General features: G+C 72.7%; 55 protein-coding genes and 1 pseudogene (2 of these 56 only partly in view). 30 read left to right on the top strand and 26 right to left on the bottom strand.

The window, feature by feature from the left end:
- Together PS467_RS37375 and PS467_RS37380 are read left to right on the top strand one after the other, a co-directional pair.
- Nucleotides 1–832, top strand: partial view of a pentapeptide repeat-containing protein gene (locus tag PS467_RS37375; RefSeq protein WP_311038962.1) — the 3' portion only. Its footprint begins 11 nt before the window's first position; 832 of the gene's 843 nt are visible here — the last part of the coding sequence; its start codon lies beyond the left edge, outside the window; the stop codon is at nucleotides 830–832.
- A gap of 34 nt (nucleotides 833–866) precedes the next feature.
- Nucleotides 867–2042, top strand: a complete 1176-nt coding sequence (locus tag PS467_RS37380; RefSeq protein WP_311038963.1) for a damage-control phosphatase ARMT1 family protein — start codon at nucleotides 867–869, stop codon at nucleotides 2040–2042.
- A 76-nt stretch (nucleotides 2043–2118) separates the two neighbouring features.
- On the opposite strand, the gene PS467_RS37385 is transcribed toward PS467_RS37380, so the two are convergent.
- From PS467_RS37385 to PS467_RS37395, 3 genes are all read right to left on the bottom strand, one after another.
- Nucleotides 2119–2364 (bottom strand): hypothetical protein, encoded by a 246-nt coding sequence (locus PS467_RS37385; protein ID WP_311038964.1) that lies wholly within the window; start codon nucleotides 2362–2364, stop codon nucleotides 2119–2121.
- Between the two features lie 223 nt (nucleotides 2365–2587).
- Nucleotides 2588–2884 (bottom strand): hypothetical protein, encoded by a 297-nt coding sequence (locus PS467_RS37390; RefSeq protein ID WP_311038965.1) that lies wholly within the window; start codon nucleotides 2882–2884, stop codon nucleotides 2588–2590.
- A 107-nt stretch (nucleotides 2885–2991) separates the two neighbouring features.
- Nucleotides 2992–3918, bottom strand: coding sequence for a LysR family transcriptional regulator (locus tag PS467_RS37395; protein ID WP_311038966.1), 927 nt, complete (start codon nucleotides 3916–3918; stop codon nucleotides 2992–2994).
- A 90-nt stretch (nucleotides 3919–4008) separates the two neighbouring features.
- On the opposite strand from PS467_RS37395, the gene PS467_RS37400 reads away from it, so the two are divergent.
- On the top strand, nucleotides 4009–5130 hold the full coding sequence (locus PS467_RS37400; RefSeq protein WP_311038967.1) for a diaminopropionate ammonia-lyase: 1122 nt from the start codon (nucleotides 4009–4011) through the stop codon (nucleotides 5128–5130).
- A gap of 87 nt (nucleotides 5131–5217) precedes the next feature.
- Nucleotides 5218–5898, top strand: a complete 681-nt coding sequence (locus PS467_RS37405) for a LysE family translocator (protein ID WP_311038968.1) — start codon at nucleotides 5218–5220, stop codon at nucleotides 5896–5898.
- Between the two features lie 48 nt (nucleotides 5899–5946).
- Here the strand turns inward: PS467_RS37405 and PS467_RS37410 are convergent.
- The 3 genes and pseudogenes from PS467_RS37410 to PS467_RS37420 form a co-directional block, all read right to left on the bottom strand.
- A pseudogene (locus PS467_RS37410) lies at nucleotides 5947–6420 on the bottom strand (SRPBCC family protein); the annotation flags it as partial.
- Between the two features lie 28 nt (nucleotides 6421–6448).
- Complete coding sequence (locus PS467_RS37415) at nucleotides 6449–6955, bottom strand: mycothiol transferase (RefSeq protein ID WP_268976107.1); 507 nt, start codon at nucleotides 6953–6955, stop codon at nucleotides 6449–6451.
- 87 nt (nucleotides 6956–7042) lie between these two features.
- Nucleotides 7043–7879, bottom strand: coding sequence for a maleylpyruvate isomerase family mycothiol-dependent enzyme (locus tag PS467_RS37420; RefSeq protein ID WP_311038969.1), 837 nt, complete (start codon nucleotides 7877–7879; stop codon nucleotides 7043–7045).
- A 157-nt stretch (nucleotides 7880–8036) separates the two neighbouring features.
- Between PS467_RS37420 and PS467_RS37425 the strand changes: the two genes are divergently transcribed.
- The 3 genes from PS467_RS37425 (at nucleotide 8037) to PS467_RS37435 (ending at nucleotide 10177) form a co-directional block, all read left to right on the top strand.
- Nucleotides 8037–8654: a TetR/AcrR family transcriptional regulator gene (locus tag PS467_RS37425; RefSeq protein WP_311040081.1), complete on the top strand. Its 618-nt coding sequence runs from the start codon at nucleotides 8037–8039 to the stop codon at nucleotides 8652–8654.
- Nucleotides 8651–8851, top strand: coding sequence for a ferredoxin (locus PS467_RS37430; protein ID WP_311038970.1), 201 nt, complete (start codon nucleotides 8651–8653; stop codon nucleotides 8849–8851). The genes PS467_RS37425 and PS467_RS37430 overlap by 4 nt, the downstream gene beginning before the upstream one ends.
- Before the next feature lie 90 nt (nucleotides 8852–8941).
- A complete protein-coding gene (locus tag PS467_RS37435) occupies nucleotides 8942–10177 on the top strand; it encodes a cytochrome P450 (protein WP_311038971.1) in 1236 nt (411 codons plus the stop codon).
- Nucleotides 10178–10181: 4 nt separating this feature from the next.
- Here the strand turns inward: PS467_RS37435 and PS467_RS37440 are convergent, their stop codons facing one another.
- From PS467_RS37440 to PS467_RS37450, 3 genes are read right to left on the bottom strand one after another with little or no spacing between them, the layout of a single operon-like run.
- Nucleotides 10182–10430 carry a non-oxidative hydroxyarylic acid decarboxylases subunit D gene (locus PS467_RS37440; RefSeq protein ID WP_311038972.1) on the bottom strand — a complete coding sequence of 83 codons (249 nt, stop codon included), beginning with the start codon at nucleotides 10428–10430 and terminating at the stop codon, nucleotides 10182–10184.
- A gap of 35 nt (nucleotides 10431–10465) precedes the next feature.
- Nucleotides 10466–11890, bottom strand: a complete 1425-nt coding sequence (locus PS467_RS37445) for a non-oxidative hydroxyarylic acid decarboxylases subunit C (protein WP_311038973.1) — start codon at nucleotides 11888–11890, stop codon at nucleotides 10466–10468.
- 29 nt (nucleotides 11891–11919) lie between these two features.
- The gene (locus PS467_RS37450) at nucleotides 11920–12513 is read right to left on the bottom strand and encodes a non-oxidative hydroxyarylic acid decarboxylases subunit B (protein ID WP_311038974.1); all 594 of its coding nucleotides are present in this window, start codon (nucleotides 12511–12513) and stop codon (nucleotides 11920–11922) included.
- A gap of 132 nt (nucleotides 12514–12645) precedes the next feature.
- On the opposite strand from PS467_RS37450, the gene PS467_RS37455 reads away from it, so the two are divergent.
- Complete coding sequence (locus PS467_RS37455; protein ID WP_311038975.1) at nucleotides 12646–13536, top strand: helix-turn-helix transcriptional regulator; 891 nt, start codon at nucleotides 12646–12648, stop codon at nucleotides 13534–13536.
- An 89-nt stretch (nucleotides 13537–13625) separates the two neighbouring features.
- Here the strand turns inward: PS467_RS37455 and PS467_RS37460 are convergent, their stop codons facing one another.
- The gene (locus PS467_RS37460; protein WP_311038976.1) at nucleotides 13626–15686 is read right to left on the bottom strand and encodes a phosphocholine-specific phospholipase C; all 2061 of its coding nucleotides are present in this window, start codon (nucleotides 15684–15686) and stop codon (nucleotides 13626–13628) included.
- Nucleotides 15687–16079: 393 nt separating this feature from the next.
- Between PS467_RS37460 and PS467_RS37465 the strand changes: the two genes are divergently transcribed.
- Both PS467_RS37465 and PS467_RS37470 read left to right on the top strand, forming a co-directional pair.
- Entirely contained in the window at nucleotides 16080–16886 is an 807-nt protein-coding gene (locus PS467_RS37465) for a SigB/SigF/SigG family RNA polymerase sigma factor (protein WP_311038977.1), read from the top strand.
- Nucleotides 16887–16936: 50 nt separating this feature from the next.
- Nucleotides 16937–18049: a CapA family protein gene (locus PS467_RS37470; protein WP_311038978.1), complete on the top strand. Its 1113-nt coding sequence runs from the start codon at nucleotides 16937–16939 to the stop codon at nucleotides 18047–18049.
- 53 nt (nucleotides 18050–18102) lie between these two features.
- Here the strand turns inward: PS467_RS37470 and PS467_RS37475 are convergent, their stop codons facing one another.
- From PS467_RS37475 to PS467_RS37490, 4 genes are read right to left on the bottom strand one after another with little or no spacing between them, the layout of a single operon-like run.
- The gene (locus tag PS467_RS37475; RefSeq protein WP_311038979.1) at nucleotides 18103–19110 is read right to left on the bottom strand and encodes a lysylphosphatidylglycerol synthase transmembrane domain-containing protein; all 1008 of its coding nucleotides are present in this window, start codon (nucleotides 19108–19110) and stop codon (nucleotides 18103–18105) included.
- 19 nt (nucleotides 19111–19129) lie between these two features.
- Nucleotides 19130–20347, bottom strand: coding sequence for a glycosyltransferase 87 family protein (locus PS467_RS37480; RefSeq protein ID WP_311038980.1), 1218 nt, complete (start codon nucleotides 20345–20347; stop codon nucleotides 19130–19132).
- Complete coding sequence (gene mptB, locus PS467_RS37485; RefSeq protein WP_311038981.1) at nucleotides 20344–21819, bottom strand: polyprenol phosphomannose-dependent alpha 1,6 mannosyltransferase MptB; 1476 nt, start codon at nucleotides 21817–21819, stop codon at nucleotides 20344–20346. Before mptB ends, PS467_RS37480 begins: the two co-directional genes overlap by 4 nt.
- Before the next feature lie 45 nt (nucleotides 21820–21864).
- Nucleotides 21865–23106, bottom strand: coding sequence for an NAD(P)/FAD-dependent oxidoreductase (locus tag PS467_RS37490; protein WP_311038982.1), 1242 nt, complete (start codon nucleotides 23104–23106; stop codon nucleotides 21865–21867).
- Between the two features lie 406 nt (nucleotides 23107–23512).
- Here PS467_RS37490 and PS467_RS37495 point away from each other — a divergent pair, with 406 nt between their 5' ends.
- Nucleotides 23513–25441 (top strand): FUSC family protein, encoded by a 1929-nt coding sequence (locus PS467_RS37495; RefSeq protein WP_311038983.1) that lies wholly within the window; start codon nucleotides 23513–23515, stop codon nucleotides 25439–25441.
- Between the two features lie 667 nt (nucleotides 25442–26108).
- Here the strand turns inward: PS467_RS37495 and PS467_RS37500 are convergent.
- Nucleotides 26109–27617 carry an AlkA N-terminal domain-containing protein gene (locus PS467_RS37500; RefSeq protein WP_311038984.1) on the bottom strand — a complete coding sequence of 503 codons (1509 nt, stop codon included), beginning with the start codon at nucleotides 27615–27617 and terminating at the stop codon, nucleotides 26109–26111.
- Between the two features lie 203 nt (nucleotides 27618–27820).
- On the opposite strand from PS467_RS37500, the gene PS467_RS37505 reads away from it, so the two are divergent.
- Nucleotides 27821–28444 carry a TetR/AcrR family transcriptional regulator gene (locus PS467_RS37505; RefSeq protein WP_268976124.1) on the top strand — a complete coding sequence of 208 codons (624 nt, stop codon included), beginning with the start codon at nucleotides 27821–27823 and terminating at the stop codon, nucleotides 28442–28444.
- A 204-nt stretch (nucleotides 28445–28648) separates the two neighbouring features.
- Here PS467_RS37505 and PS467_RS37510 read toward each other — a convergent pair whose 3' ends face one another.
- From PS467_RS37510 to paaI, 5 genes are all read right to left on the bottom strand, one after another.
- Nucleotides 28649–28858, bottom strand: a complete 210-nt coding sequence (locus tag PS467_RS37510) for a hypothetical protein (RefSeq protein WP_311038985.1) — start codon at nucleotides 28856–28858, stop codon at nucleotides 28649–28651.
- 308 nt (nucleotides 28859–29166) lie between these two features.
- Complete coding sequence (locus tag PS467_RS37515) at nucleotides 29167–29298, bottom strand: hypothetical protein (RefSeq protein ID WP_311038986.1); 132 nt, start codon at nucleotides 29296–29298, stop codon at nucleotides 29167–29169.
- Nucleotides 29299–29563: 265 nt separating this feature from the next.
- Complete coding sequence (locus tag PS467_RS37520) at nucleotides 29564–29707, bottom strand: hypothetical protein (protein WP_349256496.1); 144 nt, start codon at nucleotides 29705–29707, stop codon at nucleotides 29564–29566.
- Entirely contained in the window at nucleotides 29704–31050 is a 1347-nt protein-coding gene (gene paaK, locus PS467_RS37525) for a phenylacetate--CoA ligase PaaK (protein ID WP_311038987.1), read from the bottom strand. Before paaK ends, PS467_RS37520 begins: the two co-directional genes overlap by 4 nt.
- Nucleotides 31047–31466: a hydroxyphenylacetyl-CoA thioesterase PaaI gene (gene paaI, locus PS467_RS37530; RefSeq protein WP_311040082.1), complete on the bottom strand. Its 420-nt coding sequence runs from the start codon at nucleotides 31464–31466 to the stop codon at nucleotides 31047–31049. Before paaI ends, paaK begins: the two co-directional genes overlap by 4 nt.
- A 109-nt stretch (nucleotides 31467–31575) precedes the next feature.
- On the opposite strand from paaI, the gene paaN reads away from it, so the two are divergent.
- From paaN to PS467_RS37590, 12 genes are all read left to right on the top strand, one after another.
- On the top strand, nucleotides 31576–33288 hold the full coding sequence (gene paaN / locus PS467_RS37535; RefSeq protein WP_311038988.1) for a phenylacetic acid degradation protein PaaN: 1713 nt from the start codon (nucleotides 31576–31578) through the stop codon (nucleotides 33286–33288).
- Nucleotides 33288–34520, top strand: coding sequence for a thiolase family protein (locus PS467_RS37540; protein WP_311038989.1), 1233 nt, complete (start codon nucleotides 33288–33290; stop codon nucleotides 34518–34520). The genes paaN and PS467_RS37540 overlap by 1 nt, the downstream gene beginning before the upstream one ends.
- Complete coding sequence (locus PS467_RS37545; RefSeq protein WP_311038990.1) at nucleotides 34517–35266, top strand: enoyl-CoA hydratase/isomerase family protein; 750 nt, start codon at nucleotides 34517–34519, stop codon at nucleotides 35264–35266. Before PS467_RS37540 ends, PS467_RS37545 begins: the two co-directional genes overlap by 4 nt.
- Nucleotides 35263–36144, top strand: coding sequence for a 3-hydroxyacyl-CoA dehydrogenase family protein (locus PS467_RS37550; protein ID WP_311038991.1), 882 nt, complete (start codon nucleotides 35263–35265; stop codon nucleotides 36142–36144). Before PS467_RS37545 ends, PS467_RS37550 begins: the two co-directional genes overlap by 4 nt.
- A gap of 113 nt (nucleotides 36145–36257) precedes the next feature.
- Nucleotides 36258–37244: a 1,2-phenylacetyl-CoA epoxidase subunit PaaA gene (gene paaA / locus PS467_RS37555; protein ID WP_311038992.1), complete on the top strand. Its 987-nt coding sequence runs from the start codon at nucleotides 36258–36260 to the stop codon at nucleotides 37242–37244.
- Nucleotides 37241–37543 carry a 1,2-phenylacetyl-CoA epoxidase subunit PaaB gene (gene paaB, locus PS467_RS37560; protein ID WP_268976136.1) on the top strand — a complete coding sequence of 101 codons (303 nt, stop codon included), beginning with the start codon at nucleotides 37241–37243 and terminating at the stop codon, nucleotides 37541–37543. Before paaA ends, paaB begins: the two co-directional genes overlap by 4 nt.
- An 8-nt stretch (nucleotides 37544–37551) precedes the next feature.
- Complete coding sequence (gene paaC / locus PS467_RS37565; protein WP_311038993.1) at nucleotides 37552–38382, top strand: 1,2-phenylacetyl-CoA epoxidase subunit PaaC; 831 nt, start codon at nucleotides 37552–37554, stop codon at nucleotides 38380–38382.
- A gap of 2 nt (nucleotides 38383–38384) precedes the next feature.
- Nucleotides 38385–38900 carry a 1,2-phenylacetyl-CoA epoxidase subunit PaaD gene (paaD, locus tag PS467_RS37570; RefSeq protein WP_311038994.1) on the top strand — a complete coding sequence of 172 codons (516 nt, stop codon included), beginning with the start codon at nucleotides 38385–38387 and terminating at the stop codon, nucleotides 38898–38900.
- Complete coding sequence (gene paaE, locus PS467_RS37575) at nucleotides 38900–40018, top strand: 1,2-phenylacetyl-CoA epoxidase subunit PaaE (protein ID WP_311038995.1); 1119 nt, start codon at nucleotides 38900–38902, stop codon at nucleotides 40016–40018. Before paaD ends, paaE begins: the two co-directional genes overlap by 1 nt.
- 97 nt (nucleotides 40019–40115) lie before the next feature.
- On the top strand, nucleotides 40116–40316 hold the full coding sequence (locus PS467_RS37580) for a hypothetical protein (RefSeq protein ID WP_311038996.1): 201 nt from the start codon (nucleotides 40116–40118) through the stop codon (nucleotides 40314–40316).
- Between the two features lie 294 nt (nucleotides 40317–40610).
- Nucleotides 40611–41042, top strand: coding sequence for a VOC family protein (locus tag PS467_RS37585; RefSeq protein WP_311038997.1), 432 nt, complete (start codon nucleotides 40611–40613; stop codon nucleotides 41040–41042).
- A gap of 100 nt (nucleotides 41043–41142) precedes the next feature.
- On the top strand, nucleotides 41143–41379 hold the full coding sequence (locus tag PS467_RS37590; protein ID WP_268976159.1) for a hypothetical protein: 237 nt from the start codon (nucleotides 41143–41145) through the stop codon (nucleotides 41377–41379).
- A gap of 144 nt (nucleotides 41380–41523) precedes the next feature.
- On the opposite strand, the gene PS467_RS37595 is transcribed toward PS467_RS37590, so the two are convergent.
- A complete protein-coding gene (locus tag PS467_RS37595) occupies nucleotides 41524–42363 on the bottom strand; it encodes an endonuclease I family protein (protein ID WP_311038998.1) in 840 nt (279 codons plus the stop codon).
- A 237-nt stretch (nucleotides 42364–42600) separates the two neighbouring features.
- Between PS467_RS37595 and PS467_RS37600 the strand changes: the two genes are divergently transcribed.
- From PS467_RS37600 to PS467_RS37610, 3 genes are all read left to right on the top strand, one after another.
- Nucleotides 42601–43293, top strand: coding sequence for a ribonuclease H family protein (locus PS467_RS37600; protein ID WP_311038999.1), 693 nt, complete (start codon nucleotides 42601–42603; stop codon nucleotides 43291–43293).
- Nucleotides 43294–43428: 135 nt separating this feature from the next.
- Entirely contained in the window at nucleotides 43429–44787 is a 1359-nt protein-coding gene (locus tag PS467_RS37605) for an MFS transporter (protein ID WP_311039000.1), read from the top strand.
- Between the two features lie 52 nt (nucleotides 44788–44839).
- On the top strand, nucleotides 44840–45757 hold the full coding sequence (locus PS467_RS37610; protein ID WP_311039001.1) for an MBL fold metallo-hydrolase: 918 nt from the start codon (nucleotides 44840–44842) through the stop codon (nucleotides 45755–45757).
- Between the two features lie 13 nt (nucleotides 45758–45770).
- Here the strand turns inward: PS467_RS37610 and PS467_RS37615 are convergent, their stop codons facing one another.
- Nucleotides 45771–46433 (bottom strand): hypothetical protein, encoded by a 663-nt coding sequence (locus PS467_RS37615; RefSeq protein WP_311039002.1) that lies wholly within the window; start codon nucleotides 46431–46433, stop codon nucleotides 45771–45773.
- Nucleotides 46434–46620: 187 nt separating this feature from the next.
- Here PS467_RS37615 and PS467_RS37620 point away from each other — a divergent pair, with 187 nt between their 5' ends.
- Nucleotides 46621–47652 (top strand): zinc-binding dehydrogenase, encoded by a 1032-nt coding sequence (locus tag PS467_RS37620; RefSeq protein ID WP_311039003.1) that lies wholly within the window; start codon nucleotides 46621–46623, stop codon nucleotides 47650–47652.
- A 91-nt stretch (nucleotides 47653–47743) separates the two neighbouring features.
- On the opposite strand, the gene PS467_RS37625 is transcribed toward PS467_RS37620, so the two are convergent.
- Nucleotides 47744–48352 carry a GDSL-type esterase/lipase family protein gene (locus PS467_RS37625; protein ID WP_311039004.1) on the bottom strand — a complete coding sequence of 203 codons (609 nt, stop codon included), beginning with the start codon at nucleotides 48350–48352 and terminating at the stop codon, nucleotides 47744–47746.
- A gap of 49 nt (nucleotides 48353–48401) precedes the next feature.
- On the opposite strand from PS467_RS37625, the gene PS467_RS37630 reads away from it, so the two are divergent.
- The gene (locus PS467_RS37630; RefSeq protein WP_311039005.1) at nucleotides 48402–49115 is read left to right on the top strand and encodes an alpha/beta fold hydrolase; all 714 of its coding nucleotides are present in this window, start codon (nucleotides 48402–48404) and stop codon (nucleotides 49113–49115) included.
- Here the strand turns inward: PS467_RS37630 and acnA are convergent.
- Entirely contained in the window at nucleotides 49106–51796 is a 2691-nt protein-coding gene (gene acnA / locus PS467_RS37635) for an aconitate hydratase AcnA (protein ID WP_311039006.1), read from the bottom strand. The two genes, PS467_RS37630 and acnA, sit on opposite strands and share 10 nt — an antisense overlap.
- Before the next feature lie 170 nt (nucleotides 51797–51966).
- Here acnA and PS467_RS37640 point away from each other — a divergent pair, with 170 nt between their 5' ends.
- Nucleotides 51967–53319, top strand: a complete 1353-nt coding sequence (locus PS467_RS37640) for an MFS transporter (protein ID WP_311039007.1) — start codon at nucleotides 51967–51969, stop codon at nucleotides 53317–53319.
- A 71-nt stretch (nucleotides 53320–53390) separates the two neighbouring features.
- Here PS467_RS37640 and PS467_RS37645 read toward each other — a convergent pair whose 3' ends face one another.
- Together PS467_RS37645 and PS467_RS37650 are read right to left on the bottom strand one after the other, a co-directional pair.
- Nucleotides 53391–54281: a GntR family transcriptional regulator gene (locus tag PS467_RS37645; RefSeq protein ID WP_311039008.1), complete on the bottom strand. Its 891-nt coding sequence runs from the start codon at nucleotides 54279–54281 to the stop codon at nucleotides 53391–53393.
- A 273-nt stretch (nucleotides 54282–54554) separates the two neighbouring features.
- A protein-coding gene (locus PS467_RS37650) for a lactonase family protein (protein ID WP_311039009.1) crosses the window boundary here: on the bottom strand, nucleotides 54555–54949 show its 3' end. It continues 874 nt past the right edge of the window; 395 of the gene's 1269 nt are visible here — the last part of the coding sequence; its start codon lies beyond the right edge, outside the window — the gene reads right to left on this strand; it ends in the stop codon at nucleotides 54555–54557.

Below are 54949 nucleotides of genomic sequence, written 5' to 3' on the forward strand. Positions count from 1 at the left end.
GACCGAACCCCCCTCCGCCGGCCCGGCCGGCGCGGACCGCCCCGCCCTGCGGGCCGACTGCGGCAGCTGCTTCGGACTGTGCTGTGTCGCCCTGCCCTTCGCGGCCTCGGCCGACTTCGCGATCGGCAAGGACGCGGGAGAGCCCTGCCGCCACCTCCGGTCCGACTTCCGCTGCGGCATCCACGCCCGGCTGCGGGAGCGGGGCTTCTCCGGCTGTACGGTCTACGACTGCTTCGGCGCCGGGCAGAAGGTCTCCCAGCTCACCTTCGAGGGCCGCGACTGGCGGCGGCACCCCGAAACGGCCGCCGAGATGTTCGCCGTCTTCCCCGTCGTGCGCCACCTCCATGAGCTGCTCTGGTACCTCACCGAGGCCCTGACCCTGCCCGCCGCCCGGCCCGTCCACGGCGCGCTGCGCCAGGCGCTGCACGAGACGGAGCGCCTCACCCTCGGGAGCGCCGCCGAGCTGAGGGAGCTGGATCTGGCGGCCCACCGCGACCAGGTCAATCAGCTGCTGCTGCGGACGAGCGACCTGGTGCGGGCCCGGATACCGGGCAGGAAGAAGAACCGCAGGGGAGCCGATCTGATCGGCGCCGACCTCCGCGGAGCCGATCTGCGGGGTGCCAACCTCCGCGGGGCCCGTCTCATCGCGGCCGGCCTCGAACGGGCCGATCTGACCTCGGCCGATCTGATCGGGGCCGACCTCCGCGACGCCGATCTGAGCGGGGCCGACCTCCGGGGAGCCGTCTTCCTCACCCAGGCCCAGCTGAACGCGGCCCGGGGCGACGCCGCCACCCGGCTGCCACCGGCCCTCACCCGCCCCGTCCACTGGTGACCGCCCGCTGCCCGGGTGTGCGACCCTGACTGCCATGTCCGACACCGTCGACGCGCCCGTGATCCGTGCCGATGAGCCCGGGTCGTTCGCCCGGAGTGTGCTGGCCGAGCGCCATCCGGCGCTGATCGAGAAGGTGCGCGACGCCTTCCCGTACGGCCCCGAACAGCACCGCGCCCTCGACGCGCTGCGCGACAACAGCGCCGAGGGCACCATCCCCCCGCTCGCCCCCACCGCCTACGACCACGACCGGTGGGAGGTGTGGGGCCGGGAGCACTTCGGCCGGTCCTGGTTCGACGTCCCGTTCCTGTGGGCGGAGAGCTACTTCTACCGCCGGCTCCTGGAGGCCGTGGGCTACTTCGCCGACGGCCCCTGGCGGGGCATCGATCCGTTCCGTCCCTTCAAACAGGCCGAGCTGCACACCCCTCAGGCCGAGGCCGAGCTGGCCGCGCTCGATGACGTCCTGCGCCGGCCCGCCGGCGAACAGGCCCAGGTGCTGGTGCACGGCTCGTTGTGGGGCAACCGCGCGGACCTGGGCTTCCGCCTCTCCGCCACGGGCGCGGAGGCGACCGGCGCCGCCACCCCGCCCCTGGTCGCGGACGACGCGGAGGCGCTGTGGTCGCTGCTGCCGGTCGGCTCCCCGGCCACGCTGTGCGTGGTGGCGGACAACGCCGGACGGGAGCTGCTCCCCGACCTCGTCCTCATCGACCATGTGCTCCACCACGGGCGTGCCGAGCGGGTGGTGCTCCAGGTGAAGCCGTATCCGTACTACGTCTCCGACGCCACCACGGAGGACGTGGTCGACTGTCTGCGCCGGCTGGCCGGGGCGAAGGGCGCCGCGGCCGGGGTCGGCGGACGGCTGTGGGCGGCCCTCGGCGACGGGCGGCTCACGGTGCGGGCGCACGACTTCTTCCGCGCACCGCTGCCGTACCAGGAGATGCCGGGCGATCTGCGGCGTGAGTTCGCCGGGGCCACGCTCACCGTGATGAAGGGCGATCTGAACTACCGCCGCCTCGTCGGCGACCGGATGTGGCCCCCGACCACCTCCTTCGCCGACCGCACCGGGTACTTCCCCGGCCCGGTGGCCGCACTGCGCACCCTGAAGTCGGATGTGATCGTCGGACTCGACGAGCCGACCGTGGCCACGCTGGACGCGCGGGAGGACCGGTGGCGCACCAGTGGCGCCCATGCGCTGATCCAGGTACGGGGGTGAGCCGCGCGCCCCTCACCGCTGAAGGGTGAGGGACGCGCTGGTTCAGCGGTGGCGACCGCCGCCGGTTCCGCGGAGGTTACCCGCCGATGTTGTTGACGCAGGTGGCGCCGATGTTGATGTCACCGCTCGGGGCTCCCCAGCCACCGGACATGGCCCACCCGTTGCTGGTGTCGCACTTGTTGCTCTGGAAGATGAAGGTGGAGACGTCGAAGCTGGTGGGGGCTGTCCCGCTGGTGCCGTTGGCGACCGCGGTGCCGGTGCCGAGGAGTACCAGAGTGCCTGCGGCCGCGGTCAGCAGGGCGGCCTTCTTCCTGATCTGCATGGATTCCTCCGTCAATGAGGCGCAGTATGAACTGACATCATGATTTAACGGAAGAAAGACCATTGAAGTCTGGTAAGCACACCGGAGAGTGACCCGTCCAGCGCATGATTCCCCCTCGGTCACCCCGAATGGTGGCATCGGAAACGACATGCTCCCCCCACCGCTGCGAGGTGGGGGGAGCGCGTCGAGTCGGCGACCTCGGTCGCCGCCGGTTCCGCGGAGGTCAGCCGCCGATGTGGTTGAGGCAGGTGGCGCCGATGTTGATGTCACCGCTCGGGCCGAGCCCGCCCACGGACCAGGCGCTCCCGTTGTTGGTGTCGCACTTGTTGCTCTGGAAGATGAAGGTGGAGACGTCGAGGTTGGTGGGGCCTGTGGGGGCTCCGCTGGTTCGGTCGGAGCCGCCGCCGTAACCGCCGCCGTAACCGCTGCCTCCGCCGTTGGCAGCCGCGGTGCCGGTGCCGAGGAGCGCCAGGGCGCCGGCGGTCGCGGCCAGCAGGGCGGCCTTCTTCGCGATCTGCATGGATTCCTCCGAGTCGAGTCGCAGTGCGAGATGTGTCTGACGATCCGATTTAACGAAGGAGAACAGGCGAAAACCGGGTAAGCGCACCGGAGGGTGGTCCGTCCGGCCTACGACATCTTCTGGCCGGAGCGGAGGCCGGCCGCCCGCGCGAGGGCGTCCCGGCACGCCAGGATCGCGGGGTGCCGGTTGCTCCCGCGGCGTACGACGGTGAAGATGCGGCGGGTGCGCCGGCCGCGCGGAAGCCGCCGCAGCGGGACCGACGGGCGCTGTCCGCTCCAGACGAGGTCGGGAAGGAAGGCGGCGGCGTGTTTCTGCTCGACGAGGCGGAGGTGGAGCAGGAGGTCGGCGGTCTCGAACCGTACGTCGGGTTCGAAACCGGCGTCGCGGCACAGCGTCACCGCCCAGTGCCGCGCGGCCGTGCCTTCGGGCTCCATCACCCAGGGGTGGTGGGCGAGTGAACGCAGCGCCGCCGTCGGGCCATCGGCGTCCGGGCGGCCGGCCCCGTGGGGCAGCGCGAGGTGCAGGGGGTCGTCGAGCAGGTCCTCCTGTTCGAGTTCGGCGGGCCGCGCATTGGGATTGCCGGGATATTCCTCGGCGAGGACCAGGTCGAAGTCGCGGGCTTGCAGGGCGGGCAGGGACTTTTCCGGTTCCATGTGCGTGACGTGGACGCGCAGCCGCGGATGGCGGGCGCGCAGCAGATCGAGGGTGGCCGGGACCAGGGTCAGCGCGGCCGTCTGGAACGAGGCGATGCGCAGGGTGCCGGTCAGGTCGGTCAGGGACGCGGCGATGTCCGCCTCCGCGCGCTCCAGGCGTTCGAGGATCACCTCGGTGTGGGCCACGAGGATCTCCGCCTGCTCGGTCAGCCGTACCCGCCGCCCGACCGGCTCCAGCAGGCGGACGCCGACCTCCGATTCCAGCTGCGAGAGCTGCTGGGAGACGGAGGAGGGGGCGTAGGACAGGGCCGCGGCGACGGCCGCGAGGGTGCCGCGGCGCTTGAGCTCACGCAGCAGGCGCAGCCGGTGCAGGTCGAACATCGGTACTCCGCGAATCATCGGAATGGCCGATGAGTATAGGTCGAGAACATTCGCTGGACCCGATCGTAGGAGGCAGTGGACCCTGGACGGGTGTCCGAAAACGCTTCCTCCCTCTGTGCGCTGCCGTGGTCCGTACGGCCCGGCGCCCGCACCTGGCGGTGTGCGCCCGCCCCCGCCGAGGTGCGCGACTTCCATACCGCGCTGCCCGGCTACACGCCCACCCCGCTGACCGAACTCCCGCCGCTGGCGGCGGAGTTGCGGGTCGGCCGGGTCTTCGTCAAGGACGAGTCATGCCGTCTGGGGCTGCCCGCGTTCAAGGCGCTGGGCGCGTCCTGGGCGGTCCACCGCGCCCTCGCCGAACGGGCCACGAGCGGCGAACCGGGCCCGGTCACCCTGGTGACCGCCACCGACGGCAACCACGGCCGCGCGGTGGCGCGGATGGCGCGCCTGTTCGGGCAGCGCGCCCACGTCTTCGTGCCCCGGGGGGTGCACCGGCGGGCCGTGGCGGCCATCGCCGCCGAGGGGGCGCGGGTCACCGAGGTCCCGGGGCCGTACGACGAGGCGGTGCGCCTGGCGGCCGAGGCGGCTGCCGGACCGGCGGCGGTCCTGGTCCAGGACACGGCCTGGCCGGGCTATGAGCGGATCCCGGGGTGGATCGTCGAGGGCTACTCCACCCTCTGTGCCGAGATCGACGAGCAGCTGGCGGCCGAAGGGGCCGCCCGGGGCCCCGACCTCGTCTCCGTACCGGTGGGTGTGGGGTCCCTGGCCCAAGCCGTGGTCACCCACTACCGCAGCCGCCCGTCCGGGCGGACTCCGGCGCTGCTGTCGGTGGAGCCGCGGGCCGCGGCCTGCGTCCTGGAAAGCCTCACCCTCGGCACACCCGTCAGCGTCACCACCGGTGACACCGCGATGGCCGGGCTGAACTGCGGCACCCCGTCCAGTATCGCCTGGCCCTGTCTCCGGGGCGGGCTGGACGCCGCCGTCGCCGTCTCCGATCCCGACAGCGCCCGCGCGGTCGCCCGCCTCGCCGCGCTCGGCGTCGCCTCGGGCCCCTGCGGGGCCGCGGCGCTCGCCGGTGTGCGCGCGGCGCTCACCGGCGAGGGCGCGGAGGAGCGCCGTGCGGCGCTGGGGCTCGGCCCGTCCTCGGTGGTCGTGCTGCTGAGCACCGAAGGCCCGGCCGCCAACCCGCACTCCGCCACCACCGACCGCTGACATCCCGACCCCCGAAAGACCCACCGCGTTGAACGACCGCACCCCCACCCCGCCGCCGACCGGTCCGACCCGGAGGAGGGCGGCGGCATGCTGACCCATTTCGCGGCCGCCATCGGTGTCCTGGGTCTGCTGACCGTCGTGCCCGGCCCGGACATGGCGGTGGTGACCCGGCGTGCCATCGAGGCCGGCCGCGCGGACGCGTTGCGGACCGTGGGCGGGATCGCGACCGGGCTGCTGGTCTGGGGCGCGCTCACCGTGGCCGGTCTCGCGGCCGTGCTGGCCGCCTCACCCGCGGCCTACCTGGCCGTCAAGCTGCTGGGCGCCGGCTATCTGGTGTTCCTGGGCGTACGGGCGCTGTGGCACAACCGCCGGGCCGCCACCGCCCCGGCCGAAACCGGCACCGGCACCGGCACCGAAACCGGCGCCGAAACCGGCACCGGCACCGGCACCGAAACCGGCACCCGCGCCACCGCCGGGAGCCCGTGGCGTACCGGCCTGATCAGCAATGTCCTCAACCCGAAGATCGCCGTCAGCTACACCGGCCTGCTCCCCACACTGGCCCCGCCCCGGCTGCCGGCCGCCTGGGCCATGACGCTGCTCGTCCTGCTCCACGCCGGCCTCACCCTCGCCTGGCTGAGCGGCTATGTGCTCCTGCTGTCCAAGGCCGGGCCAGTCCTCCGCACGCCGCGGGTCCACCGCGCGCTCGGGTGGACCACGGGCGTGGTGCTGATCGGCTTCGGCCTCGCGGTCGCGACCACCTCCGCTTGATCGGCCCGGGTCTCACGGCCCCACGGCCGGCGGTGGCCGGGGCGGCCGTCAGCGGGGGACCAGCCAGGGCCACTGCGGCAGCGGGCTGCCCGTCTCGATCAGCGACTTCAGATTGGACAGCACCGCGGCCCAGCCGTGGGCCGCGATGGCCCGCTCGGTCTCGTCCGGCAGGTTCTCATGGGTCACGGTCAGCCGGACGATGTCGCCGTGCGGCTCGATGTCGAAGGTGACCCGGGAAGGCTCGGCGGCGGCGGCCGCGTCGGGCAGGGCCCAGGTGGTCACCAGCCGGGTGGGCGGTGAGCTCGCCACGACCGTGCCGACGACGTCGGCGATACCGGAGCCGTCCGTCCGCCGGTGTTCCCACGCGGAGCCGGCCTGCCAGTCCGACACGTTGTGGTGGTCCCAGTACTCGGCCGTGAGGTCGGCGTCGGTCAGCGTGTGCCAGACCTTCTCCGCCGTGCCCTCGATATAGATGACGTACCTGAACGCCGGTCTGTCGGCCATCGCTTCCTCCGCTCGTCGTGCCGGGTGATGGTGTCGCGATTCCGCCCTACCGCCTGCGGATCGTGCCGCGGATGAACGCCGCCTGCCCCGCGTGTTGCAGATCGTCGGCGATCACGCTGATCAGCCGGACGCCGAGGCTCACCGGCGGTGTCCACCGCTCGTCCACGATCCGGTCCAGATCGTGGTCCCGCAGCCCGCGCACGAAGGCGAGTGTGTTCTCGTGCACCGCGTCGTAGTACCCGGTGAGCAGCTCGGCGTCCGCCCGCACCGCCGCCACGTCCTTGCTCCGGTGGCCGTAGCCGGTGGCCTCCGGCGGGAACGGCAGGCCGAACCGCTCGGCCCAGCCCTCGGACGTCCACAGCTGCTCGGTGCCGGCCGCGTCGGCGATGTGGTCGTCCTGGACCCGGGTCAGATGCCACACCAGCCAGGCGATCGAATTGGCCCCGCTGTCCAGCCGCACGGCCAGCTCGTCCGCCGAGAGCCCGGCCACGGCCGCGTGCACCTCCTCACCCACCCGCTCGAAGGCGTCGGCCAGCAGATCGGCGCTGTTCATTCGCGGCTCCCTCGCTCGTGGTTACCTCCCGGCCATGGTTTCACCCCGCGGCGCGGGCCGCGGGGTGCCGACTCGCCGGGAGGCGATTCACACGGGCGGGACGAGGGTGAAGTAGCGGTCGAGCACCGCATGGTCGCCCGTCACCTTCTCGAGCCGGTCCGCTGGGAGCCGCCGCCACAGGAACAGCGCCAGATCGGAGGCGGTCCCGGCCAGTTCGACAGCGCGGGACGCGTCGTCGGCGCCCTCGTCCGCCGCGCCCTCGTCCGCGGCGCCCGTGGTGAGCCGGACATCATCGCCGTCGAACCGGACCGTCCACAGCCCCGGACCGTCGGTCCGGCGGAACCGGAACCGCTCACCCGCGCCGGGAGGGGCCTCCCGCCACGCCCGCCGGGCCGGTGCCATCACCTCGAACGTCTGGGCCACGGCGTCCGCCGCGAGGTCGGGCTCGATCGGCCGGGCCGGTCCGCCGGCCGCCTGCTCGGCGTCCCAGCGGTGCAGGGCCGCCTCGATGGTCTGCATCCGCAGCCAGAATCCCGCCGTCCGCTCCGCCGACCAGGTCCACACCGCCGCGTCCGGGTCACCGCTCCTGAACAGCGCCTCGAGCCGGGCGGCCCCCTCGGCGAACCAGTCGACGAGGCCCACCGGCACCGGGCCGTGATGCGGTGCGCCGGTGAGCCCCGGCCAGCCCGTGCGGTCCTCGGGAAGGTCGAAGAGGGTGACGTCGGTGAGGTCCGGCTGCTGGGTGAGCCGCTCCCGGATCACACGGGCGATCAGCCGGTGCACCCCGCCCAGGTGCAGTACCAGATCCGACATCGTCCAGCCGGGGCAGGAGGGAATCAGTGGCGCGTCCGCCCCGTCGGCGGCGCCACGGGCCACCTGCTCGAACGCCACGATCTCACGATGGAAATGGGCTGAATAGTCCATGGCAGCACTCTGTCAGGTGGCTTCCGCGCTCGGCCAGTTGCTTTGTTTAATTCACCTGTTTTAAGGTGGCGTCGACAGCTCACGCGAACGATCCAGACCGGAGGCCACGGTGGCCGGCGCCCGCACTGTCCGCTCCGTCGAGACCCGCGAAGCCATCATGGCCGCGGCGGAACGGCTCTACGCCGAACACGGACTGGTCGCGGTGTCCAACCGGCAGATCAGCGAGGCGGCCGGGCAGGGCAATGTCGCCGCGGTCGGCTACCACTTCGGCACCAGGGCGGATCTGGTGCGCGCCATCATGCGCAAGCACTCCGATGCGATCGAGCGGATCCGGCAGCGGATGCTGGACGAGACCCGCGGCAGCCGGGAGGTCCGGGACTGGGTGGCCTGCCTGGTGCGGCCCGCCCCCGAGCACCTGGCCACCCTGGGCGTCCCCTCCTGGCACGCCCGGTTCGCCGTGCAGGTGCTGACCGACCCGGTACTGCGGGCGATCGTCACCGACGAGGCCCTCACCCGGGAGCCGCTGCGGGAAACCCTCCACGGCCTGGGCCGCTGCCTGGACGCCCTGCCCGCCGAGGTACGGGCCGAACGCGGCGACATGGCCCGCCAGTTGATCACGCACACCTGTGCCGAACGGGAGCGCGCCCTGGCCGAGGGGATCAGCACGCGCCAGCCGTCCTGGGACGACACGGCCGGTGCGCTGACCGACGCCATCACCGGTCTGCTCCTCGCCCCGGTCACCCCCCGTTCCCCAGCCAAGGAGACCCGGACATGAAGATCACCGTCGATGAGGCGAAGTGCTGCGGCGCGGGCCAGTGCGTGCTCCTCGCGCCCGAGGTGTTCGACCAGCGCGAGGAGGACGGCATCGTCGTCCTCCTCGACGCCGAGCCCGTCGAAGAGCGGCACGCCGCCGTCCGGGAGGCCGCGAGCATGTGCCCGGCCGCCGCGATCCGGCTGGGCGACACCGCGTGACCGCGCCGTCGGCCCGGCCGCCCCTGCCCGCGCGGGCGCTCGCCGCCCCCGCGTGACCGGCCCACGCCGACCGACCACCGGAGGAAGACCATGACCACCTCGCCCGTGGCCGACGACACGTCGGCCGAGATCCCCGACTTCCCCCAGCCGCGGGCCGCGGCCTGCCCCTTCGACCCGTCCCCGGAGCTGCGCGGGCTGGCGCGGCGGGGCCCGCTGACCCGGGTCCGGTCCTGGAACGACAGCACCCCCTGGGTGGTGACCGGCCACGCCGAGCAGAAGACGCTGCTCTCCGACCCCCGGCTGAGCGCCGACTTCTCCCACCCCGGCTTCCCGAGCCCCGTGCCCCACACGGGCGGCGAGCGGCAGGCCACCGACCTGAGCTTCGTCGGGATGGACGATCCGGAGCACGCCCGGCTGCGCCGCATGGTCAGCGGCGCCTTCACCATCAAGCGGGTGGAGGCGATGCGCCCCGTGGTGCGGGAGATGGTGGACGACTTCATCACCCGCATGCTGGCCGGGCCGAAACCGGCCGACCTGGTCCAGGCGCTCGCGCTGCCGCTGCCCTCGCTGGTGATCTCCGAGCTGCTCGGCGTCCCGTACGAGGACCACGAGTTCTTCCAGACCAACAGCAGGGTCCTGGTCTCCGCCGTGGCCACGCCCGAGGAGCGGCAGGCCGCGCACACCCTGCTGGGCGAGTACCTGGACCAGCTGGTGGGCGAGAAGCTCGGCAAGCCCGGCGAGGACCTGCTCTCCGGTCTCGGTGAGCGGATCAAGGCCGGAGAGCTCACCCGCCGTGAGGCGGTCGCGATGGGCGTGCTGCTGCTCCTCGGCGGACACGAGACCACCGCCAACATGATCACGATGGGCACGCTGCTACTGCTCCAGCACCCCGAACAGCTCGCCCGGGTCCGGGCGGCCGACGACCCCAAGGTGATCGCCTCCGCGGTGGAGGAACTCCTGCGTTACCTCAGCGTCGTCCACCTCGGACGCCGCCGCACGGCACTGGAGGACATCGAGATCGCCGGCCGGACCATCCGGGCCGGTGAGGGGGTGATCCTGCTGGGCGAGCTGGCCAACCGGGACCCGGCGGTCTTCCCCGACCCGGACCGGCTGGACATCGGCCGCGACGCCCGTCACCACCAGGCGTTCGGCGTGGGCACCCACCACTGTCTGGGCCAGCCGCTGGCCCGGATGGAGCTCCAGGTGGTCTACCCCACCCTCTTCCGGCGTGTCCCCACGCTGCGGATGGCGACGGATCTGTCGGACATCCCGTTCAAGTACGACGCGGTGATCTACGGGGTCTATGAACTCCCCGTCACCTGGTAGCGGTTCAGGCCGCGGGCGTCCGCAGCGGCGGAACGGCCGGGACCTGCGGCGCGGCGCCGATCTGCTCGGGCGTCATCATGAACTCCTCGGGATAGGCGTCGCGCCGGGTGCGCCGTGCGGGCTCGCTGGTGCGCCACATGTACAGGCAGCGCCCGCACTGGAGCACCTCCCAGACGCCGGGGACGGGGGAGGCGAAGATGTGCTCGATCGTCCGGTGGGCACAGCGCGGGCACAGGGTGGTGGTGTCGGACATCATGGTCCTTCCATGGAGTGGGGGAGCGGAGGCGGTCAGCGGGCGCCGGCGAGCTTCTGCAGCCGGGCCAGCCACTCGCCCGTCTCGGGCAGATCGCGCACCTGGGTGCCGTAGTTGCCGCGGTTGTCGGGGGCGACCGGGGTGGTGGCGTCGATGACGAGCTTGTCGGTGATACCGGGCGTGATGGCCTGCGGGGCCAGCTCCAGCACCGGCAGATTGGGGATCTGGACCAGATCGCCGGCCGGGTTCATCTTCGTGGACAGCGCCCACATCACCTGGGGCAGGTTGAACGGGTCCACGTCCTCGTCCACCACGATCACGGTGGTGGCGTAGCCGAGGCCGTGCGGGGTGGTCAGCACCCGCATGCCCACGGCCTTGGCGAAACCGCCGTAGCGCTTCTTGGTGGACACGATGACGACCAGGCCGTGGGTGTACATCGCGTTGACCGCCTGGACCTCGGGGAAGTCGCGGCGCAGCTGCTTGTACATCGGCACACAGGTGCTGGCGGCGATCAGGTAGTCCACCTCGGTCCACGGCATGCCGAGGTAGAGGTGCTCGAAGACCGGGTTGGTGCGGTACGAGATCCGGTCGATGCGGATGACGGGCATGTTGCGGCCGCCGGAGTAGTGGCCGGTGAACTCGCCGAACGGGCCCTCGATCTCCCGCTTGCGGCCCTCGATCACGCCCTCGATGACCACCTCCGAGCCCCACGGCACGGGCAGCCCGGTCAGCGGGGCCTTGGCGAGCGGCGTGGGCGCGCCGCGCAGGGCACCGGCCAGCTCGTACTCGTTCTGCTCGTACTCCATCGGGGTGGAGGCCACGATGGAGATCATCGGCTCGTTGCCGAGCGTGATGGCCACCGGCAGGTCCTCGCCCCGCTCCTCGGCGGTGTGCAGATGCTGGGCGATGTCGTGCACCGGCACCGGCTGGATGGCCAGTGTGCGCCGGCCCTTGACCTCGATGCGGTAGATGCCGACGTTCTGCTTGCCGCTGTGCTCGGGGTCGTCGGGGTCCTTGGAGACCACGGCCGCCTTGTCGATGTAGAAGCCGCCGTCGCCGTCGTTGAGCCGGATCAGCGGGAGCACCCGGAAGATGTCGGCGTCCTCGCCCTCCAGGGTGTTCTCGGCCCACAGCGGGTTCTCCCGCCACTCGGGGGCGACCGGGAAGGTGTCCCAGCGGCGGATGAACTCCTCGACCTGCTCCTTGGTGCCGGTCTCCTTGGGCAGGCCGAGCGCGAGCGCGTGATTGGCCCAGGAGCCGTGCACATTGAGCGCGATCCGCGCGTCGGTGAAGCCCTTGACGTTGTCGAAGTACAGGGCGGGGGCCTGGTCGCCCAGGCGCGGGGCGGCGTTCGCGGCGGCGGCGATGTCCGGCTCCGGCAGCACCTCGTCGGTGATGTGCAGCAGCTGACCCTCCTTCCGGAGGGCTTCGAGAAAGCCGCGGAAGTCGTCGTAGGCCATGGGGAACTCCAAATGCGGGGGTGCGGGAATCAGGCGGTGGTGGGCTTCGGGCCGCGGGCGGCACGCATGCCCTCCCACCGCTTGGCGGCGGGCGCGGGCAGGTCGAACTGGTCGAGCAGGCGTGCCGTGATGTGGTCGACGATGTCGTCCACCGACCGGGGGTGGTTGTAGAACGCGGGCATGGGCGGAACCATCCGCACGCCCATCCGGGAGAGCGCCAGCATGTTCTCCAGGTGGATTTCGCTGAGCGGGGTCTCCCTCGGTACGAGAACGAGCCTACGCCGCTCCTTGAGGACCACGTCCGCGGCGCGTCCCACCAGGCCGTCGGCGTATCCGGCGCGGATCCCGGCGAGCGTCTTCATCGAGCACGGCGCGATGATCATGCCGTCGGTGCGGAAGGAGCCGGAGGAGATGGTGGCGCCCTGGTCCTCGGGGGAGTGGGCCACATCGGCGAGCGCGGCCACCTCACGGGCGGACCGGCCGGTCTCCAGCTCGATCGTGGTGCGCGCCCAGCGGCTGAGCACCAGATGGGTCTCCACCTCGGGCAGTTCGGCCAGCCGCTCCAGCAGCCGGACGCCGAACACGGCACCCGTGGCTCCCGTCATGCCCACGATCAATCGCACACGCTCTCCCTTGGCTGCTGTCGGTGGCGGGGACGCGATGGACATGGGGACTCTTTCGGTCACCCGTTCATCGCAACGCACTCCACGCTAGATGCGGACCAGGCCACACCAGCCGTACACTGAGGACGCGCTATGGACAGAAACGGACACCGTGATGTCACCGAGGTTCCGTTCCGGCCCTCCGTGGGAGCCCCGCCGGGAGCGGTGGTCCTGGATTTCCCCGGGCTGGCCGCCCGCGCACACAGCCATGGCCTCGACGTCCGCGCCCCGATGCGGCTCGCCTTCCACCAGCTGATCACCGTGCGCTCCGGTGCGCTGCGCTGCTCGGTGGACTTCACCGAGCACGAGCTGACCGAGGGCGGCTGGATGTGGGTGCGCCCCGGGCAGATCCACCAGTTCCGCTCCGACCTCGACGCCGCAGAGGGCGCCGCCGTGCTCTTCCCGCCCGGCTATCTCGGCGCCGCCAGCGCGGTGGCCGCCCGGCTGGACCGGCCCGCGCCGCAGCACCCGCTGGTGGTCCCCGAGGGCGCCGCCGCGAGCGCCGTCCGCGGCGTCCTGGACCTGCTGGAGAACGAGTACCGGACGACGTCCGGGCCGCTGGAGGCGCATATCGAGGTGGTGCGCCACCTCGTCGCCGTCCTCGTGCTGCGGCTGGCCCATCTGCCCGGCGCCCCGAGCGGGGACACCACGGGCAGCGAGGCGTTCCGCCGCTTCCAGCAGGCCGTGGAGCGCGACTACACCCGCACCCACCGGGTCGAGGACTACGCGGCCCGGCTGGGCTACAGCGTCCGCACCCTCACCCGTGCCACCCGCGCCACCGCCGGATGCGGCGCCAAGCGGTTCATCGACGACCGGGTGCTGCTGGAGGCCAAGCGGCTGCTGGTGCACACCGATCTGTCCGCCACGGCCATCGGCGAGCGGCTCGGCTTCCCGGACGCCACCGTCTTCACCAAGTTCTTCCGGCGGCGCTCCGGCGAGACCCCGGCCGGTTTCCGCGCCCGCGCCTCGGGCGGCCGTCACTGACGGTCCGTACCGGCCGGGGAACGCCTCGCGCGTCCGCCCGGCGGGCAACCGCCGGACGGACGCGCGAGGCGGGGCCGGTGGCGGTGGGATCAGTCCGCCGAGAGCGCGGGGTCGCTCTTCCCCGCACGGCCGGTCTCCACATGTCCGGCCAGCCGGCGCAGATAGCCGCTGTCGTGGTCGGAGACCACCGACAGGTCGTACCACTGGTGGCTGTGCCCGGTGCGCGCGGTGTGCACCACCCGCGCGCCCGGCCGGAGCCGGTACTCCACCGGCTTCTCCCCGTGGTAGCCGTCCGTCACGGTGAGCCGCACCGTCGTGTCGCCGTCATGGGTGAGGGTCAGCCGGACCTGGCCGGTCGCGCGGTCGTGGCGGGCGCTCACCTCCGGGCCCTTGCCGGTGGCGTGGCCGGTGAAGTGGCGCAGGAAACCGGCCGGGCCGTGCACCTGGAGGTCATAGCCGCCCCGGTCGTCCGAGGAGCGCCGCCAGCTGCCGGACAGCCGCTTGCCGGCTTCGACGGTGTAGCCCCACGGGCCGCCCGCATGGCTCGCGGAGGTCACATGGAAGTGCGCCCCGGTCCCCTGTCCGTGGTTGCCGAAGTCGATCCGCACAGTGCCGTCGGCGGCGGTCACGGCATCGGCCGACAGGTCGTACGGCAGCGGCCTGGCCGGGCGCAGTCCGGACTCCTGCCGGGGCAGCGAGGGGTGTGCCGGGACCGCCGGCACGTAGTCGGGGTGCCGGTCGTTGTCCTTGGGGCGGTAGCCGCTGGTGTCCGGCAGGGCCGGGACCTTCACATCGGTCCGGGAGAAGTCGAAGGCCGCGGTCAGATCGCCGCACACCGCCCGCCGCCACGGCGAGATGTTCGGCTCCTGGACGCCGAAGCGCCGCTCGATGAGCCGGATGACCGAGGTGTGGTCCAGGGTCTGCGAGCACACCCAGCCGCCCTTGCTCCACGGCGAGACCACCAGCATCGGCACCCGCTGCCCCAGCCCGTACGGGCCCGCGGGCTGTGTGGCGGAGCCGGCGAACAGCTCCCCGGTGGTGTCCACGGTCGAACCGCCCCGCCCCGCGGCCGGCGCGTACGGCGGCACCACGTGGTCGAAGAAGCCGTCGTTCTCGTCGTAGGTGATCAGCAGTGCGGTCCTGCTCCACACCTCGGGGTCGGCGGTGAGCGCGTCCAGCACCTGCGCGATGTACCAGGCGCCGTAGTTGGCGGGCCAGTTGGGGTGCTCGGTGAAGGCTTCGGGCGCCGCGATCCAGGAGACCTGCGGCAGCTTTCCGGCCCGCACATCGGCCCGCAGGATGTCGAAGAGGCCGTCGCCGTTCTTGGCGTCGGTGCCGGTGCGGGCCTTGTCGTACAGCGGGTCGCCGGGCTTGGCGTCGCGGTACTGGTTGAAGTACAGCAGCGAGTTGTCGCCGTAGTTGCCGCGGTAGGCGTCCTCGATCCAGCCCCAGCCGCCGTCCGCGTCGAGGCCGTCGCCGATGTCCTGGTAGATCTTCCAGGAGACCCCGGCCCGCTCCAGGCGCTCGGGGTAGGTGGTCCACCCGTAGCCGGCCTCCGCGTTGTCCAGGACCGGGCCGCCGCCCTTGCCGTCGTTGCCGGTGTAACCGGACCACAGGTAGTAGCGGTTGGGGTCGGTGGAGCCGATGAACGAGCAGTGGTAGGCGTCGCAGATGGTGAAGGCATCGGCCAGCGCGTAGTGGAACGGGATGTCCTCACGGGTCAGATACGCCATGGTGGTGGCCGACTTCGCGGGCACCCACTTGTCGTAGGCGCCGTCGTTGAACGCGGCGTGGCCGTCGCCCCAGCCGTGCGGCAGGTCCTGGAGGAACTGGAGCCCGAGGTCGTTCACCTCGGGCCGGAACGGCAGGACGTCCTTGGTGCCGTCGGACTGGTGCCACACCGGTTTCCCGCCGGGCAGCCGCACCGGCCGCGGATCGCCGAATCCCCGGACCCCGCGCAGGGTGCCGAAGTAGTGGTCGAAGGAGCGGTTCTCCTGCATCAGCACCACGATGTGCTCGATGTCCCGCAGACTGCCGGTCCGGCGGTTGGCCGGAATCTCCGCGGCGCGCGCGATGCTGGCGGAGAGCAGGGACATCGCCGTGCCGGTGCCGGCCAGTTGCATGAATCTTCTGCGGTCTATGGAGGTCATGAAGGTCCGGTCTCCTGGGACGTTTCGATAAGGGAGCGAGGGGACCGGTGCAGTCTCTTGTGCCGGACCGGTACGGACAACGGCCCACGGGCGAAACGGCGGGAAAGCCTCCGTAAATTGTGGACGCGGGCGCTCGGACCCCGGCCGCGGGCGCTTCCGCGGGCCCGAACGGGCACGTCTGGAGCCGGAGCGCACAACGCCGCACCGGGGCACCCGCATTCACCGAGGGGAATTTCGTTTCAGGGTGCCGAGGGCGGGCACGCGACCTGTGTGCTTCGGACCGGAGGCACGCCACGGGAGCAGCCCGGCTGCGGAAGGCGTGTGACACGGTCGCCCGAGTTGTCCGTATCGCCGCCCTGTGGTGACACTGACGACAGCTCAAGGGAGACACCCATGACGCCCGTACGAGCACACCCCCGAGCACACTCCAAGCATGCGCACGACGACGCCCCCGACACCTCCGGGGAGTTCCGCCGGATCGCCGCCCTGCCGGACGGCTCGGAGAAGGAGGCCCTGCGGCAGGACGTCGTCCGGGCCTGGATGCCGATGGCCGAACGGATCGCCGCGCAGTTCCGCAACCGCGGTGAAACGCCCGAGGATCTGCGGCAGGTGGCCATGGTCGGCCTGGTCAAGGCGGTCAAGCGCTATGAGCCGGGCCGGGGCACGGCCTTCGAGAGCTACGCGGTGCCGACCGTGACCGGTGAGGTCAAGCGGCACTTCCGCGACCATATGTGGGGCCTGCACGTCCCGCGCCGCATCCAGGAGCTGCGCAACCGGGTCCGCACCGCCGTCCAGGAGCTGACCCGCTCCCCGGACGACCGCTCGCCCAGCGTGAGGGACGTCGCGCTGCACACCGGCCTGAGCGAGGAGGACGTCCTGCTGGGCATGGAGGCGCTCGAGAGCTTCCGGACGCTGTCGCTGGACGCGGAACTGCGCGGCGCGGACGACGGCTACACGCTGGTGGACACCCTCGGCTCCACCGAGCCCTCCTATGAGCGGGTGGTGCAGCGCGAAGCCCTCAAGCCGTGTCTGCGCAGGCTCCCCGACCGCGAGCGGGAGATCCTCTACCTGCGCTTCTTCTGCGACGAGACCCAGAGCCGGATCGCCGACCGGCTCGGCATCTCCCAGATGCACGTCTCCCGTCTGATCAGCCGCACCTGCGCCCGCCTGGGCGAGGAGGTCGGCGCGCGGGCCGCGTAACGCCCACTGCCCCGTGGGGCGGCCATGGAGCGGTGTGCGATCGTTGAGATATGCCCGGCACGGCGGTGACGCTGTTCCTCTGCGGCGATGTGATGCTCGCCCGTGGAGTCGACCAGATCCTGCCGCACCCCGGCGACCCGGAGCTCCACGAGCCCTACATCCGCGACTCCCGCGCCTATGTCGAGCTGGCCGAGGAGGCGAACGGCCCGATCCCGCGCCCGGTCGACTTCGCCTGGCCCTGGGGGGACGCCCTGGCGGTACTGGACGAGGAGGCACCCGATGTGCGGGTGCTCAACCTGGAGACGAGCATCACCCGCGGAGGTGAGTTCGCCCCGGGGAAGGACGTCCACTACCGGATGAGCCCGGACAACATCCCCTGTCTGACCGCGGTCCGGCCCGATGTCTGCGTCCTGGCCAACAACCATGTGCTCGACGGCGGCCGGCCCGGCCTCGACGAGACGCTCGACACGCTGGCCGCGGCCGGACTCACGGTGGCCGGAGCGGGCCGTGACGCGACCGCCGCGCGGCGCCCCGCCGCCGTCCCCGCCGGTGACCGGCACCGCGTCCTGGTGTTCGCGTTCGGCGCGGCCTCCAGCGGCATTCCGCGTGGCTGGGCCGCGACGGACAACCGGCCCGGAGTGGACTTCCTGCCCGATCTGTCGGACGCCCGCGCGGCCGCCATCACCGACCGGGTACGGCAGCTGAGCCGGCCCGGCGACATCGCCGTCGCCTCGGTCCACTGGGGCGGCAACTGGGGGTACGGCGTCCCACCGGACCAGATCCGCTTCGCCCACGCCCTGATCGACGGCGGGGTCGACCTCGTCCACGGCCACTCCTCCCACCACCCCCGCCCGCTCGAGGTGTACCGCGGCAAGCTCGTCCTCTACGGCTGCGGCGACGTGGTCGACGACTACGAGGGCATCGGCGGATACGAGCGGTACCGCGACGATCTGCGGCTGCTCTACTTCGCCGAGGTGGACCCGGACACCGGCCGCCTGGTGAACCTGCGCATGGTGCCCCTGCGGGCACGGCGGATGCGGCTGGAGCACCCCGGCCACGCGGACGCCGCATGGCTGGGCGACACCCTCGACCGGGTCGGGGCCGGCCTCGGCTCGCGTATCGACGTCCGGGACGACGACGTCCTCACCCTGCGCCGCCGCTGACCCCGCCGGGCCGGACCGTCCACGCCCGGCCGCACGGTGTCCGGCCACCCCGTTCAGATGATCTTCGAGCGCACCAGGCCACCCAGCACCAGCGCCCCGGGGATCAGCGGCAGCCACACCGTGATGAAGCGGTACGCCAGCACCGCCGACGTGGCCGAGTCGACCGCCGCCCCCGCCGCGACCAGCGCGATGACCAGCGCCGCGTCGACCGAGCCGATACCGCCGGGGGAGGGGACGACGGCGGCCACCGCCGTGGCGGCCAGATACGCGAGCATCACATGCGCCGGCCGCACCTGGAGCTCCAGCGCCAGACCGACCGCCACCAGCCCCGCCGCCTGGAGCAGGGGAAACGCCAGCGAACCACCCCACAGCGCCAGCGCCCTGGACGGCCGGGTGTGCAGCGAACGGGCGTCGGCCAGCGCGGTGCGCACGAACGTCGCCACCAGCCGCCGCACCGGACGGACCAGCGCCACCCCGGCCACCAGCGCCCCGGCCGCCGCCACCGCGCCGGCCACCACCCATCCGCTCACCGACGCCGGGAGCACCGGGCCCAGCCGCAGCGCCTGGGGAAACGCCATCAGCAGCACCAGCAGCAGCCCCACCCGGGTGGTGGCCTCCGCCAGGACGTACAGGGCGAGCGCGGCCGAGGAGCGGGCGGGCGGCAGCCCGCAGCCCGTCATGAACCGGATGTTGACCGCGCTCGCACCGATCCCCGACGGCAGCAGATGGTTGGCCGCCCCCGCGGCGAACTGGGCGGCGAACAGCCGCCTCGCCGGAAGCCGTTCCAGCACCGTGCCCTGCCGGGCGAAGGCCACCGCGACCCAGCCGAGCCCGGTCGTCGCCACCGCCGTCAGCAGCCAGTACGGATCGGCCGTGAGCGTCTGACGGGCGCCGGAGCCGATCAGCGACCGGTGCTGGACCACCCAGACACCCACGACGAGCAGCGGCAGCAGACACAGGATCCGGCGCAGCGGCAGCCGCCGGTGCCAGGGCCGGTGCCCGGCCCGCTCCGCGGACCGCTCCAGGGGCCGCCCCGTGGGGCGCGGCATCGTGTGTCGCATCGGTCCAGGCACTCCTTGTTCATGGGATACGCGCCGGATACGGCTCGTGGCTCGGCAGCCGCGCGGAATCCGCACCGCGCAGCGGGAGCGCGATCAGCAACCCGAGGCAGATCCACACATAGGCGTTGCTGCCGAGGAAGCCGTCCACCCCGGTGAAGTCGAACCGCCACAGCCACACCACACTGCTGCACAGGATGACGTACACCACCGCGCACACCGGCAGCAGCAGCCTGCGCCGGGCGGGTGGCGCGTCCGGCCGCAGCCCGCTGTCGACGAGCACCGCCAGGGCCGGGATCAGCCACACCAGATGGTGCACCCAGGTGATCGGGCTGATCAGACAGGCGGCGACGCCGGTCAGCGCGAAACCGGCCGGCTCGTCCCCGGCGGCCGCCGCGCGGCGCACCCGGTACGCCCAGACGGCCAGTACCACCAGCGCCCCGAGCCCCCACACGGCGCCGCTCGGCGGTACCGGATCGACCAGCCGGGCCAGCAGCCCTTCCCACGACTGGTTGGAGACGTAGCTGAGCACCCCGATCCGGTCGGTGTCCCACAGCGCCTCGGTCCAGTAGGTCCGGGAGGCCCCCGGCGCCACCGCCAGCGCGAGCAGGGTGGCGGCCGCGGCGGTGCCGGTGGCCGTCGCGGCGGCGCGCCGGCGCCCGGTGATCAGCAGATAGCCGATGAAGATCGCCGGGGTGAGCTTGACGGCGGCGGCCAGCCCGATGCCGCAGCCGGCGAACCGGCCGCGCCCGGTGGCCAGCAGCCGGGCGTCGAAGCACACCAGCACCAGCAGCAGCAGATTGACCTGCCCGAAGCTGAAGGTGTCCCGCACCGGCTCCAGCAGGACGAACAGACAGGCCGCCACCACGAAGGCGAACCACCTGGGCCAGCCGTGCCGGCCCACCATCGGGCCGATCAGCCAGGTCAGCAGGGTGGCCGAGGCGGCCACGTTGAGCACCATGCTGAGGGTGATCGCGGCCGGCCAGTCGAACAGGGCCATCGGCAGCATGCACAGCGCGGCGAAGGGCGGGTAGGTGAAGCCGTAGTCCGCCCCGTCCGCGCCGGGGATGGTGAAGTCGTAGATCCGGCCGTCCCGCAGCCAGTGCTCCACGGCCCCGTAGTAGACGTTCAGGTCGAACCAGTGCCGGTGCAGCGGTACGAAGGCCAGGAAGAGCGCCACCGCCCCGGTGAGGGTGAGCGCGAGCACCAGCCGTCCGCGTGGTGTGGTGGGCCCCGTCATGCCGAACGCCCCGATCGGGGGCCGCCGTGGACGGCGGAGAGCGCGGCGCCGGTGGCGAGTCCCGGTGCGTGCCGGGCGCACCACAGCGCGCACACCGCCAGCGCGCCCCCGCACACGGCGAACGTCAGCTGCCGTGGGTCCGGGGCGAACCCGCTGGGCAGCACGGCCAGCGCCAGCACCCCGCTGCCCGCCACCACCGCCTTGCGCACCGCTCCGCCCGGCCCGGCCGCCGCGATCACGAACAGTCCCCACAGGACGTACCAGGGCCGGATCGCCGGGCCCAGCACGGCCACCGCGATCAGGCTGAGCCCCAGTGCGTACACGGGCCGGGGGCGGGGCGGGCGCAGCCAGGCGGCCCCGATGGCCGCGGCGGTGGCCAGCAGCCCCAGTGCCTGCCAGGCGGGCCCGGCCAGCGGGGCCAGCCCGCTGCCGACGGCGTCCAGCAGGGCGCCGGTGGCGCGGCCGAGGGTGCTGGTCAGCGCCCAGTTGTCGGGTGTGGCCGGGGTGGTGAGCGCGGTGATCCAGCCGTAGCCGGTGCCGGTGACGGCCGTGGCCACCCCGGTGGTGGCCAGGGCCAGCGCGCCGGTGGCCGCCACGGCGCCGGCCCGGCGCCCGCGGCCCTCCACCCGGCGCGCCCACAGCGTGGCGACCGCCAGCAGCCCCAGCGCGGCCGGGGCCTTGACCAGGGCGGCGAGCGTGACCAGCACCGTGCCGCAGGCCGGCCACCGGCCCGTCGCGGCCACCAGTCCGGCACCGAGGAGCCCGAGCATCACGGCATCATTGTGCGCCCCGCCCACCAGATGCAGCAGCAGGAGCGGGTTGAGCGCGCCCAGCCACAGGGCGGCGCTCGGATCGGTGCCGCAGCGGCGGGCCAGCACGGGCAGCGCGAGAACCATCAGCGCCACCCCGAGCAGCGCGATCAGCCGCAGCCCGATCACCCCGAGGGAGGGCTGGGCGCTGGCGGCGTGGGCGACGGCGGATTCGAAGGCCAGCGAGACGGGGCCGTACGGCGCCGGGGTGTGCTGCCACACCGGTGCCACCTCGGCCGCCAGCGGCCCGCCGAGACGTACCGGGCCGTGGGTGTAGACGTCGATACGGGCGTGCACCATGGCGCCCTGGGCGAGATAGCTGTAGACGTCCCGGCTGAACAGCGGCGGTCCGGGCAGCAGGGGAGCCGCCCAGGTGACGAGCGTCAGCAGCAGGGAGCGGGGGCCGGGCGGCCGGGGTCCGCGCACCTCACGTCCCAGCAGCCACCACGCCGCGACCAGCAGCACCAGTCCGAAATACGTGCTGACCAGCCCGAGCGCGGCCCTGCCGGAGTCAGGGGTGAGGGCGTTCCCCACGGGCAGCGCTCCGGCGGTCGCCCCGCCCGCCGCCAGGGCCACCGACCCGGCGAGCCCGAGGAGCCGGCAGTGACGCGGGGCGAGGGCCACGCTGTGGGCGAGAGCGGTGGGAACACGACGGACCAGCACCCCGCCAGGGTGATCGGCGCGCATGGCCGGGAATTGGCCTCGCGGTCACCGGATACTGGCCGAGAGGTGTCGGTCGGCCAACACCGCGGGCGAGGGTGGTGCCACCGCCTTCCAGGGCACCCGGTCGACCACGAGTTGACGCAGTTCGCGCAGTTCGCGCGGGCTGTTCCAGCCGAGCACCCCGACCACCCGCCCCTGGTGGCCGTAGGCGACGACGAAGTGGCCGCCGTCGAGCTCGCCGTGGAGCACGGTGAGCTCGGCGTCGGCGGGGAAGATGCCGTACGCCTGGATATGGGCGTCGTACTGGTCGGTCCAGAAGTACGGCACGGGCGCGAACGGCCGGTTCTCGCCGAGGACGTTGCGGGCGACGGCCTGGGCCTGTTCGGTCGCGTTCAGCCGGTGTTCCAGCCGCATCCGGCAGCCGAAGTGGTTGTTGTGCCAGGAGGCGACGTCCCCGGCCGCGTAGACCCCGGGCGCGGCACAGCAGGTGGGATCGCATTCGACGCCGTTGCCCAGCCCCAGGCCGGAGCCGGCCAGCCAGCCGATCGCCGGGACGGAGCCGATCGCGACCACCACCACATCGGCGTCGAGCCGGGTGCCGTCGGTCAGCTCCAGACCGGTCACCCGGCCGCCGGACTCGAAGAACCGCCGCACCCCGGTGCCACAGCGCATGGACACGCCGTTCTCCGTGTGCAGCCGCCCGACCAGGGCGGCTATCCGGTCGCCGAACTGCCGCCGCATCGGCACCGGACGGGGGTCGATCATGGTGACGTCCAGCCGCATCCTGCGGGCCGCCGCCGCGGCCTCCGAGCCGAGGAAACCCGCCCCGACCACCGCCACCTTCACATCCGGCGCGCGGCGCAGATCGGCGCGCAGGGCCAGGGCGTCGTCGAGCGTGCGCAGCAGATGCACCCCGGCCAGATGGTGGGCGCCGGGCAGGCTGTTGGGGGTGACGCCGGTGGCGATGACCAGGGCGTCGTAGGAGACGCTGTCGCCGCCGTCCAGCATCACCCGGCGGGCGGTGGTGTCCAGGCCGGTGGCGGACCTGCCGAACAGCAGCCGCGCGTCGAGGTCGGACAGCTCCTCGTCGGTGCGCAGCTTGATCCGGTCCGGCTCCCAGGTGCCGGCCAGGATCTGCTTGGACAGCGGCGGCCGGTTGTAGGGGGTGTGCGGCTCGTCGCCGATCAGGGTGAGCCTTCCGCCGTACCCTTGGGCCCGCAGCGTGACGGCCGTGGTGAGCCCGGCGACCGAGGCGCCCACGACCACGACGTTCCGTGGTGTGCTCACGAGCCGGCCAGGGCCATGGCCAGGGCGCAGTTGTCCTGATGCAAGGTCAGCCGCATGAGCGTTCTCCGACAATGGGGGATCAACGGAAGGCAGTTACCAGACGAATGTTCGGTAACGGGCGGAACGGAGGCTAGTTCTCCTGCGTATCCAGCACAACACGCTCCGCACGAAGCTGGCCACGCCGTGAGACATATGAGTCTGGCAAGTGCGCCCCGCCAAGACCGGCCGGCCGGTCCGCCCGAACCGGCCGAACCACCAGGTCACACCCGGGTTCCCGGTCCGCGGGCCGGCTGGGTACGAGGCGGGGCATCAGCCCCTCACATGGCGGAAATACGCAGGTTACGAAAGTTCCCCCTTGCTCACGTACGGTCGAAGAGGCCCATGATTTCCACCTCACGGAGGATCCTTGCGCACGCTCACCGCACCGCCCGACTGGCTGACGCACCCCCTGCGCGGGATGCGGGCCCTGCGGGGCCCGGTGCCCTGGGCGGCGGTGGTCCGCGGGGCGCTCGGCGTGGGGCCGGTGGTGGCCGTCGGCGTCGCGTCGGGACACACCCCGTTCGGGGTGGTCGCCGGGCTGGGCGCGATGTTCGCCCACATCAACGACCGTCCCGCCACCCGCGCCACCCGCCCCGTGCGCATCGGCCTGCCCGCCCTCGCCGGCGCCGCCGGCCTGCTGACCGGGGCCTGGCTGGGCACCCTGGGCCTCGGGGCGTGGATCGCGCTCGCCCTCGCCGCCGTCGGACTGGTCTCCGGCGCGATCAGCGCCATCGGCCCGGTCAGCTCCTCCGCCGGGGTGCAGCTGATGGTGGCCGCCGTGGTCGGCGCGGGCATGCCCCTGCCGGTGCCGCCGCCGGTCCGGGCGGGCCTGCTGCTGCTCGGCGCCGCCTGGGTGCTCGCGATGGCCGCGCTGCTGCCCCGCGTCGTCCCGGCACGCCAGACCGCGCCCTCCGGGCAACGGGAGGCGGTGGCCGCCGTGTACGACGCCCTGGCCGACCTGATGACGGCGGTCGGCACCGACGGCGGCCAGGCCGCCCGGCGCCGGCTGACCGCCGCCTACGACGCCGCGTACGAGGCCCTCTACGCCCACCGGCTGCCACTGCACCGCCTCGACGCGGAGGAGCGGCGGCTGCGCGACCGGCTCGCGGTGGCCGGAGCGCTCAGCGAGGCCGTCCTGACCCTGCTGTGGGAGCACGCACCGGTGCCCGGCCGGATCGCGCGCACCCCCGCCCAACTGGCCCGCTCGGTACGGACCGGACTGCCACCGGGCCGGCTCCCCGCCCCCGTACCCGACACCGCGGGCAATGTGGCCATGCACCGGGCCGTGCTGCTCGCCGCCCGGGTCTTCGACGGCGAACCGGCGCCCGCCGTCGGCCCCGTGGTCCCCGGCCACCGGCAGCGGCTGCGCCGCGCGCTCGGCCCCGCGGGCCGGGAGTACGCCGCCCGGGTGGCCCTGTGCGTGGGCGTCAGCACCGCGCTGGCACAGGCACTGCCGGGCGCGCACTGGTACTGGCTCCCCGCCACCGCCGCCTTCCTGGTCAAGCCCGACATGGGCCCGCTGGTCTCCCGGGCCCTCTCCCGCGCGCTGGGCACCGCCGTGGGCGTGGCCGTCTTCGGCGGGCTCGCCACCCTGCTCGGCCCCGGCCAGGGCGTCGCCGGCAGCTGGCCGGTCGCCGTCGCCGCCGTCTGCTCCGCGCTGATCCCCGTCTCGGTACGCCACTTCGCCCTCCAGACCGCCGTGCTCACACCGCTGCTGCTCTCCCTCGTCTACCTCGGCGGCGACACCGACCCCGGGTTCGCCCGGCTCACCGACACGCTGCTGGCCTGCGCCGTGGTGCTGGCCGCCGGGGCGCTGCCCGGACTCGGCGGCCCGCGCGCCCAGGTGTCGGTGCGGCTGTCGCTCGCCGTCCGCGCCACCCGCGACCACCTCGACCGGGTGCTGACCGCCGAAGCGCCCTACGCCACCCGGCTGCGGCTGCGCCGCGAGGCGTACCGCGCACTGGCCGACGCCCGCCGCGCGGTGGAGGTGGCGAGCGCCGAACACCCGCCGTTCGGCCGGGACCTGGCGGCCTGGGCGCCGGTGGTCTTCGCCCTGGAGGAGATCGTGGACGCGGCCACGGCCTGCGGCGTACGGCTCGACCAGGGCGCCCCACAGCCCGAGCCCGCCCTCGCGGCCCGGCTGCGGGCCGCGCTGTCCGACCTGGCCGACGCCGTCGCCACCCGCCGCCCCCCGACGGACCTCGTGCTGCCCGTGGGGGCGGCGGTGGGGGACTGCGCGACCCTCGCGGATGTCACCGCCGGGCTGCGCAGGGCCCGCGAACTGGCGCCGAGCTGAGCCCGCGCACTGGCGGCCCGGCGGCGGATGGCACCGGTGCGCAGGGGGCACCCCGTCCTGCCGCGCACCGCACCCCGTCGGCGGTCGATGCGGGTCTCACCGGGGAGGCCGGGGAGGTCCGGGAAACGGGAGTGTGCCGTCGAGCCGGTGGACGGCTCGGTGTGCAGGGGGGCACCCTGTCCTGCCGCGCACCGCACCCCGTCGGCGGTCGATGCGGGTCTCACCGGGGAGGCCGGGGAGGTCCGGGAAACGGGAGTGTGCCGTCGAGCCGGTGGACGGCTCGGTGTGCAGGGGGGCACCCTGTCCTGCCGCGCACCGCACCCCGTCGGCGGTCGATGCGGGTCCCACCGGGGGGACCGGGGAGGTCCGGGAAACGGGAGTGTGCCGTCGAGCCGGTGGACGGCTCGGTGTGCAGGGGGGCACCCTGTCCTGCCGCGCACCGCACCCCGTCGGCGGTCGATGCGGGTCTCACCGGGGAGGCCCGGGAATCCGGAGTGTGCCGTCGAGCCGGTGGACGGTTCGGTGCGGGTGGGTGCGCGTAGGACCGCGCGACGGCGGAACGGGCGGTCGTCCCGCCCGCCGGAGTCACCTTCGGTATCGCCCCGTGCGTACCGTGCGCGCCGATGGGCCGGCGGGCGCCGTGCTCACCCGGTCCGCGGCGCCGTGCTCACTCGGTCCGCGGGGACCGGGCGGCGTGCCACAGGTGGTGCATGGCGTACGAGCGCCAGGGGCGCCAGCTCTCGGAGTCCTCCAGCCGCGCCCCGGCGCCGCGGGCCCCGGCCCGTACGGCGACATCCGACTCCAGCAGCACATCGGGGTCGCTCAGCGCCCGCATCCGGATGTAACCGGCCGTCCAGGGGCCGATGCCGGGCAGCTCCAGCAGCTCCTTCTCGGTCCGGTTGCGCTCGGCGCCGGCGTCCAGCCGGACCGTGCCGTCCGCGAGCGCGGTGGCGAGCGCGCGCAGCGTGCCGCGTCGGCTCTCGGGCATGCCGAGTTCGGTGAGCGGCGCCTGGGCCAGGTCCTCGGCGCGGGGGAAGAGATGGGTGAGCCCGCCGTCGGGCCGCGCCAGGGGCTTCCCGTACGCGGCGACCAGCGCGTCCCCCAGCACGCGCCCCGCCGCCACCGAGACCTGCTGGCCGAGCACGGCGCGGACGGCGAGTTCGCCGGGGTCGGCGGCGCCCGGGGCGCGCAGCCCCGGCCGCGCGGCCACCAGGGGCGCGAGCGCGGCATCGGCGCCGAGCCGCTCGGCGACCGCGTAGGGATCGGCGTCCAGGTCGAACAGGCGCCGGATCCGCTGAATGGCGGTGGTCAGATCACGCAGCTCGGTCAGGCGCAGCCGGCACTCCAGCCAGCCGTCCCCGGGCCGTTCGTCGATCTCGGCGACCGCGCAGGCGTGCGGCAGCCGCAGGGTGCGGCGGTAGGTCCGGGCGCCGGGGGCGCCCACCATCTCCTCCACACCGGTGAGGGTGCGCCGGGCGAGGTGGTCGAAGACCCCCGTGGTGTCGTACGGACCGCGGTAGGCGAGCCGCAGCGGTACCCCGGCCGTGCCGCCGACCGCCCCACCGCCGGCCCCCAGCACCCCGCCGGCCGTCGCCGCGGGCCCGGACCTGACGGACTTCTCCGGCCGGGCGGCGCGCAGTTCGGTGGGGGTGGCGGCGTAGATCTCGCGCAGGGTGTCGTTGAACTGCCGGACGCTGGAGAACCCGGCCGCGAACGCGATCTCCGAGGCCCGCAGGGCGGTGGTCTGCAACAGGATGCGCGCGGTGTGGGCGCGCTGGGCGCGGGCGAGCGCGACCGGTCCGGCGCCGAGCTCGGCCGTCAGCTGCCGCTGCACCTGCCGGGCGCTGTAGCCGAGCCGCGCCGCGAGCCCGGACACGCCCTCCCGGTCCACCACCCCGTCCCCGATCATCCGCATCGCGCGGCCGACGGCGTCCGCCCGCGCGTTCCACTCGGCGGAGCCGGGCACGGCGTCCGGGCGGCAGCGGCGGCAGGCCCGGAACCCCGCGCCCTGCGCGGCGGCCGAGGTCGGGAAGAACCGGACGTTCTTGCGCCGGGGCGTGGTCGCGGGGCAACTCGGCCGACAGTAGATCCCGGTCGTGGCGACACCGAAGAAGAACTCGCCGTCGAACCGCGCGTCACGGCTGCACACCGCCTGGTACCTGCTGTCCTCGCTCATCACACCCTCCACTGTGCGCCACCGCGGGGGAGTGTGCTGGCGGATATCGGACATGGCGTTCCCGACCTCGCTCTACGCGTCAGCAAAGGAACGGCCGCCAGCTGAGCGCCACGCTTCCGGCGGTAGGATGCGGACCATGAGGCACCGTGCAGACAGCGCTCGACCAGCACGTTCGCTCCGCTCCCGCGGGCAGGTGGGCTGAGATGGCGGGCCTGCGCGCGGCCCAGAAGGAGATGACCCGCAAGCTCCTGCTGTCGACGGCGCTGGAGCTGTTCAAGACCAAGGGCTACGCCGCGACGACCGTGGACGACATCGCGTCCGCGGCGGGCACCACCCGGGTCACCTTCTACGCGTACTTCCCGTCCCGCAGCGATCTGATGAAGGCGCTGATCGGCGAGTTGAACGAGGCGCTGGAGCGCATCGACTCCCCGGCGCACGGCTCCACCGCGCGGGACCTGGTCTCGGTGGTCGACGACGGCAGCCGTGAGGCGATCGCCGGGTGGCTGACGACCATCGCCGGCCGCTGGGACACCGTACGGCCCTACCTCAACGCCGCCTTCGAGGCGGCGGCGGTCGACCCCGAGCTGCGCGGGCTGGTGGACGCCTGGTTCGAGGAGACCATCAGCGACATCGAGGACGGCCTCGACCGGGCGGGACGCTTCGACCCGGCGAGCCGGCACCTGCGCGGCGTGCTGGCGATGGCGCAACTCGACTACGTGGCGCGCAACTGGACACCGGGACGCTGGGACAACGACCGGGAGCAGCTGGTGAACACCCTGGCCGAGAGCTGGGCGGGACTGCTCGGCAAGAACCCGCCCGGCGCCTGACGCCGCACACCGGCCACCCCTCCCGGCCACCCCTCCGGCCGCCCCAGCGTGATGGTGACGTGAGAGATCACGTGTGGCTCCGTTGGGTCGTTCCTCGTGCGGGGGTGGTGGGGCCCGGCCGTCTGCCACGGGGGAGACACGGCGACCGGGGCCCAGGGACCGTCCGCCCGGCCCTACGGGGTGGGCACGGAACGGACGGCCGTCTCAGGGGCGCCAGAAGCGGTGGGTGGCGTTCTCCTCACGGTGGCGGGGGCACTGACACGGCGGCCACGCCTGCCCCAACGCGTACGGGTTGACGTCCTCCCCGACGACAACGCCCACCAACGCTCGCCGCGCGATCACGATGCCGTCGCGCGCCATGGTGTAGACGCGCATCGTCATACGGGGCCGCTCCGGCTCGGCGTCGGCGATCACCGGCCCGCCCCCTCAACCGGCGCGAGGAGTTGGAGCACGGCGCGCAGACTGCGCTTCACCGCGCCGAGGTGATAGGCCAGTTCCTCCGGCGTGGCGGTGGTCAGGCTCAGGGCCTCAGCGGCGGCAAGGCTGCCCGGCGACGATCACAACGGCCCGCTCCAAGCCGTCGCGGGTGGGCTTGCCCGCCGCGATACACGCCGGGCACAGACCCGAACGCGGCTCGGCGGGATCACGGGGCCCGAAGTCACCGGGGGTGGCGCACAGGGCCCACCCAGGGGCTGAGACGGGCACGGTGCGGCCGTGGGCGGTCACCGGATCACCACCGTCCCGTGCGGCGCGCAGATCAACTCCACCCGGGGGACGCTCTTCGGGCGCTGTTGCTGCCGTGGCTCGTGTGCCACCACGTAGGGCCGCACCAACGCGGGCAGTTCACTGTCCACTTGCGCACCACACTTCCGTCTTTGGCGGTGCGTTCCTACTGCGTACGGTGACCGTTAGACACGGAGTGCGTCTACCGTGTGAAGCGTGCCTAACGTAGCCCGAGGACCGCCCGCCCATTCCGTCGGCCCCTGACTACTCGGCAGGGGCCGTTGCGCTGCCCGGTACGGCTCCGTGCCGCATGGGCCTACCCGGGTTCGTGGCCCGCTGTAGGGCGTTGACCTGTACAGATATGCCTCGTGGCGGCCTTGCGCCGATGGGGGTGTCTCAGTGCGGCGGGGCGACTTCCTGCCGAGACGGGGCGCAGATCGGGGTGGCCCGCCGCTCGGCGCGCGACCGGTCGGGGGTGACGCGCCCGGCGTCGCCGATCTCCTCGCGGCCGAACTCGAAGAACTGCGCCTCGCGGGTCACGCCTCGCGCAGGTCCTTGACCCTGCGGAGCTTGCCGAGGGAGCGCTCCAGGGTCTCCGGGTCCACGATGGTCACGTCCACGCTCACGCCGACGCCGTCCTTCACGCCCTTGGCGATGGCCCGCGCCGCGCTCTCGCGCCGCTCCGGCCCGGCGTCGGGCCGCGCCTCCACGCGGACGGTCATGTGGTCCATCCGCCCCTTCCTGCTGAGCTGGATCTGGAAGTGCGGGGTGACATCGGGGGTGCGCAGCACGATCTCCTCGATCTGGGTGGGGAACACATTCACCCCGCGCACGATGATCATGTCGTCGCAGCGGCCGGTGATCTTCTCGATGCGGCGGAACCCGGTCCGGGCCGTTCCGGGCAGCAGCCGGGTCAGGTCCCGGGTGCGGTAGCGGATGATGGGCAGCGCTTCCTTGGTGAGCGAGGTGAAGACGAGTTCCCCGCACTCGCCGTCGGCCAGGGTGTCGTCCGTGATCGGGTCGACGATCTCGGGCAGGAAGTGGTCCTCCCACACATGCAGACCGTCCTTGGTCTCCACGCACTCCTGCGCGACGCCCGGCCCCATCACCTCGGAGAGCCCGTAGATGTCGACCGCGTGGATGTCCATGCGCTCCTCGATCTCGCGGCGCATCTCCTCGGTCCACGGTTCGGCGCCGAAGATGCCGATCTTCAGTGAGGTGGAGCGGGGGTCGACGCCCTGCCGTTCGAACTCGTCGAGCAGGGTGAGCAGATAGGACGGGGTGACCATGATGATGTCGGGCTCGAAGTCCTGGATGATCTGCACCTGACGCGCCGTCATCCCGCCCGAGGCGGGAATCACCGTGCAGCCGGCCCGCTCGGCGCCGTAGTGGGCCCCGAGCCCGCCGGTGAACAGGCCGTAGCCATAGCTGATGTGGACCTTGTGTCCCGGGCGGCCGCCGGCGGCGCGGATCGAGCGGGCGATGAGGTCCGCCCAGGTCGACAGGTCGTTCTCGGTGTAGCCGACCACCGTCGGGCGTCCGGTCGTACCGCTGGAGGCGTGCAGGCGCCGGACCTCGGACATGGGGACGGCGAACATGCCGAAGGGGTAGGTCTCGCGCAGATCGGCCTTGGTGGTGAAGGGGAACCGGGCCAGGTCCCGAAGCGACCGGCAGTCATCGGGCGCCACTCCGGCCTGGTCGAACTTCTTGCGGTACAGCTCGACGTTGTCGTAGGCGTGCCGCAGCGTCTGCCGGAGGCGGCGCAGCTGGAGGTCCCGCACCTCCTCGGGGGACAGCCGCTCGGCATCGTCCAGCAGGTCCGCCGGAAGGGGCTCCCCCCGGCGTGCCGGGGCGTCGGCCGGTGTGTTCGGTTCGCTGGTCATCGCGGCTCCTCGGGTTCCGTGCCCCGGACGCTGCGGCTGCGGCCTCGGAACTCCGCGATCACCGCGTCGCCGCGGGCAACGCTCACGTCATAGATACCGCTGCGACCGAAGCGGGTGACCTCCCGGGCGGTGGCCACCAGCACGTCCCCTTCCCTCGCGGGTGCCACGAAGGTGATCTCCGCCCCGGACGCGACGGTCACGGGGCCATGGCTGTTGCAGGCGCAGGCGAAGGCGGTGTCGGCGAACAGGAAGAGGTATCCGCCGTGCGCGATCCCATGGCCGTTGACCATGGACGCGGTCACGGTCATGCGCAGCACGGCGGTCCCCTCGCCCTGCTCCAGCACCTCGATGCCGAGGAGCCGCGAGGCCTTGTCCGCGGCGAACATACGGGCCGCGGGCCCCTTGGCCGACTGCATGGCTTCCGTCACGTCGTCCCACCACCTTGTGTACCGACCGAACATTCGGTTAGCGTGCGGCACGGCCAAATAATCAAGCCGTGCCATGGCCTGTCAAGAGGTGAGCCACATGCCGTACGCAGCCCCCGAGGTGCCCGACTTCTTCGCCCGCCACCGCAGACTGCTGGAGCGGGCGGTGGCCGCGACCGAGAGCCGGGAGCACTGGACGCCGTATCCGGAGTCGCCCAGCAAGACGGTGTACGGCGAGGACGCCCCGGTCCTCGGTGAGGCAGCCTTCCGGGAGCAGATCGGCAGGCCGTTCGACCTGCCCGGCCATCCGGAGGAGGGGCGGGTGGCGCCCGAGGAGCGCTCTCCGTACGGCTTCCCGCTGGGCATCGACTACCCCCGGCTGGCGCCGGAAGCGGCCGTGGCCGCCGCCGAGGCCGCCACCGGCCCCTGGCGCGCGGCGGGCCCGGACACCCGCGCCGGGGTCGTGGCGGAGATCCTCGCCCGGCTCAACGCGGCGAGCTTCGAGATCGCCCACGCCGTACAGCACACCACCGGCCAGGCGTTCGTCATGGCCTTCCAGGCCGGCGGCCCGCACGCGCAGGACCGCGGACTGGAGGCCGTCGCCTACGCGTGGGCGGCGCAGAAGAAGCATCCGGCGGCCGCCCGCTGGAGCAAGCCGCAGCGCAAGGGCGACGCCCTGGTCATGGACAAGACCTTCACCCCCGTCGGACGCGGTGTGTCGCTGCTCATCGCCTGCAACACCTTCCCCACCTGGAACGTCTATCCCGGGCTGTTCGCCTCGCTCGCCACCGGCAACCCCGTCGTGGTCAAGCCGCACCCGGGCGCCGTACTGCCCCTGGCCGTCACCGTCCGCATCGCCCGGGAGACGCTGGCCGAGGCGGGCTTCGACCCCGACCTCGTGCTCCTGGTGGCCGAGCCCCCCGGGGGCCGGGCCGCCGCCACGCTCGCCCTGGACCCTCGGGTGCGGATCGTCGACTTCACCGGCTCCACCGCGTTCGGCGACTGGCTGGAGACCAACGCCCGGCAGGCCGTCGTGTACACGGAGAAGGCGGGTCTGAACACCGTCGTCCTGGACTCGACCGACGACTACCGCGGTCTGCTGGGCAACCTCGCCTTCTCGCTGTCCCTGTACAGCGGGCAGATGTGCACCACCCCGCAGAACCTGCTGATCCCGCGCGAGGGCATGGCCACCGACCAGGGACACAAGACGGCCGACGCGTTCGCCGCCGACCTCGCCGCCGCCCTGGACCGGCTGCTCGGCGATCCCGCCCGCGCCGCGGGCACGCTCGGCGCCCTGGTCAACGACGGGGTGCGGGAGCGGCTGGAGAAGGCGGCCGCGCTGGGCCGGACGGTGCGCGCCTCGGCGCCCGTCGAGCACCCCCAGTACCCGGCGGCGGACGTGCGGACACCGCTGGTGGCCCGGCTCGACGCGGAGGCCGACCGCGACGTCTTCACCCAGGAGTGGTTCGGACCAGTGTCCTTCGTGATCGGCACCGACTCCACCCGGCACGGTCTGGACCTGTTCCGTGAGACGGTGCGCGAGCACGGGGCGCTGACCGCCGCCGTCCACTCCACCGACGAGCGGGTGCTGACCGCCGCCGAGGAGGCGGCCCTGGACGCGGGCGTGCACCTGTCCGAGAACCTCACCGGCCAGGTCTTCGTCAACCAGTCCGCCGCCTTCAGCGACTTCCACGGCAGCGCGGCCAACCCCGCGGCGTGCGCCACCCTCTCCGATACCGCCTTCGTCGCCGGCCGCTTCACGGTCCTCCAGTCCCGCCGCCCCGTCGCCGCCACCACCGAGGAGCCCGCCTGATGCCCGAAGACGTCTATCTGATCGACGGAGCCCGCACGCCGCAGGGCCGCTACGGCGGCGCCCTGGCCTCCGTACGGCCCGACGACCTGGCGGCGCTCGTGGTCGGCGAGGCCGTGCGCCGCGCGGCGGTCCCGGCCGAGGCCGTGGACGAGGTGGTCCTCGGGGCGGCCAACCAGGCGGGCGAGGACAACCGGGACGTGGCGCGCATGGCCGTCCTGCTGGCCGGGCTGCCGCACACCGTGCCCGGCTACACCGTGAACCGGCTCTGTGCCTCCGGCCTGACCGCCGTCGCCTCGGCCGCCCAGGCCATCCGGGCCGGGGAGGCCGACCTCGTCGTGGCCGGCGGCGTGGAGTCCATGACCCGGGCCCCGTGGGTGATGCAGAAGCCCGGCACCCCGTGGGCCAAGCCGGGCCAGGTGCACGACACCGCGCTGGGCTGGCGCTTCACCAACCCCCGCTTCACGGCCGCCGACCGTGCCGTGCCGGCCGGCGCCGGGCCCGATGCGGTGAAGGTCACCCTGTCGATGGGGGAGACCGCCGAGGAGGTCGCGGCCCTGGACGGCATCACCCGCGCCGAGTCCGACGCCTTCGCCCTGCGCAGCCACCAGCGGGCCGTCGCCGCCCAGGAGGCGGGCCGCTTCGACCGCGAAATCGTGCCCGTCCCAGTGCAGGACGGCCAGGTCACGCGGGACGAGGGGCCGCGCCCCAGCACCTCGCTGGAGAAGCTCGGCACGCTGCGGACGATCTTCCGTGAGGACGGCATCGTCACCGCCGGTTCCTCCTCGCCGCTCTCCGACGGGGCCGCCGCCCTGGTCGTGGCGAGCGCGGCGGCCGTGGACCGGTACGGGCTCACCCCACGGGCCCGGATCGTCACCTCCGCCTCGGCCGGTGTCCAGCCCCATGTGATGGGCCTGGGCCCGGTGCCGGCCACCGAGAAGGCCCTCGCCCGGTCCGGGTGGCGGATCGGGGACCTGGACGCCGTCGAGCTGAACGAGGCGTTCGCCGCGCAGGCGCTGGCCGTGATCCGCCGGCTGAAGCTGGACGAGGACGGCGGGGACAAGGTCAACGCCGACGGCGGCGCCATCGCACTCGGCCACCCGCTGGGCTGCTCCGGCGCCCGCATCCTGCTCACCCTGCTCGGGCGCCTGGAGCGAGAGGACGCCGCACGCGGACTGGCCACCCTGTGCGTCGGGGTGGGACAGGGCGTGGCGATGCTGGTGGAGCGGGTATGAGCGCGACCGCCTACGAGACGCTCCTGGTCGAGGAGCGCGACGACCGGGTGATCGTCACCCTCCACCGCCCCGAGGCCCGCAACGCCATCAGCGGCCGCATGATCGCCGAACTGCACGAGGTGTGCGCCCTGCTGGAGAGGGACCCGAAACTGCTGCTGCTCACCGGCCACGGCCGGGTGTTCGCCGGTGGCGCCGACATCGCCGAGCTGCTGCGACGCGGCCGGGACGAGGCCCTCCAGGGCATCAACAGCCGCCTGTTCGAGCGGGTGCGGCGCTTGCCCATGCCCACCCTCGCCGCCGTCGACGGCTGGGCCCTCGGTGGTGGCGCGGAGCTGAGTTACGCCTGCGACCTGCGCATCGCCGGGCCCGACGCGGTTTTCGGCAACCCGGAGCCGGGTCTGGGCATCCTCGCCGCGGCCGGCGCCTGCTGGCGGCTGCCCGAGCTGGTCGGCGAGTCCGTCGCCAAGCAGGTGCTGCTCGCGGGGCGCACCCTCGACGCGCCGGCGGCCCTGGCGGCGGGCCTGGTCATCGAGGTCGTACCGGCCGACGAGCTGCTGGACGCCGCGCATGCGCTGCTCGACCGCATGGCCCGTTCCTCGGCCACGGCGCTGCGCCTGACCAAGCTCGTCGTCGACTCGCCCGGCGCCCATCCGGTCGCCGACGACCTGGCCCAGGCCGTGCTGTTCGAGGGCCAGGACAAGAAGGACCGCATGACCCGCTTCCTGGAGAAGAGGAGCCGAGCATGACCGCCGCACCCGCACCCGCACCCGCACCCGTCCCCGCACCCGCGGTCGTCGGAGTCATCGGCGGTGGCCGCATGGGCGCCGGGATCGCCCAGTCCTACGCGGCCGCCGGGTCGGCGGTGACCGTGGTCGAGAGCGGCGCCGCGGCCGCCGCTGCCGCGCTGGAGCGCGTGTCCACGGGTCTGGAGCGGGCCGCCGAGCGCGGCCGGCTGGCCGAACCGGCCGACCGGATCCTCGCCCGGGTGAGCACCGCGGAATCGGTCGCCGCACTGCCCCGCGAGGCCGACCTGGTGGTGGAGGCCGTCCCGGAGGACGCCGCGCTCAAAGCGCGGGTCCTCGCCGCCGCCGAGGCGGCCGTGACCGCGTCGACGGTGCTGGCCAGCAACACCAGCTCGCTGTCGGTCACCGAACTGGCCGCCGCGCTCACCCGCCCCGGCCGGTTCCTCGGCATGCACTTCTTCAACCCGGTGCCCGCCTCGGAGCTGGTCGAGATCGTGGTGGCGCCCGGCACCGACCCCGCCACCGTGGATGCCGCCCTGGCCTGGACGCACTGCCTCGGCAAGAAGGACGTCGTGGTCAAGGACTCGCCCGGCTTCGCCAGCAGCCGTCTCGGCGTCGCCCTGGGGCTGGAGGCCATCCGCATGGTCGAGGAGGGCGTGGCGGAGCCCGAGGCCATCGACGACGCGATGCGGCTCGGCTACAAGCACCCCATGGGACCCCTGCGCCTGACCGACCTGGTGGGTCTGGACGTGCGGCTGGCCATCGCGGAGCATCTGCACGCCACGCTCGGCGAGCGGTTCGCCCCGCCCCGGCTGCTGCGCGAGAAGGTCGCCCGTGGCGAACTCGGCCGCAAGACCGGACAGGGGTTCTACCCCTGGTGACCGGCACGCCGCGGTCCCGCACCCGGAATTGACCCGCTCCGGCGGTTGCCGGAACCAAGGAGGCTCGGCATATCATGTACCGAACGAATGGTCGGTTGGGATAGGTGGTAGGGATGACAGCACGGCAGACCGGCTCGTCGGCGGTGGACGGCGCGCCGCCCGGACTCCAGGAGCGCTTCGACGAGACGATCGCCCGCGACCAGCGGATCGAGCCGCGCGACTGGATGCCCGACGGCTACCGCAAGACCCTGATCCGGCAGGTGGCCCAGCACGCCCACTCCGAGATCATCGGCATGCAGCCGGAGGGCGAGTGGATCACCCGCGCCCCGTCGCTGCGCCGCAAGGCGATCCTGTTCGCCAAGGTCCAGGACGAGGCCGGCCACGGGCTCTATCTGTACTCGGCGGCCGAGACGCTGGGCGCCGACCGCGCGGACCTCACCCAGCGGCTGATCGAGGGGCGCCAGAAGTACTCATCGATCTTCAACTACCCCACCCCGACCTTCGCCGACGTCGGCGTCATCGGCTGGTTCGTGGACGGCGCCGCCATCTGCAACCAGGTGCCCCTGTGCCGCAGCTCCTACGGCCCCTACGCACGCGCCATGGTGCGCATCTGCAAGGAGGAGTCCTTCCACCAGCGGCAGGGCTATGAGCTGCTGATGACGATGATGCGCGGCACCGACGCCCAGCGCGAGATGGTCCAGGACGCGGTCGACCGCTGGTGGTGGCCGTCCCTGATGATGTTCGGCCCGCCCGACGACGACTCGCCCAACTCGGCCCGGTCCATGGCCTGGAAGATCAAGCGGCACAGCAACGACGAGCTGCGCCAGCGGTTCGTCGACATGACCGTGCCGCAAGCCGAGAAGCTCGGCGTGACCCTGCCCGACCCCGAGCTGCGCTGGAACGCCGCACGCGGCCGGCATGACTTCGGCACTCCCGACTGGGCCGAACTCAAGCGGGTGATCAGCGGCGACGGCCCCTGCAACACCGCACGCATGGCGCGCCGCAAGGCCGCGCACCAGGAGGGCGCCTGGGTGCGCGAGGCGGCCGCCGCGCACGCCGCCAAGCAGGCCGCACGGACACGGAAGGGAGCGGCGGCATGAGCGACCCGCGGACGACGAAGGGCGACTGGCCGCTGTACGAGGTCTTCGTGCGGGGCAAGCGCGGACTCAACCACGTCCACGTCGGCTCCCTGCACGCCGCCGACGACCGGATGGCCCTCACCCACGCCCGCGACCTGTACACCCGGCGCAACGAGGGCGTGAGCATCTGGGTGGTGCGCTCCGAGCACATCGCCGCCTCCACCCGCGACGAGAAGGACCCCTTCTTCGACCCGAGCGCCGACAAGGTCTACCGGCACCCCACCTTCTACGACATCCCCGACGACGTCCCGCACATCTAGGAGCAGGAATGAGCGACGACCACGTCTACCTGTCCCTGGCCGAGGAGCACGCCGACGGCGACGCCCGCTGGGCCTTCGGGACCGGCTTCGAGGACCCGCTGCACGGGGTGAGCACCGCCGTTCCCGAGGGTGTCGACCGGGCGGAGCTGGCCGCGCTGTGTCTGGCACTCGGCGACGACGCCCTGGTCACGGCCCAGCGCCTGGCCGAGTGGACCACCCGCGCGCCGGAGCTGGAGGAGGAGGTGGCGCTCGCCAACATCGGACTCGACCTGCTCGGCCAGGCCCGCCTGCTGTACGCCCGCTGCGGACAGGTCGACGGCACCGGACGCGGCGAGGACGCCTACGCGTACTTCCGCGACGCGCACGACTTCCGCAACGTCCGCCTGGCCGAACTCCCCAATGGCGACTTCGCGTTCTCCATCGCCCGGCTGCTGGTGTTCTCCAGCTGGCGGCTGGCCCACTTCGGACGGCTCACGGCCGCCGCCGACCCGGTGCTCGCCGCCGTCGCCGCCAAGGGCGTGAAGGAGCTGACGTACCACCGGCAGTACGCGGCGGAGTGGGCCGTCCGGCTCGGTGACGGCACCGCGGAATCCCACCGCAGGATGCGGGCCGCTCTGGCCCACATGGCGCCGTACCTGGGCGAGTTGTTCGCCGCCCATGACGCCGAAACCGAGGTCCTCGCCGTGCTGCGGCAGGTCGGCGAGGCCACCGGGCTGCCCCTGCCGGACGCGCCGCCGGCCGCCGGCTTCGGACGCGAGGGCGACCACACCGGGCATCTGGCCCCGCTGCTGGCGGAACTCCAGAGCGTGGCCCGCGCCCACCCGGAGGCAGCGTGGTGACCATGCCGACCGTCCTCACCGACGCACGGCGCGCCCGGCACATCGCCGCGCGGGTGCCCGACCCCGAACTGCCCATGCTCACCCTCGCCGACCTCGGTGTGCTGCGCGAGGTGACGGTGACACCCGACGGCACGGTCATAGCCGACCTCACGCCGACCTACTCCGGCTGCCCGGCCATGTCCGAGATGCGCGCCCAGGTGGCCGCGCGGCTGAAGGACGCCGGCTACCGGCGGGTGGAGGTGCGCACGGTCCTCGACCCGCCGTGGACCACCGACTGGATCACCCCCGAGGGGCGCCGCAAGCTCGCCGAACACGGCATCGCGCCCCCCGGACCGGCGCCACGCCCGGCGCCCGGCCCGGTACCGCTGGTCCTGTCCGCCACCCGGCGCGCGGTGCCGTGCCCGCGCTGCGGCGCCACGGACACCGAGGAGACCTCCCGCTTCGGCGCCACCTCCTGCAAGGCGCTGTGGCGCTGCCGCGCCTGCCGCGAACCGTTCGAGTACGTCAAGGAGATCTGATGGAGGACCTGTTGGCCCCCGGCACTAAGGCCCCCGTCACGGTGCGGCGCACCCGCCGCCGCCCGGCCTTCCACCCGCTGCGGGTGGCGGCGGTCGAGCGGCTGTGCGAGGACGCGGTCGCGGTGAGCTTCGACATACCCGACGAGCTGGCGGGGGAGTTCGCCTTCGCGCCCGGCCAGTCCCTCACGCTCCGGCGCCAGGTGGACGGACGGGACGAGCGGCGCTCGTACTCGATCTGCGCCCCGGCAGGCGCCCGGCCCCGGATCGGCGTCCGGGTGGTGCCCGGCGGGCTGTTCTCCTCCTGGCTGGTCCATGAGGTCGGACCGGGGGACACCGTCGAGGTGATGGCCCCGGTCGGCGCCTTCACCCCCGATCTGACCGAGCCCGGACACCATGTGCTCATCGCGGCCGGCTCGGGCATCACACCGATGGTCTCCATCGCCGAGTCGGTCCTGGCCGCCGACGACGACTCCCGGGTCACCCTCTTCTACGGCAACCGCCGCACCGACTCGGTGATGTTCGCCGACGAACTGGCCGATGTGAAGGACCTCTACCCCGCCCGGTTCCAGCTCGCGCACGTGCTCTCCCGCGAGCCGCGCGAGGCCGAGCTGCTGAGCGGCCGCCTGGACGCCGACCGGCTGGCCGCGCTCATCGACGGTCTGGTCGACGTCGCCGACGCCGACCACTGGTGGCTGTGCGGCCCGCACGGCATGGTCCGCGACGCCCAGCGGGTGCTGGCCGGACTGGGGGTCCCGGCCGACCGGATCCACCAGGAGCTGTTCTTCGCCGGCGAGGAGCCGGTGGGAGCCGTGCGCCGGGAAGAGCCCCGGGCCGACGGACCGGTCAGCGAGGTCACCGTCGTCCTGGACGGGCGCTCCACCACATCCGCGCTCTCCCGCGAGGCCACCGTTTTGGACTCGGCCTCGCGCATCCGCCCCGACCTGCCCTTCGCCTGCAAGGGCGGCGTCTGCGGCACCTGTCGGGCCCGGGTCACCCAGGGCGAGGCCGATATGCGCCGCAACTACGCGCTGGAACCGGCCGAGGTCGCCGCGGGCTATGTGCTGACCTGCCAGACCTTCCCGGTCTCCGACACCCTGACCGTCGACTTCGACAGCTGAGGTCGCCGAGCCGGCCGAAGGGGCGCGCGTCAGCCCATCCGGTCCTCAGCCCATCCGGTCCTCGGCCGACAGATGCTCCACCGTCCTGCCGGTCGCGGTGAACGTCGGCGCGAGCTTCACCGACGCGCTGCACACCTGCGCCCTCGTCGGCGGCATCGGCATGCTGGTGGCCGCGGTGGTCGCCCTCGTCCTGATCGGCGTGCGCACCCGGTCCGCGCAACGCACCGGCGGGGCGGCCGATGCGATGACGCACCCCGCCGGAGCCACCGGGCCGGTCGCGGCCGGCGACGTGAGCTGAGTGTTCGCCGGCCGGTGCGGGGCGGTGGTCCGTCGGTACCCCCGGCGCACCACCACCTTGGTCATCGCGTCCCAGCCGGCAGGGTACGGTCAGGTGCCCCCGGGGCGCGGCTGCTGCTAGGGTCGGCGATGTGACTGCCGGGTCGGCCATGGGCCATACACGAGTGAGGCGCCCGGCCTCGGCGTGAACCCGAGGCGGGCCAGAGCCCCGCCCCTTTTCTCCGTGTCATTCCTCCCGGCGCCCGTACGCGGCGCCGGTTCCAGCGGATCCCACGATGCGGAGACCTCACCACAGATGCCACACCAACAGCGTCCCCGGAGCGACGTCGAACGCCCGGCCACCGCCGTCCAGCTCAATCACACCGCCGTCTACGCCCGCGACCGGCGGCTGTCCGCCGAGTTCATCGCCGCGATCCTGGGGGTGGCGGTCGGCGCCCCCTTCGGCCCGTTCCTGCCCGTCGAGCTCGGCAACGGCGTGACACTCGACTACTACGAGAAGCGCGACGAGCCCATACAGCCGCAGCATTACGCGTTCCTCGTTCCCGACGAGGGGTTCGACGCGATGATCGCCCGCCTGGAAGCGGTCGGCGTCACCTACTACGCCGACCCCGGCCACACCGATCCCGGCCGGATCAACCGTCTCTTCGGCGGGCGCGGCGCGTACTTCGACGATCCCGGCGGCCACAACATGGAGATCATCACCCGGCCCTATATCCACCCCCAGTGACCTGGATTTTCGTACGCCCGGAGGCAACGCCACCCCTGCCCCGAGTATGATCCGCGGCCCCCTACACTGTCTGCAATCCCCGCGTTGATCGGAGCACCACATGCGTCGCCTTGCCCTTGCCCTTCTGGCCTGTACCACCCTCACACTCGCCGGGTGTGCGCAGGACTTCGACCGGGGTCCTGACGGGGTGGTCACCGACAAGGTCAAGGACGGGAAGAAGTTCTACCTGGTCGTCGATCCGACCAAGGGGGGCGAGGAGAAGAAGTTCCGGGTCAGCAAGTACGACTACCACGACTGCAACCGGGGCTCGAAGTACCCCAAGTGCGTGGACGACTGAGCCTTGAGGGCCTGAGCGTCAGCACCGCGGGCATCGGCCGGCCGCCGATGCCCGCGAAGGCGAACTGCCCCGCCCCGGCGCACGAGGTGGTGTCGTGCGCCGGGGCGGGGCGCGGCGCCGTGGATCACTCCCGGAGGCCGTGGATCACTCCCAGATGGAGTCGACCCACTCGGGGTGGTCGATGAACGGGTTCCGGTTGTGCTGGAAGCTGTCGTAGATGACCTGGTTGCGGTTCTTCTCGAAGTCGTCCGGCGGGTCCTCGTCGTTCCACTGCTTCAGTACGGACAGGCGGCCGATGTTGGGGGCGGAGCCGTTGTCGACCTTGTCGTTGGGCTCGAGGTCGGCGAAGCCGTCGTCCCCCTCGTAGCGGACGGCCATGTAGAGGATCATCCGGGCGACATCGCCCTTGACCTGGTCGCGGGGTTCGAAGGAGTCGTCGTCGGTGCGGTTGCCGGCGGCGTCGGGCACGTCCTCGCCGCCGTTGTCGAAGTCCTTGTTGCCGCGGATGCTGTTCACCGTGACATTGGCCGGACGCAGGTGGTGCAGGTCGGTGCCGGGCCCGGTGGCGGTGCCGAAGTCGCCGTGCGACTTCGCCCAGACGTGCTCGCGGTTCCACTGGTCGGCGTTGCCGCCGTTCTCGTCCTTGGACTGGGAGCGGCCGGAGTAGAGGAGTATGACGTTCGACGGGTTGTCCGGGTCCTCGTCCGTGGCCTTCAGCGCGTCCCAGACCTCGCTGTAGGACACTTTGGTCTGCTCGCTGATGATCGTGTGCAGCGCGGCCTTCAGCTCCTGGCCGCTCTTGCCCAGCGCGTCCTGGTAGTAGGTGTCGTCCAGTACCCGTACGGCCGTGGGCCGGTGGTGGTCCGATGCGACCGGGGCGACCGGTGTGTCGGCGGCGGCGACCGAGGGGACGGCGATACCGGCCGCGGCCACTACGGCCAGCAGGGAGATGCGCCGTGACCGGCGCGGGCGATGAGTGGACATGATGTGGGGGGTGTCCTCTCCGAGACGAGTGCCCGGACCGCCAACGAGCGTCATGGGCACGTATGTTCAAGGGGTAAGCCCTGGGAGACTCCCACGCATGACGCCCGAACATGTGTCCATGCTGTGCTCGTTCGGCGTGAATCCGGTGAACACCCGGTGGCCGCCCCTGCGTGTGCCGCCCTCCGCCGTGCCGGAGGAGACGTGTCGGCGGTCGAGGAGTGCTGGCAGTATCGGCGTATGGCTGAACAGATCATCGCCGCGTGTGACGGGGCATCGAAGGGAAACCCCGGGCCCGCGGCCTGGGCATGGGTCATCGGCGGCACCGATGGAGCGGTGGAGCGCTGGGAGGCCGGGCCACTGGGCACCGCGACCAACAACGTGGCCGAACTCACCGCGCTGCAGCGGCTGTTGGAGTCCACCGACGCGGTCGTGCCGCTACAGGTGCGGATGGACTCCCAGTATGCGATGAAGGCGGTCACCACATGGCTGCCCGGATGGCGGAAGAAGGGGTGGAAGACCGCATCGGGATCGCCGGTGGCCAACCGCGAGCTGGTGAAGCGTATCGATGAGCTCTTGGGCGGCCGCACGGTGGAATTCGTCTATGTGCCGGCCCACCAGATCGACGGTGACCCGTTCAACGCGGCCGCCGACCGGGCGGCCAGCCACACGGCCCGCACACAGCAGCCCGCGGGCACCTCGCTCGGCTCCGCCCTGCCACCCCCCGAGGGCCCGACGGCGACGCGCCCGGCGGGCCGCGGTGGCGCGGCGCGCTCGCGCACGACGACGGCACAGCGGGGGAGGGGCGCCCGCTCGAAGGGGTCCATCAAGGCGAAGTTCCCCGGCCGGTGCCGCTGCGGCACGCCCTACGCCAAGGGTGAAACGATCGTGAAGAACGCCGACGGCTGGGGCCATCCGTCCTGCGCCACCTGAGGCCGGGCGCGGAAAGCGCCGCCGCGCCCGTCGTTTGGTGGTGAGTGCCTTCCGAGGTGTGTGCTCCCTCACTTCTGGATCGATCGGTCCCGAAGTCGCTTGACAGTCGAGTCCGGTCCGGGTGAATGTTCTGGCATGAACGATCCAGAATTGCTGTCGGGCAGTACGTCATGCCTGACCGCGGCGCCCGGCCCGGCCACCGTGGCACCCGCACAGTCGGTGGCGCCCGGCCGCCCGGCGGTCGCCGCACCCGACCCCCGCGGGGGTTCTGCCGGGCTGAGCCGGGCGACGGTGCTGCTGCTGTCGCTCGTGTGCGGCTCGGCGGTGGCCAACATCTACTACGCCCAGCCCTTGCTGCCCGTCATGGCGAAGGCGCTCGGGGTGTCCGAAGGGGCCGGTGGACTGGTCGTCACCGCCTCGCAGATCGGCTATGCGCTCTCGCTGGCACTGCTGGTGCCCCTGGGCGATGTGCTCGAACGCCGCCGTCTGGTCAGCGTGTTGCTCGGACTCACCGCCGTGGCCCTGCTCGGCGCGGCCGCGTCCCCGTCGCTGGGGCCCCTGCTCGCCGCGATCGCCGCGGTGGGGGTGACATCGGCGGTGGCCCAGATCGTGGTGCCCATGGCCGCGTCGCTCGCCGCCGACCACGAACGCGGCTCGGTGGTGGGCACGGTGATGAGCGGTCTGCTCATCGGCATCATGTTCGCCCGCACCCTCGCCGGGCTGCTCGCCCAGATCGGCGGGTGGCAGCTGGTGTTTATCGTCGCGGCCGTCCTGATGGCCGTGCTGGCCGTCACCCTGCGCCTGGTCCTGCGCCCCGTACCGCCGCCGGAGCGCACGGCCTACCCCCGGCTGCTGCGCTCGGTACTCATGCTGGTGCGCACCGAGCCGCTGCTGCGCCGGCGCATGGGCCTGGCCGCGGTCGGGATGGGCTGCTTCACCATCCTGTGGACCGCGTCGTCGTTCCTGCTGGCCAACCCGCCGTACAACTACCGTCCCGCCGCCATCGGCCTGTTCGGCCTGGCCGGGGTCGTCGGAGCTGTCGCCGCCGTCATCGCCGGCCGGCTCGCGGACCGCGGCCGTGGCCGTCAGGTGGTGACGGGCGGGCTGATCCTGCTGACCGGCAGCTGGGGTGTGCTCGCCGCCGCCGGCCTGGGCGGAGCGGCCGGTCTGACCGCGCTGATCGTCGGCATCATGGCGCTCAACCTCGCCCAGCAGTCCCTGCTGATCAGCCACCAGAGCGCGATCTACCGCCGGGCCCCGCACGCCCGCAGCCGGGTGACGACCGCCCTCATGGTCTCCGCGTTCGTCGGCAGCGCCGCCTCCTCGGCGCTGACCGCACTGCTCTACCCGCTCCTCGGATGGACGGGCATGTGCGGCCTCGGCGCGCTGATCGCGCTGGCCGGGGTCGGCATCTGGATCCTCGAACTGCGCCGGCCCAGCCCCTCCGAGCCGCTCGCCGCTCCGTCGGCGGCCCAGGAGGACGACCGTGCCTGAGACCGCCGGCTGCCCCGTCCCGACGACTCTCCCTCATGAAAGGCCCCACACCGTGGTGACACCCGTAGGCAAGACCGATGCCGTGGCGGACGGTACGCGGGGCGGCGGCGCCGACGGCTCCGGGTCCCGGCTGCCGGGGCTCTGGCGGCGCACCATCGGCGAACTCACCCTGACCTATGTGCCCGACGCGGGCGTCGCCATGATCCCCACGCGTGTCTACCCGCTCTCCACCCCACAGGACTGGGACGGGCACCGCACACATATGACCGGAGAGGGCCACCTGGCCATGGGATGCGGAGCGCTGCTCGTCGAGCGCGGAGCGACCCGCCTGCTCATCGACGCCGGCCACGGCTCCATTTCCGGCGAGGACGTGGAGCACTTTCAGCATGGGTTCGCCCATGTGCGGACACTGCCCGCGGCGCTGACCGAACTCGGCGTGGACCCCGCCGACCTGGAGATGGTCGCCTTCACCCACCTCCACGGCGACCACACCGGATGGGCCCGGCCCGACGCGGTCGAGGATCCACGGAGCCTGTTCACCACGGCACGGTGGATGGTCGGCGAGGGCGAACTGAAGGGCGCCGCCCTGGGAGACGGCCCGATACTGGCCGGCGGGGACGAACGGATCACGTTCGTCGCCGACGGAACCGAGATCGCCGACGGCGTCCGCGCCTGGTCCCTGCCCGGACACACCCCCGGGCACACCGCCTGGATCCTCGACACCGGCGACGGCCGGAGCATCGTGGCCTTCGGCGACGCCATGCACTCCCCGGTCCAGGTGCGGCACCCGGACTGGCGGGTGGTGCTGGACGCCCACCCGGACGAGGCCGAGAAGTCACGACGCCGTCTCATCGACCACCTCGCCCGGGACGGGGTCTTCGGTTTCGGTGTGCACTTCGCCGACCAGCAACTGGGAACGGTGGACGGCTCCGGGCGGTGGCGCCCGTGGTCCGACGAGACGACCGGGTAGGTGCCGTGGCCCCTCAGGCGGAGGGTGCCTCGCCCGACTCGGCCGTATCGGCGGCCGGGTCCGGGGTGGCGGGCGAGTAGAAGACCGACTTCTGCTGCTTGGTGCGGTGTGCCTGGCCCTTCGCGACGAGGGACTCGAGCGTGCTGCGCACGACCGTGGCCTTGATCTCGCGGTCCGGATGCGCCTGTGTGACGGCGGCGGTGATCTCGGCGGCGGAACGGGGCTCACCGTGCTGGGTGAGGTGGTCACGGACGAGATCCCGGAGCGTGGGCGCGTCCGCCTCCCGCGCCCGCTTGGCACGGCCGCTGCCCGGCTCCGCGCGCTTCCGCTTGCCGTTGGTGGCGTCGGCCTTCTTCTTCGCCTTGCGCGGCGCCGACGGTGCGGTGGACTTCGGCGCGGCGGACTCCGGCGCTGCGGACTCCGGCGCTGCGGACGCGCCGTTCGCGGCGCCGCTGGAGCCACCGTTCGCCGGTACGTCGGCGGTGGCGTCGTCACCAAGGGTCTGCCGCATGGTGAGCAGCAGCGCCCGGTTTTCCTCCAGTACCGCCAACTGCTCCCGCAGCGCTGCTATTTGGGAGCTGATACGTTCGTGCTCGGCGGTGTTGCGTTCCAGATCGGCGGCGACCTGAGCCGCGTACTGGGACTTCAGGTTGGCATTGTCGGCAGAGGTGTCCACTACAAGCTCCCTCATCTGGGCGCATAACGTGTTGGTGCTGGATGGTACATGTGCGCCAATCCCACGTGACGCCGCCCTGCTGTGGAGTTGGACCGGAAAGGAACCACGGATGACCTCGGACGCACGACCCATACGATCCGGCGCACACGCGACGGCGGGCCCGGCGGCGGACACACTCCCGGACACGATGCGCGCCGCGCGGTTCGACACGGCCGCGCGCACCCTGACGGTCGAGGAGGTACCGGTGCCCCGGCCGGGAGCGGGCGAGGTCCTGGTCAAGGTGGCCGCGTGCGGCATCTGCCAGTCGGACCTGAGCCAGCTCGACGGCCATATCGCGCCCCGGCTGCCGGTGGTCACCCCCGGACACGAGGCGTCGGGGGTGGTGGCGGCGGTGGGTGACACCGCCGGACACTGGAAGGCGGGCGACCGGGTGGTGCTGGGCGCGGGGAAGGCGTGCGGCACCTGTTCCGCCTGCCGGTTCGGCGGTGGCACGAACACGTGTGAGAACCTCCAGGTGATGGCCTTCCACTACGACGGGGCCTGGGCCGAGTACGTACTGACGGACGCGACGACGCTCATCGCCGTGCCCGACTCCGTACCCCTGGAACACGCCGCCGTGCTCGCCGACGCCGTCTCCACCCCGTACGGCGCCATCGACACCGCCCAGTTGCGGTCCGCCGAATCCGTGGGCATCTGGGGGCTGGGGGGTCTGGGTACCCACCTCGTCCAGCTGACGCGCGTCTGCGGCGCGTCCCCGATCGTCGCCCTCGACCCCCTGCCCGCCGCGCGTGAGCGCGCGCTCGCGCTGGGCGCCGACTTCGCGCTCGACCCGACGGAGGAGGACACCCCGGCCAGGCTGAAGGAGATCACGGCGGGCAAGGGCCTGGACGTCGCCTTCGACTGCGTCGGCCGCGCCCCTGCCTTCACCCAGGCCGAGCGTGCCCTCGGCCACCGGGGCCGCCTGGTGCTCGTCGGCATCTCTCCCGACCCGCTGGCCGTGGGCCCGGAAATCCACTTCGTGCGCAACCGCCACACCGTGATCGGACACACCGGGTATCGCATGGAACACCTGGAGGACCTGGTCGAACTGACGGCCCGGGGCCGCCTGGACATCTCCGGTTCGGTCAGCGCCGTCCTTCCCCTGGAGGACGTGCACGAGGGCATCCGCCGGCTGCGTGAGCGGGAGGGCAACCCGATCCGCGTCCTGCTGCGGCCCTGACCGCCCACGGCCGCCCCGGTCCACTCGGCGGGCGCCCGACACCGGCCGGGGCGAGACCCCGGCCGGTGTCCGCCTCAGGAGTACGGCTGCCTCAGGAGCCCGGCTGCTCGATCCACGCACGCCACTGCCCGGCGCCGACGAGTTCGGCCAGCCGCTGGTAGCCGCCCCTGCCCGGATGCGCACCGTCGCCGGCCAGGGCTTCCCGGGTCCAGACCGGGTCGTCGGCCAGTTCCAGGGTCGTGGCGATGAACGGGACGTGCTGTGACCGGCAGAGGGCGGCCATCTCGTCGGCGAGTGCCGCGGTACGCCGCAGATGCTCGCCGCCCGCGTCCACGACCGGCGGTGGGCCCACGACCAGTGGCGTGATGGCCTGCCGCCGGGCCTCCTCCAGGATCGAGGCCAGGTTCTCAACAGTGCGGGCCGCGCCGACGCGCACCGTGCCGTTCTCCTGGACCATGTCGTTGCTGCCGAAGGAGACGACGAGCCGGTTGTCGGAGCCGGGCAGGGTCCGCGGCAGGACCTCCTGCCAGCAGCGCCGCAGGACGTCCTCGGAGGTGTCGCGCCTGATGCCCAGGTTGAAGGCGGTGATGTCGCCACCGGTGGCCTCCAGCACCCTGCCGACCCACCCCCGGTGTTCCGGGTCGCCGATCCCCTGGACGAAGGAGTCCCCGATGAAACAGATACGTATGGTTCCGCTCACTTGGGCGACCCTAGCGTCCGGGCGTGGGCCGTTCGCGTAGCCTCCGGTCATGACTGATCACCGTTCGGTGGACCTGGGAGAAACGCGGCTGGCCTATCGGGTGTCCGGCCCACCGGACGCTCCGCCGCTGGTGCTGTTGCACGCTCTGGGGGAGAGCGCCGCCGACTGGGACGCGGTGGCGCCCGTCCTCGCCCAGAGCCTGCGGGTGTACGCCCTCGACCTTCGTGGCCACGGCAGGAGCGCTTGGCCGAAGGACTGCTCGCTCGAACTCATGCGGGCCGATGTGCTCGCGTTCATGGACGAGCTGGGACTTGGCCGGGTGGACCTGATCGGCCACTCGATGGGCGGGATCGTGGCCTACCTGCTCGCGTCGGCCCAACCGCGGCGGGTGGCGCGGCTGGTGCTGGAGGAGGCCGCGGTGCTGCGCCCCCGGCGGCCGGCCACTCCGGCCAGGCCGGACGGCGAGCCGGCCTTCGACTGGGAGATGGCGCTGGCCATCAGGAAGCAGATCGACGACCCGGACCCGGCGTGGTCGGAGGGGCTCGACCGGATCACCGCCGCCACCCTGGTCGTGGCCGGTGGCGCACAGAGCCATGTGCCCCAGGAGGACGTCGCCGAACTGGCTCGCCGCATCCCCGGCGGACGCATGGTCACCCTTCCCGTCGGCCACCTGGTCCACGCCGCGGAGCCCACGCTGTTCACGGCCGCGGTGGCGGCGTTCCTGGAGTCGGAGCCGGACGCCCGTCCCGCCCCTCAGTGCTGAAGCCTCGGCAGTGCGTTGCGGACGACGTACGGCAGGATGCCGCCGTGGCGCAGGTAGGTCAGCTCCTGCTGGGAGAAGATCCGCAGTCTCAGCCGCGCGGTGGCGCGGTCGCCGTCCTTCCCCGTGATGTGCCAGGTGACCGGGTTGGTTCCCACGGACAGCTCGTCGATCCCCTCGAACGTCAGCTGCTCCTCGCCGGTGAAGGTGTACGCGGACGCGCGGTCGCCCTCGGGGAACTCGAGCGGCAGCACGCCCATGCCGATCAGGTTGCTGCGGTGGATGCGTTCGTACGACTCGGCGACGACGGCCTTGACCCCGAGCAGGGCCTGGGCCTTGGCCGCCCAGTCGCGGCTGGAGCCGGCGCCGTAGTTGCGGCCCGCGACCACGACCAGGTCGTAGCCGGCCTCCCGATAGGTGGACGCGGCCTGGTGCACGGGCAGCACACGGGTGCGGTCGGCCGTGTACGCGTGGCCGCCCGGTCCCGGCCGGTCCGGCACCATCAGGTTGTCGACGGCCGGGTTGGTGAAGGCGCCGCGCAGCATGACCTCGTGGTTGCTGCGCCGGGTGGAGTACTGGTTGAGGTCGCGGCGGGGGACTCCGCGCCCGGTCAGCCAGCGGCCCGCCGGGCTGTCGGCGGGGATGCGGCCGGCCGGGGAGATGTGGTCGGTGGTCACGTCGTCGCCCAGGTGCAGCAGGACCTTGGCGCGGGTGAGGGCCGGCCGGTCGGGGGCGGCCGGTGACAGGCCGGTGAGATGCGGGGGGCGGCGGATGTAGGTGGACGCCGGGTTCCAGGGGAAGCGGGTGCCGGCGGGGGCGTCCAGGCGGCGCCAGGCGTCGGTGCCCTCGCGCAGGCGCTCGGCGTTCCGCCGGAACATCTCGGGGCCCACGTGGGCGGCGATGCGGGCGGCCACCTCCTCGTCGGTGGGCCACAGGTCCTTGAGGTGGATGGGGTGGCCGTCCGGGCCGGTGCCCAGCGGATCGTGCGCGAAGTCGTGCAGGATCGAGCCGGCCAGGGCGTAGGCGACCACGAGCGGTGGGGAGGCCAGGTACGACAGCGGGGTCCGGGGGTTGACCCGGCCGGCGAAGTTGCGGTTGCCGGAGAGGACGGCGACGGGCTGGACCGCGTCGCTCTCGGCGAGCTGTTCCATCGCCGGGTGCAGCGGGCCGGAGTTGCCGATGCAGGTCATGCAGCCGAAGCCGACGATGTGGAAACCGGTCTGCTCCAGAGCGGGCAGCAGCCCGGACGCGCGCAGGTACTCCTCGACGACCCGGGAACCGGGGGAGAGGGACGTCTTCACCCAGGGCTTGGCGGTCAGTCCCGCCCGTGCGGCCCGTTCGGCGAGCAGACCCGCCTGGACCATCAGGGCCGGGTTGGCGGTGTGGGTGCAACTGGTGATGGCGGCCAGGGCGACCGGGCCGTCCGGCAGCCGTTCACCGAAGGCGCGTTCGGCGGCGGCCCGATCGCGGGCGGCGCGTTCGTCGGCGGCCCGTCCGCGGGCGGTGGCCGGGGCGGCCGCGCGGTACGACTCCGGCACGCGGGAGAGCGGCAGCCGCTGGTGGGGCAGGTTCGGACCGGCCATGCTCGGCTCGACGCCACCGAGGTCGAGGTCGATGACGTGGTCGTAGCGCGGTTCACGGCGGTGCTCGGTCCGCTTGAGCCCCTGGGCGGTGAGGTAGGCGTCGACCAGCCGGACGTGTTCCTCGGTCCGGCCGCTCAGCCGCAGATAGGCGGCGGTCTCGTCGTCGTAGGGGAAGTAGACGCAGGTGGCGCCGTACTCGGGTGCCATGTTGGAGACGGCGGCGCGTTCCGCCCAGCCGAGGGCGGCGACGCCGGGCCCGCAGAACTCGACGAACGTGTTCACCACGCCCTTGGCGCGCAGGAGTTCGGTCAGGGTGAGGGCGAGGTCGGTGGCGCCGACCCCGGGGCGCAGCCGGCCGGTCAGGCGGACGCCGACCACCTCGGGGTACGGAATGGTGACCGGCTCGCCCACCATCGCGGCCTGGCCCTCCAGGCCGCCGACGCCCCAGCCGACGACCCCGAGGGCGTTGATCATCGGGGTGTGGCTGTCGGTGGCGACCAGCACGTCCGGATGGAGCACCGGCAACCCGCCGTCGGCCGCGTCCGTCACCCAGACGACGCGGGCCAGCGCCTCCATGTTGACCTGGTGGATGATGCCGGTGCCGGGGGGCACGACACGGAAGTCGGCCACGCTGCGCTCGGCCCACTTCACCATCTCGTAGCGCTCGCCGTTGCGGCGGAAGTCGATCAGCAGGTTGCGCTCGACGGCGTCGGGGCGGCCGTACTCCTCGACGATGACGGAGTGGTCCACGGTCAGGTCGACCGGGATGGCGGGCTGGAGCCGCTCCGGGTCGCCGCCCAGCTCCGCGACGCTGTCCCGCATGGCCGCGAAGTCGGCCAGGGCCGGCAGGCAGGTGGTGTCGTGCAGCATGATCCGGTTCGGGTGCACCGGCACCTCGCACGCACCGCTGCCCGCCCGGATCCGGGCGACCACGTCCGCCAGCGCCGCCGGTGACCTGCGGGCCACGTTCTCCAGGAGCACCCGTATCGCATAGGGGAGGGCGTCCAGCTCATCGCGGGTCAGGAGCCGGTCCAGGGGCAGGTAGCGGTGGGAGCGGCCGTCCACGGTGAGCTCGGCGGTGGCGGTGTGGTCAGCGTTCATGTTCCCCTGCCGTCGCGATTGTATCTGTTTCGGATCGAGTACAAATCCCGGAGCCCGATGTCTTGACGCTCCGATCAGCTGTCTTCATATTGTCTCAAGCCGCTTATTGATACAACCGTCGCGCTATCGCGATGCACCTGCTCCCCCGATCGAGCCGTCTGGAGCTCCTCATGGCGATCAATGTCGATCAGCGCGAGGCCACCGCGACGATGCGCACCGTCTCCCGGCGCATCCTCCCGTTCCTCTTCGTGCTCTACGTCGTCAACTACATCGACCGCGCGAACATCGGCTTCGCCGCCCTGCAGATGAACGAGGAACTGGGGCTCAGCAGCCAGGCGTTCGGCCTGGCCGCCGGCCTGTTCTTCTGGGGCTACTTCCTGTTCGAGGTGCCCAGCAACCTCGCCCTCGCCCGCTTCGGCGCCCGCCGCTGGATCGCCCGCATCCTGGTCAGCTGGGGCATCCTCGCCACCATCATGGCGTTCACCCACTCCGCGACGCAGCTGTACGTGCTGCGCTTCCTGCTCGGCGTGGCCGAGGCCGGCTTCTTCCCCGGCATCGTGGTCTACCTGACCTACTGGTTCCGCAAGAAGGAGGTCGCCACCGCGACCGCGCTCTTCCTCACCGCGATCCCCGCCTCCTACATCCTCGCCGCCCCGCTCAGCGCGCTGATCATGGACCATGTGCACTGGTTCGGCCTCAGCGGCTGGCGCTGGATGTTCATCCTGGAGGGCGCCCCGGCCGTACTCCTGGGCATCGCCTGCTACTTCGTGCTGACCGAGCGGCCGGCCGACGCCACGTGGCTCACCGAGCGGCAGCGCGCCTGGCTGACGGCCGAGCTGGACCAGGAGCAGCAGGCCAATCCGCACGCCAGGAAGCTGAGCACGCTCAAGGTCATGGCCGACCCCAAGGTCCTGCTGCTGGCGGTGGTCTACTTCGTCTACCAGGCCGGCAGCCTCGGCGTCGGCTACTGGCTGCCGCAGATCGTCAAGGACTTCTCGGACGGCCTCGGCAACACCGCGATCGGCTTCATCAGCGCCATCCCCTACATCGTCGCCGCCTTCGGCATGGTGTGGTGGTCGCGCCGCTCCGACCGGCTCGGCGAGCGCAAGCTCCACTCGGCCCTCCCGCTGGCGCTGGCCGCCGTCACCCTGATCGCGGCCGGCTTCACCCACTCACCCGTGCTCGGGCTGGCGATGATCGCGCTGTCGCTGACCGGCCTGTACGGCTTCAAGTCGCCGTTCTGGGCGCTGCCCACGCTCTTCCTGACCCGCTCCACCGCCGCGGTCGCGGTGGCGGTCGTCAACTCCATCGGCAACCTCGGCGGCTTCTTCGGCCCCTACGCCATCGGCTGGGCCAAGGACTCGACGGGCTCGGCCACCGGCGGGCTGATATTCCTCGGCGGCCTGGTCCTCGTCGCCTTCCTGCTCACCCTGGCGCTGCGCGTCGGTGGCGGAGCGGAGACCTCGGCCGGGCAGCCGGACACCGGTGAGGCATCGCCCACGTCGTCGGTGCCGGCGCCGTAGCCCCTGGCACCGAGAAGCCCGCCGGTTCCCGCGCTTTGCGTGGCGGGAACCGGCGGCCCTGCGCTGTGCGGCTATGCCCCGTGACCGGGTCCGGTCTTGATCTCCCGTACCGTGTCCAGGTGATGGTGCAGGAAGGCCGACGCCTCCTCGATGCGGCCGTCCTCGATCAGGTCCAGCAGGTGGAGGTGTTCGCGGGCCTGACGGGTCAGCCGGGAGCGGTCGATCTGGTGGCGGTACTCGATCAGCCGCCGCAGCCGGTTCTGCCGGCGTACGGCGTCCAGCAGGAACTGATTGCCCGAACAGCCCACCAGCATCTCGTGGAACGAGGCGTTGACCTGGAACAGCTCCGCCCGCGGCAGCAGCAGGATGTCCCCGTGCAGCAGGTCCTCCTGCTGCTGCCGGTGGCGCGCGAACGCCTCGGTGTCCACGGTGAAGCCCGGCTCCAGCAGGGCGGCCGACTCGACGATCATCCGGAACCGGTAGCTCTGGGCGTGCGCCTCGACGGTGGCCATGACGTGCTGGAACTCCCAGCCACGGCCGCCGGTCTTGCGCCGGACCAGGTCCTCGGCCTCCATCCGCGCCAGCACCCGGCCGGCCTGGCGCGGCGTCAGCCGGTACCGGCGGCTGATGTCGGTCGCGGTGAACGAGCCGGTGAAACGGCCGCCGACATAGTCGTCGGCGATCTCGAAGTACGCCGCCTGCTCCACGTCCTCGCCGTCGGTCAGGTCCGGCCGGGTCAGGGCGCTCGCGTCACGGGCGAGGAAGAAGCCGCGGTTGGGGATCCGGTCCAGGATGCCGACGTCGGCCAGGAAGAGCATGGCCTTGCGCACCGGAGTACGGGAGACCTCCAGCGCGTCGGCCGCCCACTGCTCGGTGACGTGCGCGCCCTCCGCCAGGCCGGTGCGACGCATCAGGTCCACCAGTCGGGTGGCGATGGAGGTGGTCAGGTTCGGGCGCGACATCAGCCCCTGCGCTTGTCGAGGAGGACGGGACGGCAACGCCCCATCCTACGAGTAACGACCCGTCGTGCGAGTTCCGGGGAGCCAGGGTCTGTCGTCAAAGGGGGCGCCCTGCTCCCGACGCCTGGCACGGCCGCTCGCCGCGTTGTCGCATCACCCGAGTACGCCCAGTACGAGGGCGATGCCCCGCCTTGCGATCGACCGCACCAGCCTCCCCCAGCTACCGCTGGGAGGTGCCCCCTGCTCGCGGCCGGGTGCCCCCTTCGACGACAGACCCTAGGCGCCTCGGTGATCGAGCCGGACGAACAGGACGCACACCGGGGACCCGGTCTCCACCACCTCGCCGGTGCGGCGCAGCGTGCCGCTCGTGCGGTCGACGTCGAAGGGAACGATGGTGTGGCTGCGCTCGTTGGCCGCGAACAGCCTGTGCCCGTCGGGGCCGAAGCAGAAGAACCGCGGCCGGATGCCCTCCGTCGACGTCCAGCCCACCGGCCGCAGCATGCCCGTCCCGGCCGAGACCGCGAAGACGCCGAGGGTGTCGGGCTCGGGGCCGCCGGGCGAGCTGTCCCCGGCCCCGCCGCGGTTGGAGGCGTACACGAACCGCCCGTCCGGACTGACGGCGATCTCACCCCCGCGGCTGTCGCCGGTCATGGTGGACTCCGTGCTGGACA

The sequence above is a fragment of the Streptomyces luomodiensis genome, assembly GCF_031679605.1.
In the GTDB taxonomy this organism is placed as follows: domain Bacteria; phylum Actinomycetota; class Actinomycetes; order Streptomycetales; family Streptomycetaceae; genus Streptomyces; species Streptomyces luomodiensis.

What these genes read in the sequence shown, in the direction of transcription:
- PS467_RS37630 (WP_311039005.1), top strand. Translation starts at nt 48,402, where the DNA reads ATGACTGATCACCGTTCGGTGGACCTGGGAGAAACGCGGCTGGCCTAT.
- PS467_RS37605 (WP_311039000.1), top strand. Translation starts at nt 43,429, where the DNA reads ATGAACGATCCAGAATTGCTGTCGGGCAGTACGTCATGCCTGACCGCG.
- PS467_RS37585 (WP_311038997.1), top strand. Translation starts at nt 40,611, where the DNA reads ATGCCACACCAACAGCGTCCCCGGAGCGACGTCGAACGCCCGGCCACC.
- PS467_RS37415 (WP_268976107.1), bottom strand. Translation starts at nt 6,955, where the DNA reads ATGAACAGCGCCGATCTGCTGGCCGACGCCTTCGAGCGGGTGGGTGAG.
- acnA (WP_311039006.1), bottom strand. Translation starts at nt 51,796, where the DNA reads ATGAACGCTGACCACACCGCCACCGCCGAGCTCACCGTGGACGGCCGC.
- PS467_RS37540 (WP_311038989.1), top strand. Translation starts at nt 33,288, where the DNA reads ATGCCCGAAGACGTCTATCTGATCGACGGAGCCCGCACGCCGCAGGGC.
- PS467_RS37430 (WP_311038970.1), top strand. Translation starts at nt 8,651, where the DNA reads ATGAAGATCACCGTCGATGAGGCGAAGTGCTGCGGCGCGGGCCAGTGC.
- paaI (WP_311040082.1), bottom strand. Translation starts at nt 31,466, where the DNA reads ATGCAGTCGGCCAAGGGGCCCGCGGCCCGTATGTTCGCCGCGGACAAG.
- PS467_RS37420 (WP_311038969.1), bottom strand. Translation starts at nt 7,879, where the DNA reads ATGGACTATTCAGCCCATTTCCATCGTGAGATCGTGGCGTTCGAGCAG.
- PS467_RS37505 (WP_268976124.1), top strand. Translation starts at nt 27,821, where the DNA reads ATGGCGGGCCTGCGCGCGGCCCAGAAGGAGATGACCCGCAAGCTCCTG.
- PS467_RS37385 (WP_311038964.1), bottom strand. Translation starts at nt 2,364, where the DNA reads ATGCAGATCAGGAAGAAGGCCGCCCTGCTGACCGCGGCCGCAGGCACT.
- paaK (WP_311038987.1), bottom strand. Translation starts at nt 31,050, where the DNA reads ATGACCAGCGAACCGAACACACCGGCCGACGCCCCGGCACGCCGGGGG.
- PS467_RS37645 (WP_311039008.1), bottom strand. Translation starts at nt 54,281, where the DNA reads ATGTCGCGCCCGAACCTGACCACCTCCATCGCCACCCGACTGGTGGAC.
- paaA (WP_311038992.1), top strand. Translation starts at nt 36,258, where the DNA reads ATGACAGCACGGCAGACCGGCTCGTCGGCGGTGGACGGCGCGCCGCCC.
- paaC (WP_311038993.1), top strand. Translation starts at nt 37,552, where the DNA reads ATGAGCGACGACCACGTCTACCTGTCCCTGGCCGAGGAGCACGCCGAC.
- PS467_RS37550 (WP_311038991.1), top strand. Translation starts at nt 35,263, where the DNA reads ATGACCGCCGCACCCGCACCCGCACCCGCACCCGTCCCCGCACCCGCG.
- PS467_RS37590 (WP_268976159.1), top strand. Translation starts at nt 41,143, where the DNA reads ATGCGTCGCCTTGCCCTTGCCCTTCTGGCCTGTACCACCCTCACACTC.
- paaD (WP_311038994.1), top strand. Translation starts at nt 38,385, where the DNA reads ATGCCGACCGTCCTCACCGACGCACGGCGCGCCCGGCACATCGCCGCG.
- PS467_RS37405 (WP_311038968.1), top strand. Translation starts at nt 5,218, where the DNA reads ATGCTGACCCATTTCGCGGCCGCCATCGGTGTCCTGGGTCTGCTGACC.
- PS467_RS37455 (WP_311038975.1), top strand. Translation starts at nt 12,646, where the DNA reads ATGGACAGAAACGGACACCGTGATGTCACCGAGGTTCCGTTCCGGCCC.
- PS467_RS37390 (WP_311038965.1), bottom strand. Translation starts at nt 2,884, where the DNA reads ATGCAGATCGCGAAGAAGGCCGCCCTGCTGGCCGCGACCGCCGGCGCC.
- PS467_RS37460 (WP_311038976.1), bottom strand. Translation starts at nt 15,686, where the DNA reads ATGACCTCCATAGACCGCAGAAGATTCATGCAACTGGCCGGCACCGGC.
- PS467_RS37465 (WP_311038977.1), top strand. Translation starts at nt 16,080, where the DNA reads ATGACGCCCGTACGAGCACACCCCCGAGCACACTCCAAGCATGCGCAC.
- PS467_RS37425 (WP_311040081.1), top strand. Translation starts at nt 8,037, where the DNA reads ATGGCCGCGGCGGAACGGCTCTACGCCGAACACGGACTGGTCGCGGTG.
- PS467_RS37500 (WP_311038984.1), bottom strand. Translation starts at nt 27,617, where the DNA reads ATGAGCGAGGACAGCAGGTACCAGGCGGTGTGCAGCCGTGACGCGCGG.
- PS467_RS37600 (WP_311038999.1), top strand. Translation starts at nt 42,601, where the DNA reads ATGGCTGAACAGATCATCGCCGCGTGTGACGGGGCATCGAAGGGAAAC.
- PS467_RS37380 (WP_311038963.1), top strand. Translation starts at nt 867, where the DNA reads ATGTCCGACACCGTCGACGCGCCCGTGATCCGTGCCGATGAGCCCGGG.
- PS467_RS37595 (WP_311038998.1), bottom strand. Translation starts at nt 42,363, where the DNA reads ATGTCCACTCATCGCCCGCGCCGGTCACGGCGCATCTCCCTGCTGGCC.
- PS467_RS37440 (WP_311038972.1), bottom strand. Translation starts at nt 10,430, where the DNA reads ATGTCCGACACCACCACCCTGTGCCCGCGCTGTGCCCACCGGACGATC.
- paaB (WP_268976136.1), top strand. Translation starts at nt 37,241, where the DNA reads ATGAGCGACCCGCGGACGACGAAGGGCGACTGGCCGCTGTACGAGGTC.
- PS467_RS37470 (WP_311038978.1), top strand. Translation starts at nt 16,937, where the DNA reads ATGCCCGGCACGGCGGTGACGCTGTTCCTCTGCGGCGATGTGATGCTC.
- PS467_RS37435 (WP_311038971.1), top strand. Translation starts at nt 8,942, where the DNA reads ATGACCACCTCGCCCGTGGCCGACGACACGTCGGCCGAGATCCCCGAC.
- PS467_RS37480 (WP_311038980.1), bottom strand. Translation starts at nt 20,347, where the DNA reads ATGACGGGGCCCACCACACCACGCGGACGGCTGGTGCTCGCGCTCACC.
- PS467_RS37620 (WP_311039003.1), top strand. Translation starts at nt 46,621, where the DNA reads ATGCGCGCCGCGCGGTTCGACACGGCCGCGCGCACCCTGACGGTCGAG.
- PS467_RS37475 (WP_311038979.1), bottom strand. Translation starts at nt 19,110, where the DNA reads ATGCGACACACGATGCCGCGCCCCACGGGGCGGCCCCTGGAGCGGTCC.
- PS467_RS37445 (WP_311038973.1), bottom strand. Translation starts at nt 11,890, where the DNA reads ATGGCCTACGACGACTTCCGCGGCTTTCTCGAAGCCCTCCGGAAGGAG.
- PS467_RS37640 (WP_311039007.1), top strand. Translation starts at nt 51,967, where the DNA reads ATGGCGATCAATGTCGATCAGCGCGAGGCCACCGCGACGATGCGCACC.
- PS467_RS37545 (WP_311038990.1), top strand. Translation starts at nt 34,517, where the DNA reads ATGAGCGCGACCGCCTACGAGACGCTCCTGGTCGAGGAGCGCGACGAC.
- PS467_RS37395 (WP_311038966.1), bottom strand. Translation starts at nt 3,918, where the DNA reads ATGTTCGACCTGCACCGGCTGCGCCTGCTGCGTGAGCTCAAGCGCCGC.
- paaN (WP_311038988.1), top strand. Translation starts at nt 31,576, where the DNA reads ATGCCGTACGCAGCCCCCGAGGTGCCCGACTTCTTCGCCCGCCACCGC.
- paaE (WP_311038995.1), top strand. Translation starts at nt 38,900, where the DNA reads ATGGAGGACCTGTTGGCCCCCGGCACTAAGGCCCCCGTCACGGTGCGG.